Origin of the sequence: Pedobacter sp. KBS0701, assembly GCF_005938645.2 — a bacterium.
Lineage (GTDB): Bacteria > Bacteroidota > Bacteroidia > Sphingobacteriales > Sphingobacteriaceae > Pedobacter.
Genome location: NZ_CP042171.1, coordinates 57,672 through 115,342, shown reverse-complemented (window position 1 = coordinate 115,342; position 57,671 = coordinate 57,672). Strand labels below are relative to the sequence as shown.

General features: G+C 41.8%; 46 protein-coding genes and 1 pseudogene (2 of these 47 cut by a window edge). 13 read left to right on the top strand and 34 right to left on the bottom strand.

The annotated features are described in order from the left end of the window. The 4 genes from FFJ24_RS00480 to FFJ24_RS00465 all read right to left on the bottom strand — a co-directional run. Nucleotides 1-252, bottom strand: the 5' end (the start) of a protein-coding gene (locus FFJ24_RS00480; protein ID WP_138820233.1) for a glycoside hydrolase family 97 protein. 1,689 nt of this gene lie to the left of the window's left edge; the window shows 252 of its 1,941 coding nt (coding positions 1-252); it begins with the start codon at nt 250-252; the stop codon falls past the left edge of the window. 43 nt (nt 253-295) lie between these two features. Beyond that, nucleotides 296-2,347 (bottom strand): glycoside hydrolase 43 family protein, encoded by a 2,052-nt coding sequence (locus FFJ24_RS00475; RefSeq protein ID WP_210419435.1) that lies wholly within the window; start codon nt 2,345-2,347, stop codon nt 296-298. 79 nt (nt 2,348-2,426) lie between these two features. After that, a complete protein-coding gene (locus FFJ24_RS00470) occupies nt 2,427-4,028 on the bottom strand; it encodes a glycoside hydrolase 43 family protein (RefSeq protein ID WP_210419434.1) in 1,602 nt (533 codons plus the stop codon). Between the two features lie 144 nt (nt 4,029-4,172). Beyond that, the gene (locus tag FFJ24_RS00465; protein WP_138820229.1) at nt 4,173-5,810 is read right to left on the bottom strand and encodes an alpha-L-fucosidase; all 1,638 of its coding nucleotides are present in this window, start codon (nt 5,808-5,810) and stop codon (nt 4,173-4,175) included. Nucleotides 5,811-6,240: 430 nt separating this feature from the next. Here FFJ24_RS00465 and FFJ24_RS26610 point away from each other — a divergent pair, with 430 nt between their 5' ends. Next, nucleotides 6,241-6,369, top strand: a complete 129-nt coding sequence (locus FFJ24_RS26610) for a hypothetical protein (protein WP_256377598.1) — start codon at nt 6,241-6,243, stop codon at nt 6,367-6,369. A gap of 142 nt (nt 6,370-6,511) precedes the next feature. Then, nucleotides 6,512-6,789 (top strand): annotated as a pseudogene (locus tag FFJ24_RS26710) (transposase). A gap of 154 nt (nt 6,790-6,943) precedes the next feature. On the opposite strand, the gene FFJ24_RS00445 reads toward FFJ24_RS26710, so the two are convergent. Both FFJ24_RS00445 and FFJ24_RS00440 read right to left on the bottom strand, forming a co-directional pair. After that, nucleotides 6,944-7,756, bottom strand: a complete 813-nt coding sequence (locus tag FFJ24_RS00445; RefSeq protein ID WP_138820221.1) for an AraC family transcriptional regulator — start codon at nt 7,754-7,756, stop codon at nt 6,944-6,946. Then, complete coding sequence (locus FFJ24_RS00440) at nt 7,757-8,728, bottom strand: aldo/keto reductase (protein ID WP_138820219.1); 972 nt, start codon at nt 8,726-8,728, stop codon at nt 7,757-7,759. 242 nt (nt 8,729-8,970) lie between these two features. On the opposite strand from FFJ24_RS00440, the gene FFJ24_RS00435 reads away from it, so the two are divergent. The 3 genes from FFJ24_RS00435 to FFJ24_RS00425 all read left to right on the top strand — a co-directional run bounded on the left by FFJ24_RS00435 (nt 8,971) and on the right by FFJ24_RS00425 (nt 11,247). Beyond that, nucleotides 8,971-9,450: a CPCC family cysteine-rich protein gene (locus tag FFJ24_RS00435; protein WP_138820217.1), complete on the top strand. Its 480-nt coding sequence runs from the start codon at nt 8,971-8,973 to the stop codon at nt 9,448-9,450. A gap of 319 nt (nt 9,451-9,769) precedes the next feature. Next, nucleotides 9,770-10,354 (top strand): hypothetical protein, encoded by a 585-nt coding sequence (locus tag FFJ24_RS00430; protein ID WP_138820215.1) that lies wholly within the window; start codon nt 9,770-9,772, stop codon nt 10,352-10,354. Between the two features lie 308 nt (nt 10,355-10,662). After that, entirely contained in the window at nt 10,663-11,247 is a 585-nt protein-coding gene (locus FFJ24_RS00425) for a hypothetical protein (RefSeq protein WP_138820214.1), read from the top strand. A 483-nt stretch (nt 11,248-11,730) separates the two neighbouring features. On the opposite strand, the gene FFJ24_RS00420 is transcribed toward FFJ24_RS00425, so the two are convergent. Beyond that, nucleotides 11,731-12,972 (bottom strand): xylanase, encoded by a 1,242-nt coding sequence (locus FFJ24_RS00420; protein WP_138820212.1) that lies wholly within the window; start codon nt 12,970-12,972, stop codon nt 11,731-11,733. A gap of 745 nt (nt 12,973-13,717) precedes the next feature. Here FFJ24_RS00420 and FFJ24_RS00415 point away from each other — a divergent pair. From FFJ24_RS00415 to FFJ24_RS00405, 3 genes are all read left to right on the top strand, one after another. Continuing rightward, nucleotides 13,718-14,050: a hypothetical protein gene (locus tag FFJ24_RS00415; RefSeq protein WP_138820210.1), complete on the top strand. Its 333-nt coding sequence runs from the start codon at nt 13,718-13,720 to the stop codon at nt 14,048-14,050. Nucleotides 14,051-14,125: 75 nt separating this feature from the next. Continuing rightward, nucleotides 14,126-15,013 carry a cation diffusion facilitator family transporter gene (locus FFJ24_RS00410; protein WP_138820208.1) on the top strand — a complete coding sequence of 296 codons (888 nt, stop codon included), beginning with the start codon at nt 14,126-14,128 and terminating at the stop codon, nt 15,011-15,013. Nucleotides 15,014-15,019: 6 nt separating this feature from the next. Beyond that, complete coding sequence (locus tag FFJ24_RS00405) at nt 15,020-15,634, top strand: cytochrome b/b6 domain-containing protein (protein WP_138820206.1); 615 nt, start codon at nt 15,020-15,022, stop codon at nt 15,632-15,634. Nucleotides 15,635-15,820: 186 nt separating this feature from the next. Here FFJ24_RS00405 and FFJ24_RS00400 read toward each other — a convergent pair whose 3' ends face one another. The 12 genes from FFJ24_RS00400 to FFJ24_RS00345 form a co-directional block, all read right to left on the bottom strand. Then, nucleotides 15,821-16,633: a sterol desaturase family protein gene (locus FFJ24_RS00400; protein WP_138820204.1), complete on the bottom strand. Its 813-nt coding sequence runs from the start codon at nt 16,631-16,633 to the stop codon at nt 15,821-15,823. A gap of 92 nt (nt 16,634-16,725) precedes the next feature. Beyond that, nucleotides 16,726-17,325: a Crp/Fnr family transcriptional regulator gene (locus tag FFJ24_RS00395; protein WP_138820203.1), complete on the bottom strand. Its 600-nt coding sequence runs from the start codon at nt 17,323-17,325 to the stop codon at nt 16,726-16,728. Nucleotides 17,326-17,430: 105 nt separating this feature from the next. Further along, nucleotides 17,431-19,719: a Gldg family protein gene (locus FFJ24_RS00390; RefSeq protein WP_138820201.1), complete on the bottom strand. Its 2,289-nt coding sequence runs from the start codon at nt 19,717-19,719 to the stop codon at nt 17,431-17,433. A gap of 13 nt (nt 19,720-19,732) precedes the next feature. After that, on the bottom strand, nt 19,733-22,510 hold the full coding sequence (locus tag FFJ24_RS00385; RefSeq protein ID WP_138820199.1) for a pitrilysin family protein: 2,778 nt from the start codon (nt 22,508-22,510) through the stop codon (nt 19,733-19,735). Continuing rightward, nucleotides 22,500-25,151, bottom strand: a complete 2,652-nt coding sequence (locus tag FFJ24_RS26410) for a hypothetical protein (protein ID WP_246862708.1) — start codon at nt 25,149-25,151, stop codon at nt 22,500-22,502. The genes FFJ24_RS00385 and FFJ24_RS26410 overlap by 11 nt, the downstream gene beginning before the upstream one ends. Before the next feature lie 2 nt (nt 25,152-25,153). Beyond that, on the bottom strand, nt 25,154-27,457 hold the full coding sequence (locus FFJ24_RS00375; protein ID WP_138820197.1) for a Gldg family protein: 2,304 nt from the start codon (nt 27,455-27,457) through the stop codon (nt 25,154-25,156). 15 nt (nt 27,458-27,472) lie between these two features. Beyond that, nucleotides 27,473-28,396: an ABC transporter ATP-binding protein gene (locus FFJ24_RS00370; RefSeq protein WP_138820195.1), complete on the bottom strand. Its 924-nt coding sequence runs from the start codon at nt 28,394-28,396 to the stop codon at nt 27,473-27,475. 56 nt (nt 28,397-28,452) lie between these two features. Further along, a complete protein-coding gene (locus tag FFJ24_RS00365; protein WP_138820193.1) occupies nt 28,453-29,211 on the bottom strand; it encodes a DUF4397 domain-containing protein in 759 nt (252 codons plus the stop codon). 27 nt (nt 29,212-29,238) lie between these two features. Further along, nucleotides 29,239-30,696: a RagB/SusD family nutrient uptake outer membrane protein gene (locus FFJ24_RS00360; protein WP_168202346.1), complete on the bottom strand. Its 1,458-nt coding sequence runs from the start codon at nt 30,694-30,696 to the stop codon at nt 29,239-29,241. A 9-nt stretch (nt 30,697-30,705) separates the two neighbouring features. Beyond that, complete coding sequence (locus FFJ24_RS00355; RefSeq protein WP_138820189.1) at nt 30,706-34,077, bottom strand: SusC/RagA family TonB-linked outer membrane protein; 3,372 nt, start codon at nt 34,075-34,077, stop codon at nt 30,706-30,708. 243 nt (nt 34,078-34,320) lie between these two features. Then, complete coding sequence (locus FFJ24_RS00350) at nt 34,321-35,448, bottom strand: FecR family protein (RefSeq protein ID WP_138820187.1); 1,128 nt, start codon at nt 35,446-35,448, stop codon at nt 34,321-34,323. Between the two features lie 78 nt (nt 35,449-35,526). After that, entirely contained in the window at nt 35,527-36,111 is a 585-nt protein-coding gene (locus tag FFJ24_RS00345; protein ID WP_138820185.1) for an RNA polymerase sigma factor, read from the bottom strand. A 423-nt stretch (nt 36,112-36,534) separates the two neighbouring features. On the opposite strand from FFJ24_RS00345, the gene FFJ24_RS00340 reads away from it, so the two are divergent. Further along, on the top strand, nt 36,535-37,437 hold the full coding sequence (locus FFJ24_RS00340) for a hypothetical protein (protein ID WP_138820183.1): 903 nt from the start codon (nt 36,535-36,537) through the stop codon (nt 37,435-37,437). 521 nt (nt 37,438-37,958) lie between these two features. Next, complete coding sequence (locus tag FFJ24_RS00335) at nt 37,959-38,150, top strand: cold-shock protein (RefSeq protein WP_138820181.1); 192 nt, start codon at nt 37,959-37,961, stop codon at nt 38,148-38,150. Nucleotides 38,151-38,900: 750 nt separating this feature from the next. On the opposite strand, the gene FFJ24_RS00330 is transcribed toward FFJ24_RS00335, so the two are convergent. The 8 genes from FFJ24_RS00330 to FFJ24_RS00295 form a co-directional block, all read right to left on the bottom strand. Then, nucleotides 38,901-39,272 carry a response regulator transcription factor gene (locus tag FFJ24_RS00330; protein ID WP_138820179.1) on the bottom strand — a complete coding sequence of 124 codons (372 nt, stop codon included), beginning with the start codon at nt 39,270-39,272 and terminating at the stop codon, nt 38,901-38,903. A 139-nt stretch (nt 39,273-39,411) separates the two neighbouring features. Then, nucleotides 39,412-40,620 carry a sensor histidine kinase gene (locus FFJ24_RS00325; protein ID WP_138820178.1) on the bottom strand — a complete coding sequence of 403 codons (1,209 nt, stop codon included), beginning with the start codon at nt 40,618-40,620 and terminating at the stop codon, nt 39,412-39,414. Between the two features lies 1 nt (nt 40,621). Next, nucleotides 40,622-41,629, bottom strand: coding sequence for a serine/threonine protein kinase (locus FFJ24_RS00320; protein ID WP_138820176.1), 1,008 nt, complete (start codon nt 41,627-41,629; stop codon nt 40,622-40,624). Continuing rightward, a complete protein-coding gene (locus FFJ24_RS00315) occupies nt 41,622-42,041 on the bottom strand; it encodes an anti-sigma regulatory factor (protein ID WP_246862707.1) in 420 nt (139 codons plus the stop codon). Before FFJ24_RS00315 ends, FFJ24_RS00320 begins: the two co-directional genes overlap by 8 nt. After that, nucleotides 42,016-42,423 carry an STAS domain-containing protein gene (locus FFJ24_RS00310; protein WP_138820174.1) on the bottom strand — a complete coding sequence of 136 codons (408 nt, stop codon included), beginning with the start codon at nt 42,421-42,423 and terminating at the stop codon, nt 42,016-42,018. The genes FFJ24_RS00315 and FFJ24_RS00310 overlap by 26 nt, the downstream gene beginning before the upstream one ends. A 1-nt stretch (nt 42,424) precedes the next feature. Then, nucleotides 42,425-43,294, bottom strand: coding sequence for an STAS domain-containing protein (locus FFJ24_RS00305; protein WP_138820171.1), 870 nt, complete (start codon nt 43,292-43,294; stop codon nt 42,425-42,427). Nucleotides 43,295-43,652: 358 nt separating this feature from the next. After that, nucleotides 43,653-44,717 (bottom strand): serine hydrolase, encoded by a 1,065-nt coding sequence (locus FFJ24_RS00300; RefSeq protein WP_138820169.1) that lies wholly within the window; start codon nt 44,715-44,717, stop codon nt 43,653-43,655. Nucleotides 44,718-44,733: 16 nt separating this feature from the next. Further along, nucleotides 44,734-45,852 carry a Gfo/Idh/MocA family protein gene (locus FFJ24_RS00295; RefSeq protein WP_138820167.1) on the bottom strand — a complete coding sequence of 373 codons (1,119 nt, stop codon included), beginning with the start codon at nt 45,850-45,852 and terminating at the stop codon, nt 44,734-44,736. A gap of 381 nt (nt 45,853-46,233) precedes the next feature. Here FFJ24_RS00295 and FFJ24_RS00290 point away from each other — a divergent pair, with 381 nt between their 5' ends. Together FFJ24_RS00290 and FFJ24_RS00285 are read left to right on the top strand one after the other, a co-directional pair. Continuing rightward, nucleotides 46,234-47,037, top strand: coding sequence for a hypothetical protein (locus FFJ24_RS00290; RefSeq protein ID WP_138820165.1), 804 nt, complete (start codon nt 46,234-46,236; stop codon nt 47,035-47,037). 85 nt (nt 47,038-47,122) lie between these two features. Then, entirely contained in the window at nt 47,123-47,965 is an 843-nt protein-coding gene (locus FFJ24_RS00285; protein ID WP_138820164.1) for a VanW family protein, read from the top strand. Nucleotides 47,966-48,077: 112 nt separating this feature from the next. Here FFJ24_RS00285 and FFJ24_RS00280 read toward each other — a convergent pair whose 3' ends face one another. Further along, nucleotides 48,078-49,436: a hypothetical protein gene (locus FFJ24_RS00280; RefSeq protein WP_138820162.1), complete on the bottom strand. Its 1,359-nt coding sequence runs from the start codon at nt 49,434-49,436 to the stop codon at nt 48,078-48,080. Nucleotides 49,437-49,666: 230 nt separating this feature from the next. On the opposite strand from FFJ24_RS00280, the gene FFJ24_RS00275 reads away from it, so the two are divergent. Continuing rightward, nucleotides 49,667-49,966, top strand: coding sequence for a hypothetical protein (locus FFJ24_RS00275; RefSeq protein WP_138820160.1), 300 nt, complete (start codon nt 49,667-49,669; stop codon nt 49,964-49,966). A gap of 141 nt (nt 49,967-50,107) precedes the next feature. On the opposite strand, the gene FFJ24_RS00270 is transcribed toward FFJ24_RS00275, so the two are convergent. The 6 genes in view from FFJ24_RS00270 to FFJ24_RS00245 are tightly spaced (at most 37 nt apart) and all read right to left on the bottom strand, a layout consistent with a single transcriptional unit that may run on beyond the window. After that, the gene (locus tag FFJ24_RS00270) at nt 50,108-51,364 is read right to left on the bottom strand and encodes a serine hydrolase (RefSeq protein WP_138820158.1); all 1,257 of its coding nucleotides are present in this window, start codon (nt 51,362-51,364) and stop codon (nt 50,108-50,110) included. A 37-nt stretch (nt 51,365-51,401) separates the two neighbouring features. Further along, nucleotides 51,402-54,281: a TonB-dependent receptor domain-containing protein gene (locus tag FFJ24_RS00265; protein ID WP_138820156.1), complete on the bottom strand. Its 2,880-nt coding sequence runs from the start codon at nt 54,279-54,281 to the stop codon at nt 51,402-51,404. 15 nt (nt 54,282-54,296) lie between these two features. Further along, on the bottom strand, nt 54,297-54,644 hold the full coding sequence (locus tag FFJ24_RS26605; protein ID WP_138820154.1) for an alpha/beta hydrolase fold domain-containing protein: 348 nt from the start codon (nt 54,642-54,644) through the stop codon (nt 54,297-54,299). 32 nt (nt 54,645-54,676) lie between these two features. After that, on the bottom strand, nt 54,677-55,324 hold the full coding sequence (locus FFJ24_RS26600; RefSeq protein WP_138820152.1) for an alpha/beta hydrolase: 648 nt from the start codon (nt 55,322-55,324) through the stop codon (nt 54,677-54,679). A gap of 3 nt (nt 55,325-55,327) precedes the next feature. Then, nucleotides 55,328-56,176, bottom strand: a complete 849-nt coding sequence (locus FFJ24_RS00250; RefSeq protein WP_138820151.1) for an alpha/beta hydrolase — start codon at nt 56,174-56,176, stop codon at nt 55,328-55,330. A 5-nt stretch (nt 56,177-56,181) separates the two neighbouring features. Further along, nucleotides 56,182-57,671, bottom strand: the 3' portion of a protein-coding gene (locus tag FFJ24_RS00245; RefSeq protein ID WP_138820149.1) for a long-chain fatty acid--CoA ligase. It continues 49 nt past the right edge of the window; only the last 1,490 of its 1,539 coding nucleotides appear in the window; its start codon lies beyond the right edge, outside the window; the stop codon is at nt 56,182-56,184.

Below are 57,671 nucleotides of genomic sequence, written 5' to 3'. Positions count from 1 at the left end.
CTCCTGTTTGGTTGCAATACCGATTTCGGTGTCGGAAAGAATTGGCTCCCATTTTCCATTGGTCTGATAATAGACATCAAACTGCGCGGATGTGGTACTGTCAGCAGTTGCCAGCTGATGATATTCCATTACCAGCTTGATTTTGCCATTGGGCGATATTATAGGGTATGACTGGCCTTTTTGCGCGTAAGTGACGCTGCAGCAAAGCGAAGTTAACAAGGTATAAAAGATAAAAGATTTTCGAAGTGTCATTTGTGATTTGTGTTTTTAATATTTTAATTATTCAGCTTAATGTTTATTCATTCACCACCTGCCAGCTGAAAACGGTTCCGTCTTTCCGGTTAGGTAAAGTGCCTGGCCAATCTGCACCGTATAATTCTCCGGTATGCGGATCTAAGCCGACAAAACGTTTAGTTTTTAAAGATAGCAGCATACACTGCCCCTTCAACATATCCTGCCATACGAACAGGCTGCCCGGTGTTTCCTCCTTGATCAGCCGTACATCTGCAGATAAACCCTGGCTGGTAATAGTTAAAAAGCCAGTTCCGTTAAGTGCCTGCAGGGCTACTTTACCCTGCTCACGGTCTAACACGCGAAACTGATAGGCAGAATCGCTATTCACGGTAAAACTACGTCTCGGGCAAAGCATACCATGAGGATTTGCCCAAAGCTGACGACTGTCGGCCAGATTGGTTAATGTAATTATTTTTCCCAGCGGAAGATTTTTAGTACGGTCGGCTAAGGGTTCATTTAACTGAAAGTGATCAAACTCAGCATAGCCACCCTCCTTTCCTTTGGTATTATAAGCAAATAAGGCATACCGGGTTCCCTGAAAAGTTTTCAACTGATAGGGAAGCCTGATGCTGTCGGCTACGTTCTCAAATGTTTTGCCATCGGTACTGTAACTCAACCGGGCAATATCCTCGTCGAAATTCCCGAAGGCACGTAAATAAATACGTGGCGATTTTAAGGGTTTGTTGATTGTTTTTTGCCGGTACTGGTCAAATATGCGGAAAACAAAATGATTTCCTTCCCGAAGGATGCCCATCCAGGCATAAGGGATATTCATTAAACCCAAACCGGCAATATCGCCGTCTTTCAGTTTTTGAGCGTTTAATTCTACAGTAGCTTCGGATTCAGGGCCAACACCCCGTTGGGTCAGGGTATTTCTTGCCCAAAGGAAATCCTTTGCCGGTAAGGTATGCAGGCGCAGGCTTCCTCCCTTCAATTGCCATTTGCCATCAACAGGATTGTGGTTCCATTGCCATGCAGAGGCCAACTGTGGCGCATTAAAGTTGTCATTGCGTTGGTAAGGTACCTGCGGACGATCGGGTTGGGCCACATTGGGTTTAAACCACGTTCGTGGAGATCTGCCCAGGTTACCTTCAAGGCCAAAGAAAGGCCAGCCTTCTTTCCAGGTAACAGGTGATAGAAAGGTTGTTCTACCCACTGCCCTGAAATCCATCATTGAAAAGCCCCACCATTCCCCATTGGGCAGGTCTACAATACCACCCTGGTGCATGGGAACCGATCCCAACAACTGATCGCTTTGCTTTGTCATCGATAATTTGGCATCCGCAGCAGGTAAGGCAGAATCCTGCCCCATATCTTGGGTAAACCAACCCAGGGTTGTACCCATTGTTTCTTTAGCACTTACTACGGTAGTTTCGTAAGGCCCTTCAATATTAGCGGCCCGGGCACATTGCAGGCGGCCGTTATCGGCATTGGTAATGTAATATTTTCCGTTGATTTTGTAAAGGTGATTACCTTCGCCCATGGCATTTCCCCTGGGGATGATCACGCGGTCGCTACCTTCTATAAAACCGCTGAGGTCAGGTTTTAATTCAATCAGTTTAATTTCTCCGACACCATAAACAACATAGATTTTTCCGTTCTCAAACAATACCGACAAATCATAAATGTGACCTTTCAGTTGGTGCTGTTTCCACGGCCCGGCAGGATTGGAGGCCGTAAAAATCTGCAAACCATATTTGTTTATATTGGAAAAAATATAGAAAACCCCGTTATGGTACCGGATACAGGGTGCCCATATACCTTGTCCATAGGCTTCTTTACCATCTTTAAGATTAAATTCTGCTCCCTGCTGAAAACGGTCCATTGCATAGCCGATCACCTTCCAGTTAACCAGATCCTTAGAATGCAGCACCGGTAATCCGGGTACGCTATGCATGGTGGTACCCGTGAGGTAAAAATCATCACCTACGCGAATAAGATCCGGATCGGAGAATTCATCATAAAATAGCGGATTGGTATAAGTACCATTTCCATTATCTGCCGTCCAGGAGCTTTGGGCATAAAGCTTTGATGCACTTAAAATGAATAGCAAAGCACAGCATGTTAGTTTTAATGACCGTTTAAAATACTGCCGGATAAAAAGTGTAGGGAATTTTATGTGTCTTAATATTTTATTTATCATAATCATAATGAAGGTAATCTACATCAATATAACCGCCTTTGTCAAGAGGATTGTAATTGTAAATGGCAATCCGATCACCCCGGTAAGATCCCCAGCGAAGTTGGTAAGGCTCACCAAATGATTTAAATGTTTGGCCATCTGTACTGTAACTAAAGGTACTCTGACCATCGAGTCCCCAGGCTGAGCGGATCCAAACTTCATTTCCCTGAAATTCAGGACCTGATAAAGCTTTATCTTTCGTAGTAAAGGATAACTTTTTAGTCCCGCCGCTACATTCAAACCCCAGCATAGCATAATCAGGCACACCGAAATGCGATAAACCGGCTTTTTGCCCATTGGCCATTCCGCGGAGATCAAACTTTACGGTAACTGTATTTTTCGATGTGCGGTAAACCCTTTGGGTTAAGGTATTGCCGGCAGAAAAAATATGATCTTTTAAAGGTTTAAAGGCATGCAACCGCAACCAGCCTTTTCTTTCAGATAAAGACCATTTATCTTTTTTCGGCTGGTAGTTCCATTCCCATTGCGGCTGAATGATACGGGCATTAAAGTCGTCACTGCTTTGCGGTTGGGTTTTACGGGTTGATTTTACGGGCATAGGCGCCGACCATACCATCTCGCCGATGCCTTTGTCATTAGGTTTTCCGATTATCGGCCAGCCCTCCAGCCAGGTTACAGGCAGCAGGCTTAAAACCCGTCCGGACCAATCGCCCGAACCATGATGGGTTAAGAAGTACCAACCTCCGGTTTGGGTTTGTACCAATCCGCCCTGATTGGGTTCATTAAACTCAGGTTGACCTTCGCTCAGCTGTCGTGGCCCTTCATAAGGCCCATAAATATTTTTAGACCGCTCCATCATTAAAACGCGAACGTTGTTGCGCACCTCGCTAAAAAGATGATAATAATAGCCTTTGATTTTGTACAGTTTATTGGCTTCGCTCCCATGGGATTGATAAATTACCTGATCTGAATCTTTGATCAGCGACTTGCCATCGTCCGTCATTTTAAAAAGATGAATTTTATAGCCATCTGCAAAGTGGGTTCCGATGAGATAACCCTGCCCATCTTCATCCCAGAAAGGACAGCAATCATCCCAACCCTTTTCAGCCCACACCCGGTGTAAGGGTGACCATGGCCCTTCAGGCCTAGCTGCAGAACTCATAAAATAGCCTTCATCCGGATCTCCGAAATAAATCCAGAAACGATTGTTGTGATAACGGATGGCGCCGGCCCATATTCCCTTTCCGTACAGGTTCATCTGGTTATAGTTCATAGCTGGAGAAATGGTAGTAATATCTTTAACGGCATGGCCCAGTATTTGCCAGTTTACCAGATCTTTAGATTTCAGGATCACAAATCCGGGTGAATATTGAAAAGTAGAGGAGACAGCATAGTAATAATCACCCACGCGGATGCAATCTACATCGCTGTAATCGCCAGGTAAAACGGGATTACGATAAGTACCATCACCCTGATCTCCCCAATGTGTCCAATTGCCCCAGGTGGGTGCAGCAACCGGAGATTGTGCGAAAGTAAAGGTGTATAAACATAGCTTCACGAAAAGCAGCATAAGCAGATGCTTTCGTATCACTTTATTAACAATCATATATCGACTTGAATAAGTCATTCATGCAGCAATATAGCGCCTGAATGATGTGTTTTAACAATTTAATATCTGGTTCCCTTGATTTCAGGATTGAGAGATAACCTACTCATTTCAGCAGCCTGATATTATTTACACAATAGCTCCATGAATTTTAAATACATAGGCAATAGCACCTGGTGCCTGTTCAGGAAGCTTAATTTTTAAACCTTCTCCACTCTGTTCAAACTCAATTAATCCTGGATAACCTAACAAACTTACCTTTTGTATTTTATTTACTTTGTTTGATGATAAGCTTTGTATAAGTGCCGCTCGATCTGATGGCCAGCCCAGCATTGCAGCATACAAATCTTTGCCTTTAGTGGTAAAGCGGAAATCGTTCGGACCAAACGGCACTCCGCTACCTTCATTAAACCCTTGCGCGCTTAGTGGTTTAGCCGATGCCATCGCGGGACCTTCACCAAAGAAATTCCATGGGCGGCTACTATAGATACATTCACTGTTTTGCTGCATCCAGGCGGTTATGCCTTCCACTACTGCCCGCTCCTTTTCATCGATTGTGCCATTGCCCCTCACCGGAACATTCAGCATCAGGTTACCATTCTTACTCACAATATCCAGTAACATATGGATCACCGTTTTAGCATCTTTATAGCCATTATGATCATAAATAGGGCGATCATAATGCCATGCACCGATACAGGTATCGGTTTGAAAAGGTTCATTTTCAATTCCACTGGTTTGTCCTCTTTCGATATCCCATACCATACATTTACGTTGCTGTTCGTTCAATACTTTACCGAACAACACCGCTTCCAGCTTACCATATTTTTTGATGCTCTGGTTGTACATGTGGGCAGCAATCCTTAACCCGGCATCGTTGATCGGATATAATGGCAATATGGTATCATCAAAATAGATCACATCTGGTTCATATTTATCTAAAAGTTCAATGGTACGTTTGTAGAATTTTTCGCAATAAGCTTTTGAAGGTACCGAAACGCCATTGCCCCAGGCCCACTGGCTATGGATCATGCCATTATCTTCACTGTTTTTGCTAAGTGGGTGAGTTTGTGCATAAAGTTCCTGTGGATCTTCACCATTCCACCATTTTCCTGCACCATCAGCTTTGGTTACATTTCCATCATAAGGAATGCCGGCCATTGGCCCATGTTTATCTGCTCGTTGTGCCGTTTCCATCCAGCTCCAGGCATGCGCAGCATGAACACTCACCCCAAAGCGGAGGTCATTATTTTTAGCCGCCTTCGCCCAACCGCCGATGATATCTTTTTTAGGACCTATCCGGGTTGAATTCCATTTCTGATGGGTGCTATCGAACATATCAAAATTGTCATGATGGTTGGCCATAGCCATAAAATACTTTGCACCTGCTTTTTTATATAATCCAACCAATTCTTCAGGATCCCACCTATCCGCTTTCCATTCGTTAATTACGTCTTTAAAACCGAATTTAGAGGGGTGTCCATATTTTTCTAAGTGATATTTATATTTGTGCCCGCCTTCCATGTACATTTCCCGGGCATACCAATCGCCAAATTCTGGCTGGCACTGTGGCCCCCAATGTGCCCACATCCCAAATTTGGCATCACGAAACCATTCGGGCACTTGATAATTAGAGAGCGAATCCCAGGTGGGCTTAAATGGACCTGCCGCATAGGGTACATTAATCAGTTGGCCTGCATAACTTTTGGATAGGTATAGCGATGGTAAACTTAACGCTATGCCTTTAATTAAGGTTCTTCTTTTCATATTGGGTTAGTCTTTAGCAAAGACACAATGATGCATATACTTCATCATGGCTTGGCTCGGTTCATTTGGTGTTCAATTTATTTATAGTATACAAATAACTTGTTCTTTCAAAAATAAGTGACCTTATCCTAAAAAAACTAACCAAATAAGACATTATTTTGTACAAAACCGACTTTTTTTTATTTTGATTTGGCTTTATAAGAAAGATGATTTTAATAAATCGATTTATATAAACATGGAAATAATCACGATATATCATACTGATTTAGCTTCTCCATGTACAGGTTTTACATACCTTGAGCCTGAAAAAAGAAAGAATGACCAGAAGTGAAGAAGTCTTCCTAAGCAGGGTTTTAAGCTGTTGTAGGCGGTTTTAAATGAGAATTTCCTACCAAATGATAATAACAGAGATTATATCAAAGTAAGAAATGTGGATTTTTCAAAAGGGGCAAATGCTTTGGAGGTTTTAGTAGCTGCGCTTTATGGAGGTCAGATCGAAGTACGTAGAGATGCTATAAATGGCCCATTATTAGGCGTAGTGAATATTATAAGAAGGTGAGGGTGACATTTGGAGAAGTATAAAAACACCAGTTAAATCGTTGACGGGTTTGCATGATCTTTATTTCGTGTTTAAAGGAAAACATGATTTATTTTCCTATGGGCTTAAATTGTTCCTGATTATCAATGCCTTTGGAGAGATCATGAATGCTTTTTTTACCCCTGGGAATGTTGCCGACAACAACCTTGATACCATGGTTAAATTCTTTGGAAAACTCAAAGGCTACGCTTTTGCAGACAAAGGGTTTATTAATGCAAAAGCATCAGAAAGTTTGATGAATAAGGGATTATTACTAATAACAAGCTGAAAAAGAACATGAAAAATAAACTCTTGAAAATGGAACATAAAATGCTCCTTAACAAAAGAAGACTCATAGAATCGGTAAATGATATTCTAAAAACGGTATGCGATATTGAATAACAAGACAGTCCAATCAGTACTTTAGTAAATCTTTATGCTGGCCTTTGCGCATATTCCTGGTTGGCCAGAAAGTCTGGTATATTTTAATTATGCCCCATAACTCTCGTTAATTTATCATAAAATAACAGCCGCAGCATGTCTTCATAATTATACCTTACGAATTTAATGCAGTAGGTGCCATGCCGAACTTCTTTTTAAAAGAATGCGAGAAGTGCGACAGACTTTCAAAGCCCAGGTCGAGGTAAATGGCAGAAGGTTTCTGATGTTTGCTTTCGATGAGGTGTTTGGCTTCCCTTAGGCGTTTATCCTGCAGCCATTGGCGGGGTGGCGCACCGAATGTCTTCATAAAATCGCGTTTGAAACCAGCCAGGCTGCGACCGGTAAGCTGAGCGAATTTTTCGATCGGCACATTAAAATGAAAGTTGCTCAGCATAAACTTTTCCAGGTCTATTTTATGCGGTTCTGAAAAGTCGAATAAAAAGTTACGCAGTGCCGGCAGGGCAAGTAATAGCAGTTTAATTCCTTCTTTCACTTTCAAAATACCCATTTCATCGGTCATGGTGGCACCCGAGCTTCGGGCATAAGGGATAATAGACTGAAAATAGCCCTGCAAGAATTCGTTCGACGGAATTAAAATGTTTGGCGGACCAGTATATTTACGGTCTGCTTCGAGTTTTTCCTCTAACACGATCTTTCGTAAAAGGTCTTCCTGCAGGGATATGACGACGGTTTCATAGTTTCCTCCGGGCAGCGGTGTTTTGGTGAGCGTTCCCAGCTGGTTTTTGCCAATCAACATCAGTTCTCCTCCGGTCATCGAAATACTTTGTCCAACGGTTTGTAAGGTGAACTGCCCCGAAACCTGTAATACCAGGGTATGGTGGTTCCAAAAGCACACTTTCTCTTTCCGCTCGGCAGAGAGGTAAGAATAAAAAATTACACCGGGGAGAATTTCTGCTGGACTCGTCATTTAACGTTGTAAATAAGTTCCGCCACGTATGGCACCTACTGCAAATGTAGTATTTAAAGTATTCATTTCCTGCGGTGTAAATACAATATCGAGCGCTTTAATATTTTCGGGCAGGCGCGATCTGCGGCTCATGCTAACTAAAGGCATAATATTGTCGCCCTGCTCCTTTACCCAGGCAATAGCAAGCTGTGTAGGTGTACAGCCTTTGTTGTCGGCCAATTGTTTCAATACTTCTACTTTTTCGAGGTTATAAACCAGGTTTTCACCCTGAAAACGGGAGAAATGATTATGATAATCATTTTCTGCAAGTGGTGCTTTCATTTCACCGGTTAATAAGCCTTCAGCGGTATTGGCAAAGGCCACTACGGCAATGCCCAATTCTTTTGCTGCAGGCAACAAATCATTTTCTATTTGACGGTCGGCCAATGAATAACCGATTTCGAGCGCACTGATGGGATAAACATCGTTTGCCTTGCGAAGCTGCTCAGCCGTAATTTCAGAAACACCAATGTGGCGCACTTTCCCCTCTTTAACCAGGTCGGCAACGGTTCCGATGATGTCTTCTACCGGTACACTCCCATCCATTCGGCTAGGCTGGTACAGGTCGATGGTTTCAATCCCCAAACGGGTGAGCGAATAATTGATAAAATTTTTGATTGCGATGGGCCTTAAATCCAATCCCAGCCACTCACCATTGTGAAAAATGGCTCCGAATTTCACACTGATAAAGGCATCATCACGCCTATCTTTAATGGCTTTTCCAATTAACATTTCGTTATGACCAGCGCCATAGAAATCTCCTGTATTCAAAAAATTAATGCCACGATCTAAGGCTTCATGGATCGTAGCAATGCTTTCTGTTTCATCGGGTGTAGAACCGCCCCAAATTGAAGACATGCGCATACAGCCTAAACCAAGTTTAGACACGAGCGGGCCATTTTGACCCAACTGAATTTTTTCGATGTTGTTCATGAAACAAAGATCAACATTCGAAACGTCCAAAACTTTCTCCTACAGCTCAAATATTTTGTCTGTACGGCTCACCTACCAAGGTAATTCTTTTAGCATCCAAGGCCTGCTGCAACCATCATAATGTACTTTCATTAAAATGAATATCTAATCTCTTTGAAAAAATCTTAATTAATTATTACCTTAAATCCGTCACATCGCCAAACCAAAAAACATTAACAATCAGCTTAAAAGACACCCCACAAATGGAAGAACAGGAAAATTATACCGACAATTTTAAAGAACGGAGAAACTTTTTTCAAAAGAACTTCCCACTGAAAATTGGTAAGCAGAGAGTGGATGTAAATAGTGCAGACATTTTAAAAAACTCCTGCCCTGTTTGTGGTTATTTAACATTGGAAGAAAGAGATTCATTTGATATTTGTGGGATATGTTTTTGGGAAGACGATGGCATTGATGACCTTGAAGAAAATGAAGACAGTGGGCCAAATGATATGACCTTAAAAGAAGGGAGGGTAATTTTCCAGGAAGCTAAACGTAAACTATTGAACACTAATTTTAGTGATAACCATTTAATGGAAACACTGAAAAACAGATTTAGCGTACTTGACCATTTCATTGAGCAAAACAACGCTACAACAGAAATCATTAATATGCAGAATGAAATACTTGACTTATTGACAAAAAACGATGTGTATGGGCTGGAAAAACTATTTCACAAATAAAGCTGAGATCCAGCAATATGAGCAGGCTAAAACCTTAGGAACTTAGACTTTATTATAAAAGCCTTTGGGTAAAAAACAGGAACTGTTCAGGATCTAACTTCGAATGACCCTGAATATGCCTGATTTGATTTATGGCACACACATTTTGACTGGCGTGGTTATTGCGATCATAGTTTTAAAAAACTTGAAGCTCATCCCGACCAACTATTTGGGCAGTTTGACCTACTCGTAGAAAAAGCAAAGTCTGCAAAGGAAATTGTTTTTTGTTTATAATAGTCCTAACCTATTTGATTAGTTTACTTTTACAAAAATTGACCTTATGATTTTAACCAGATTTAGCAAAGGAATTTTAACATTACTGCTAACGATCAGCATGTATGCTTTACAAGCCCAAACAAACGACCATATTTTACAGGTACCCGAAACATTGTCAGAAAAGCAACTTTCATCCTGGAAAAAATCATTACCTAAGGATGGCTGGTTTATTTTGCGTTTTAAAAAAGATGCCGACCGCCTATTCAACTATTCTAATAAAGACTATGAGATGAGCTTGTGGCTTAATTGTACAGAAAAGGGGAAGCCCGGTTTTCTTATCGAATATAGTGATAGCTATGGAGATGGTAATTACGGCGGTATAGATTACATTAGCTCAAACGCTAAAAATGGCAATAGAATTCAATTTCTTCTGGATGGCAAAAATTTTGGTGATCCATTTGCAAAAGGCGATGATAAATTGACAGTATTTAAAGCCGCATTAAAAAAAGCGCATAAACTAACGCTCTCTGTTTATGGTAACGAGTTCAATCCCCGGAGCGGTAAAGATGAAGAAAAACTCAATCGCTCCATTGAATTTAAACTTGCACATGGCGAATTATTGGATAGACCAGTCAATTGCGGAAAATAAAGGTTATATTAAAATAGACCTACTTATTTCCAGAAAACTGACTTTTTGGTAACTCACTTACATATAGGCACCTCGTTGACAATGCTTTTCGAATGCTTTACCTTTGCCCATATCAGTTATTTAGAATATATCCTGATGATAGTATCATAATATTTTGAAATGGAAAATACGTTCTACTTAAAACCTGTGGTAACCATTAGTTTTGCCGGGCTTCAGCCTCAATGATACCTCTTTCAAATTCATGATTTTATTGGCGATATATTTGCAGGATAGCAAGAAGTCCAGCATGCCTTAAATAATTTAATAAAATGAGCTTAACCATAATCAGGGTTTTATTTTTTTGTCTGGTACCCATTGGGGTATTTATCCTTGTTAAAGCGATCCTAATGCTCAAAGGTATTTTTAATGGAGAAATGATCGTTGAGATTCCTTTTACCCAAAAGGAAGTCACTTTTGAGATCAGCAGGCCGGGAATCTATGCGATATGGCAAAAAGGGAAATTATTTAGGCGCACCCCGGTAGATAAGTTTCAATTGAAATTAAGCAAGGTATCCTCAGGTGAAAATATCTCTTTACCAAGATCCATTTTCAGTCCACGTCTCAATGGCTTCGACACCGGGCGAATGGAAATGAACCGTTTCCGAGCGGATATCGGCAGCTATTGTTTAAATATTGTAGGAGGATCAAGTGTTTCTTCCTTTGAAAAAGTAGTTGCGGGGTTATTTCCAGCAGAGCTGTTTAATTACAACGAATACTTTATCCAGGTTAGAGAAAGCAGGCCAATGTACGATATGGTTGCCGCCATTCCAATGTTTATCCTGGCTGGTTTTTGTATATTTGGTGGTATAGTGGCAGGAATTACAGCCCCGGATATCGTTGCAGCTTTAGGATGAGTTACCGTTATATTGCCTGGTCAGTCAATCCTACGCTGTTTTCAATAATGCTTTCATACCTATTGAGCTGCTGTAGCATTTGAGCCGTTATATTACCCCCCGCTGCCTCGCAAAGGCCCAGTATCATTAAGTTAAGGTTTTTAACCACAGATGCGCGCATATAAACACGGATTTTATATCTGTGTGCATCCTTCTTATCTGTGGTTAAATTATTTCCCTTGTGCCAATGGCTTAACCTAATGACATGGAACACACGGGTATCGTTCGTACAAATTTCGCAAAGCTAACCTCACCTAACGCAAGTCTTAGCGTCAAGCCTCAAAAGAGCCGGGATGTGCTTTCGTTAAATTAACAAATTACCTTAAATAGAAAATTTACTATTTAACTATCGTAAATGCACATTCATCCGGCCCGTTGCCTTATGCACCAAAACTTGCGCCAGTGAGGGCTGCAAAATGTAATAGAACCAGTATCGAATTTACATTAATAAGATACCAGGGTGGTTACGCTTGAAGCTGCGAGGTTAATCCCGAAGCTTCCCCCTGCAACAGCCAAGCTGTTGGTGCCCAGATTGGTTGTACTGGTGGTGAAGTAACGGTTAAATCCACTTACGCTGATGCCACTGTAACCAAATGCCTGATAGGTTACGGCGTTATTTTGGTTTACGATTACAATAACCAGTTTAGATCCGCTTTTGTATGCGGTTACGTAAACCCCAGGGGTAGGATTGGAAGTACAGGATATTTTGCTGTACCCAGGGCGTACATAGCGGGCATAATGCGCCATCACATAACCTACTTTCTGGATATTGCCACTTTCACTCATCGGACCGTAGCTTCTTCTGATGTACCACCACACATAAGCACTCCAGCCGGCATTCATACAATCGTGGATTTCTTTGGCAGCATTCATGGCATTTGCCCAGTCATCACCGCTGATGCTGGAATTGGTATAATGTTCTGTCATCCAAACCGGTTTACCCACATTCCCTAAGTTGTAAGGCGTTTTGCCATAGATGTGCCCGCAAACAAAACTGGTTTTAGATTTTGCTGTGGCATTACTGAGGTAGGTATTGATGTAGGTCTGATTCATCTGAAAAGGTTCTGGTGCCATAATGGGGGCACCACAATTGTTACCTTGTGCGGCTACAAAATCAGCCACTTCTGACGCCGTCAGTTCCATTGATTCATAATTTACCTTGTAATCTGGCTCATTGGTAGGACTGATCGCTGCGAGACCTCCAACGGCACTATTAAAAGCACTTAAATGTGCGGCATAAGCACCATAAGAGGCGGTATTAATTTTACCACCTACAATGCTGTTATTTGTTTTCATAGAAGCGGGTGCAGACCATGCCGATGCAATAGCCGATCCGCCGAATGATTTACAGGCATCAATAGTTGCTTTTTCAGCGGCGAATTCTGAACTGGAATTGGGCACCCTTACCCGCACGATACTTAAACCTATACCATTTGTTGGCGAGAAAGCAGTGGTTCTTTGTGCGCTGGTTAAATCTCCCGTCCAGGCAACAATATTTGCCCCGCCAAAGCCTTTAATAGTTTGTTGTACGGTTGATGCATCAATAGATGCGGTGCCTTCTACTGTTGCCTTTTTTGAAGAGTCCGCGTTCAAATTGACATTTTTATCCGACATATCTGTCTCATTTTTTGAGCAACTTGCCATTACAAGCGCCAATGCAAATACACTAAATAGTTTTTTTTTCATGTGATTTTTTGGTTAGATAAACATTTAAGTCATATAAAATTAACCATTGCATTTTTTTGTAAATGGTTAATTTAGCCAATTTTATAGCACATATGTTTACCACTTGAAGGCTTTGCTTAGCATAATTTTGCATAGCTATCGTGCATAACTAATTAAATTTTATTCATCATATTCACTATAAATTTTCATATTGAAAAGGTAAATTAGGAGTACCCTGCAGTGGATATTATATAGTAAACAATAGACATCATGGTAATATAAATCATTAATAAAAACATCTGAAAGTAAGATGGCGTATCAGGGAGAATCTGATAAAAGCGGTGAGTAAGATCTTTGAAAAAGATGAATTTTCAGGCATCAATACGGCCAATGTGAACAGAAAACTGATCTCCACTTATTTTGGAAGCCTGTCCGGATGATCAAATATTAGTTAGTAACGATAGCAACCGTTTTTTAGGTTTAACCTATAAACTTGGCAATTAAAAATTCAGAAATGGGATCCCAAACCGGGTAACGTAGGATTATTTTATCAACGCTTAAACGCTTCTCTTTTTTAACCGACAAGGCATTTACCAGGTAAATTCAGGAGCTCAGGCAAGACCGCTAAATGTTTTTTATTTAAGAGGAATTACCTGATCGAATTTTTGGTAGTTTATCTCCGGATAAAAATGGTTATTTTTGCCAGGTGAGAAATGTTTGGATATACCTGATGGTCTTTCTTTATTCTTTTAGTAATCCGGGAACGATGGAATTACTAAAGGCACCATATATCGCTATCCATTTTCTCGAACACCGTGCCCTGAACAATAAGATTAGCTTTGCAGACTTTATTTCCATGCACTATCTTGGGAAGGATATCAGGGATAATGATGCCGACAGGGATATGAAACTGCCATTCAAAAAGATTTTTCAAGGCCATCATCAAACGCTTTTCCAGCATATTGTTAAAGTAACTCTGCCTTTGGCAGCATCAGGTGTACATCCTGTATTAAGTTTTCTCTATGATGATGCTCTCGCTTTTGCCACATCGATCAAACTGTTCAGGCCACCGAAACCTGGCTACACGCTATTCAGTTAATCGTTTATCAATCTGGTACTAAGCTCAGATATACATTTGCGTGTATTTCTGTTTTGTAATTTATCTTAAATTTCTATGGAGCCTTTAAAAAGAAGCTCATCTGCGGAGGCTATCCGCACCACCCAGTTGGGCATTATCATCAGTATTGTCCTGATTTTTGTCAAAGGTATCTCTGGCCACCTGGGCCAGTCCTATGCACTTATTGCCGATGCCACAGAGTCTGGTGCAGATGTAATCAGTTCAGGGCTGCTCTGGATTGCACTTAAATATGCACAGCGGCCAGCTGATAAGGGCCATCCATACGGACATGGTAAGGCTGAACCGGTGGCAGCCATCCTTATCGGATTTTTTCTGCTTGCAGCTGCAGGCTGGATCGGCTACCATTCGGTCGAATTCATTCGCACGCCGCATGATATTCCCAGGAAATATACCCTTATTGTACTTGCAATTGTTGTTTTGACAAAAGAGATCCTCTTTCGCTACGTATATTCTATTGGCAAAAGATTAGGCAGCCAGGCGGTGATTGCAGATGCCTATCACCATAGGAGTGATGCGATCACTTCAATTGCTGCATTCATAGGAATTTCTTTAGCCATTTTCCTGGGAAAGGGTTATGAAGGTCTTGATGACTGGGCAGCACTGATCGCCTGCCTTTTTATCATCTATAATGCTTTTAAGATCATCCGCCCGGCCTTTGAAGAGATCATGGATAAGGCGCCTTCTGATGAACTCGTTTCAGCAATCAGTCATATTGCTTCTCTGCATGTGGAAGTAAAAAGAGTGGAGAAGTGTTTTGTAAGAAAAATGGGCCTTGATTATTACGTAGATATGCATATCGAGGTGGATGGCAATATTAATGTGTTCCACGCCCATTCGGTCGCCCATCAGGTCAAAGATGAGCTTCTGGCATCAGAACTGCATATCAAAGACGCACTCATTCACGTTGAACCTTATGATTTATAACCTGTTATGATAGAAAAAAGATTTAATCTGGCCAGCCGTGTAATACACTGGGCCATTGCCTTTGCCATAATTTTCCTACTTTTAACTGTTTTTTTAAGGCTTGGGTGGATGAACAAGGATGCTATGGGAGAGATATTGAAGGAGACGCTCCAGAAAAAAGGAATTCAGCTTTCAAAAGCTGATGCCGCTGCGATCGGGAAAGAAATCCGCGGGCCGATGTGGAGCTATCATATCCTTGCAGGATATGTTCTTATAGGCTTATATTTGATTCGGATGGGCATTACTTTTATTCAGGGAATTGCTTTCAAAAATCCTTTTTTAAAACAGACATCGCCCAAAGATAAGTTCAAGTCCTGGCTTTACATCATTTTTTATGCTCTTTTTGCTACTTCACTCTTTACCGGTTTTATGGTGGTAAATGGTCCGAAGGAAGCAAAGGAAATCATGGAGGCCATCCATGTAAAATCTCTTTATTATATGCTTTCCTTCATCGTTCTGCATATCGGTGGTGTTCTTCTTGCTGATATCGGCGGTGAGCCGGGCATAGTGTCAAAAATGATAAGAGGGGATTTTAATATTAATCATCAGGACATCGCTCAGGGACCTGATCCTAATGATTGAGTAACCACAGTCCAGGCAATTTCTGTTGCCTGGATCTTTTGCATTGCAACCTTTTGTTAAGTATGAAGGATATCCCATTAGAAAAAACATAACTATAGCCGTTTTGAAGCCAGCGCAGGGTATACAACACATTAAGAAATAAAAATCTAAAACATATAAAATTAACCCGAAGATGATCAAAAATTTTTATTTGGTAAAAATCTGCTGAGCCTTACTTTGTTCTGCTGCGGAATGAATTCCAAAACGCTGATGCTGTATACGATCATAATCACCTACATAATCAGGATGTTCCGTGCCCATTATTCTGTCCCAGATTCTAAAATACAAACCATAATTCCCTTTAAACTTGCTATGGTGTAAGTTATGATGTACGGAAGTGTTGAAGACCTGAAACAGTACAGTGCCGCGAAACCATCTTGGAGCCAACTCATATCCAAGATGGCCGTACACATTGATCGTGAAACCAGTAACAACGAAAAGAAAGATGCTGATCTGATGCATAGGAATTAAAAAAACAATCAGCAATAGCACCAGGCCTTCAGGAATAGCTTCCAAAAGGTGAAAACTGTACGAAGCCCAAGGAGATGGATTTGTACTCTTGTGATGAACAAGATGTACCGTTTTAAACAGTATTTTATGATGCAGTAAACGGTGCATCCAGTAAAAATAGGTGTCGTGGATGACCAAACTGATTACCAGGCTTACCGGGATGTACCAAAGGGGATAATCGCTAAGGTTATCATATAGAAGCGTGTATTTACGCAAAGGGGTTAAAAGAATTACGACAACAATAACCGTAAAAACAAGCGTGCTTTGCATGGAGTGCCAAATTTCACGGACAAAATCTTTCTTTGAGGCCAGGCGTGCCTGAATTTTAGATTGGGATAGCCTCGGAGCCAGCAACCGGTAAAAGAGGAAAAAGGGAATCCCTGCAATTAGAAAATATCGAACGGCTGACAGACTGAATATTCTGAAAAAAGTTACTATAATCGTTTCCATAAATTTTAAATTATAGAACAAAGCTAACTAAGCCGGATGGTTCAGGAAGTTAACAAAAGATAATTTCGAATCTTAACAAAAGATAATTTCCATCAGCTTCTACCCTTTTGATGCATGCGTTTACGGATGCGGCTTAGCGATACGGGTGTGATGCCAAGCATGGAAGCGATGTATTTATCTGCTACCCGGTTTACCAGCTGAGCACGCTCCGTAACCAGCTCCCGGTAACGTTCCTCCGGAGATTGCAAAACAAAAGACTCCATGACCTGCAAGGTTTCGGACAACATGCGCATCAGGAAAAAATTTCTAAGTGGCTCCAGATCGGGATATAATTTGAGCATACCTTCTAATTGATCATAATCAATTTCCATTAATATCGATGGCTCAAGTGCCCGATAGATAAAGCGTGAAGGCCTGTGATGAAGGATGGTATCATGTGAGGCAATAAACTGTCCTTCCCATCTAAGAAACAAAGTCACCTCATCTGCATTTTCCTTGTGGGTATAGGCACGCATCACTCCTTTTTCAATAAAAGCCAGCCGCTTCCCCAAATCTCCTTTGGATATATATATTTCATTTGCCTCTAGGGTGATCAGCCTTGATATAGCATACAAAGGTTTTATATCGTAAAGCAGCTTCCCATCAGAATCTGTTAATAATTCAGCCAGCGAATTGATAAAGTCATCTTTCATATTATGGTTAACGGCAAATTTTGTAAAAGCGGTTAAATTTAAAAAAACTCTTTTACTTGCCAGCCTGCCCTGATTTTTATGTGAAGGCAGGCAGTAAGAAAGAGATTATTTGCGCTTTCTACGGATTAATAATATGGCCCCCGTAAGAAACATGAGTCCCGGTATCAGACCGTAATATACAACCTGTATAACTTTAACACGTGTTTTACTGAGTTTGATGGTGTTGTCTTTAGGTTCCGGGCGTGTTACATCTATGGGAAATTCTCCGTAGGCAAACCAGCTAAAAATATTTACTGCAAGGCTTGAATTGGCGGTACGCATATTTGCTCTGGCCAATTCCATATTACTGAAAAAGTCAGCATCGCCAGATACCAGAATCCGTTGATCTTTATTGTTCTGTTTCCGGGTTAACATCAATGCCGTTGGAAACGCCCCTTGTTGATCCCCGTTCCGCGGCTCTACAGTCAACGCTACAGAATCTAACGTAAACTTACCTTTTTTTAACCAGCTTGTTTTGGGATCTGTCATTAAGATGGGATGAACATCGAAAGTACCTTTGGGATCGTAATCCAAAGCTGCTGCATCAGGCATGGAAACAACGGATTGGTAAGCATAAAAAGGTTGTAAAAAAGGTGACATTGCAACCGCCCCGGCGGATACTAATGGAGTAACCAGGCCATAAGAATAATCCCGGCTACGCTGAAGTAAGGTCCCGTTAAGCATTTTTACGCCTAATACTTCCAGCAAAGGATTAACCACATTTTGCTTACCCGGTTCTCCGGCAACCATCAGGTTACCGCCTTCAGCAATATACTTACGAAGTTTGCTTAGTGCATTTGCGCTGAAAGCAACCTTTGGATCGGCAATTACCAGGGCTGATATGTTTTTGGGGATTTCTCCCTTTTCTATAGAAACGCTGTCCAGATCAAAACCATGATTGATCAGTGAACCCCTGGTCGTTTTCTCGTTGAGCAGCTTTTTATAATCACGGTCCCCAAGTTTGTCCATGCTCCGCTGATAACCGTCCGTAGCAAAAATGATTTTTGGAGGTGTCATCATCAATCGTTTTAAAGCCGCTCCGGTCTCCGCTTCTTTAGGCCACATATTTTGTTCAAAAGGAAAGGTACGTAAAAAGGTTGCCTTGCCTTTATATTTCAACTGCATCACCGTGCGTGAACCTTCGTCATACAGGTTGATTTGCTTGTGAATTTCCTTAGGACTCAGAAAATTACTAAGGTCCAATTGGTTAACCCCCGACATGAACACCACATACTTATTAAAGGTGCTTTTATATTCAATTAAGTTTTTAGTTAGGCCAGGAACACTGTCGTAATAATAAACCCATTTCAGATTGATATTGGGTTTAAACCTTAAATATGGTTCCCAGCGGGCGATGTCTGCAATACGCTCGCTGGGTGTTGCCCTGTTGTAAGAATCTTCTATTCCATTAACATATTCGGTCATTTCAATGGGTTCATCGCCCATTCGTTTCAGGAGTTCCTGACTGGTTTTAGTCAGCGTATTCACTTTAGTAGCGGTTGCATCATAGTAACCAATCATTGGTTGCCGGGATGTGATATAAGTTACACTTAAACAAATCACCACAATCAGCGCATAACGTGCTATCTGCTGTAAAGTGGATTTTAAAACCCTTTCCATTTCCAATTTGGTGATGGTAAAAGCCAGAAACATCGCAGTAATGGCCAGATAATAAATAACATCGCGGGTATTTAACAGGCCAGACATAATCCGTTCTGCACGGCTCGGCATAGACAAACTAAAAGTCAGGTCGCGTATAAAATCCATATCCTGACCAACTGTACCGATATAGTTCATAAACGCGAGCACTACGAAAGTACTGATGGCGGCCACCGCCTGGTAGGAGGTTAAAGCGGACACAAAAATCCCAATCGCCGCATAGGCATTAATCAGCAGATAGGTCGCCAATAATGCCACCAGAATATGGGGATAATCAAAGTGTGGAATCATGAAAGCTACACCAAGAACAAAGAGGGATAAAACACCGATGATGATCAGATTGTAGATTAACATGGCGGCAAATTTACCATAGACTACATAACTGAGTTTGACCGGAGAAGAATAGAGCAACTTGATGCTTCCGCTGCTGATTTCCCTACTGATAATTCCCATGGTAATCAATGGGATATACAAATATAAGCTATCGAGAATACGGGCAATGACACCAATTTTTTGATCATCAGTAAACAATATGCTTGTTAAAAAAGGTATACTTTTAGCGCGTTCCAAATTGGGCATAGCACCTGTAAAACTCAAACTGACCTGTACAAACAGGATGATTAGTAGCAGCCAGGCAATTGGTGAATAAAATAGCAGGCTAAGCTCCAGCCTGGCTATTTGTATAATTTTCTTCATATCTATTAAAAAGTTATTTTTTTTCCGGCATCAGCACAAGTCTCACATAGTTCTTTTCCCGAATATATTTTACTGCCGCCTGCTGAACCGTTTTTATGGTAACCTCATTTAGGGCAGCATTGTAATTATAGAGCTGATCTAAAGGCTCTTTATTCATGACCTGTGAGGCCAGGTAATCCAGCCAGAAATCATTATTAGTTGAGCCAGTCTGCAAACCAACCCTTCGGGCAGCCTTAAACTTTTGCAGGTTTTCTGCTGAAGGCCCTGAAGTCCTCATCGCTTTCACCTCTTCTCTTGCGGAGGAAATTAGTTTTTCTACATTTTCCGGGGCACAGTCAAAACTAATAATCAGGCTGAACCTGCTTTTTAGATATTTAGACATATTGATCTGCACATTTGGCGTATAAGTTCCGCCCTGCTGATCCCTCAGCCGCTGTGTCAGGCTGATATTTAAGGCATCAGCCACCGCATTCATGTTAATGGTATTCTGAAAATTATAATCAAAATCACCTGAATAGGTCAAAAACACAGTTGATTTTTGTTCATTGCCTAAGTACACTGTTTTAGAAATCTGACCTGCCGGAATATGAATACCAACATCACGTGCAGTTTCATGCAGGTTTTTAGCTGGTAAAGCGCCCAGGTATTTTTCAAGCAATGGCCTGATAGTCAACTCATCAAGATTACCGACAAAAAGGAAAGTGAAACCGGAGGCATCAGCAAAACGCTCCTGATAGATTTCAAAGGTCCGGTCTGGTTTAATCTGGCTCAGCTGATCAGCATGCTGTGGCCTTTTACGGATATGGGAGTTTCCTAAAACCAGGTTTACCGTATCCATAAACACTTTAGTGCGATTATTTCCGGTGGTAGCCATCTCCTCCCTGGTCCTTTCTATCAATGTGGTAAAAGCTTCTACATCTTTTCGGGGTTCGGTAAAATAAGCATGAAGAAGTTCTAAACTGGTTTGCAGATCCTGCGGGGTCGTACTACCGTTAAACCCCTGATATTCATCAACAATAAAAGGGCTGACTTGCACTTTTTTGCCCGCAAGGAACTTGTTAAGTTGTTGCGCATCATAATTCCCTGCCCCTGCAGCTGCCGTTAGCTTCGCCGCATTGATGGCGCTCAGGTAATCTGCATCAGCATATAAACTGGCCCCACCAGCAGAAATACCTTTAAACAGAATCTGATCATTTTGAAATCCCGTCTTTTTCAATAGAATAGTCATTCCGTTGCTCAGGGTTAGCCTTTGAATACCCACAGCCTTAATTTCTTCACTAGATGTGATCTTTCCCGGAGAAGGCTCAACCTTCAATAAAGGCAAATCTTGTACATCTTCTTCAGCATCAGGCAAACTTTGCGTATAAACGCTTTCTATCCAGCGATTCACAGTAGCAGCATCGGGTAAAAATCCTTTATTGTGTTCTGACCCCTTCACTATAATATCACGGTCTTTAGACTTAAGGTAGGTATCCGGCAAACCATTGATCTCTTCCAGGGTAATGTCAGGAAGCAATTCTGTCGTTAACCGGTATTCTTCTTTGATCCCCTGTGGGATATTACCCGTCAGAAAATGCTGCAGGTAAGATTTAATAAGCACCTCTGATGCTGTTTTATCTTTCTCCCGCAGCGCATCTGTCATCTTTTGGAGATAGCTCTTTTTCACCCTGTCCAGTTCTTTAATCGTAAAGCCCTGTTCCTGCATTTTCCGTAGTTCCAGCCAAACGCTTTTTAATGCTTGTTCAGTTTCGGCTGGCTTAGTGGTTACAGCCACTGAAAAAGAACTCAATCCACCTGATAGTGGTGAAAAACCTGCAAGTGGCAGTCCTCTAAACCGGTTGTTTACGAGCTGACCAAATAGACTTTTTAAAAGAACGGTCCGGAAGTCGGTAGTTGTAGTAAGCTTATCAGGATACTCTTTCATCATAATCTCCACAGCTATACCCGCCATTTCCGGGTCAAGAAATTGCATATATTGGCCTTTGCCTGTCAGTTTAGACTGGTAAACCGTCCTTACTTTCTCATTTGCAGGTTTTTTCAAATCAGAAAACTTTGCTTTAATATTTTTTTCCATCTGATCAGGGTCGATGTCTCCGACCACCAGAATAGCCTGCAAATCAGGACGGTACCAATCTTTATAAAAACTACGGATCTCTTCAGGAGAGACTTTTAGTAATACCTCTTCGGTACCGATTGGCAAACGGTTACCATAACGGGATCCGTTGGTATAAAAAGGGATAGCCTTTTGCTGGTAGCGCTGTGCAAGTCCATCGCGATAGCGTTTCTCTTCGAGAATTACATGACGTTCACGTTCTACATCTGCAGCACCAATATTGGCTTCCTGTGCCCAGTCGCGCATAATCTGTAAACCATTGGCTAGCAATTCAGGGTTGTCGGAAGGTAAGGGAAGCTGATAAACCGTTTCATCAAAGCCTGTATTGGCGTTAATGTCTGCACCAAAACGTACACCGGATTTCTCCAGGTAATTGGTCAATTCCTTTTTAGGAAAGTGTTTGGTTCCGTTAAAGCTCATGTGCTCTACAAAATGTGCCACTCCCCTCTGCTGATCAGTCTCCAGGATGGATCCTGCCTTTACAGCGAGGTACATGGTTACCCGGTTTTCAGGCGTTTTATTTTTACGGATATAATATGTAAATCCATTGGCCAGTTTACCTGTTCTAACTTGCGGATCGACCAGCAAAGGCTGCGTAACCATTTGGGTTTTGCACGCCAAAGGAATGCAAAGCGCAGCTATAAACAGAAACCTGAAAAAATTATTTTTAACTAACATGTTGCTGATTTTTAATGATCTCTATAATCTTTTCATTTTCAATAATGATCATTCCCTGGCGATCGGTGGTAATTCCCGTAGTCAGTGTATACGGATATGTTGGTACACCATCTCTCATCACAGTAGGAAGGTAAGAGAACTGCAGGTTGTTGCAGGCTTTTCTTAAAGCTTCACCCACTTCAATAATATGTGTAGAAACCACAAAGAAACTATTCCTGTTTTCTGCAAAGGCCTGCGTTACTGCAAGGGTAGCATCATAGGCATCTTTTACATTTGTTCCTTTAAACAATTCATCAAACAGAACATACAGGTCCAGAGATTCGCTAACCGCTTTGGCTACTGTTTTAGTGCGGAGTACCTCTGCATAAAAATGACTGTAGCCCATATCCAGATTATCTGAAACATTGATAGAGGAGAATAAACCATCCTTAACCGAAAACTCCATCCGTTTCGCCGCCACCGGAAAGCCCATGTGTGCCAGGTAAACCGCAATCCCCATTGATTTCATAAAAGTCGATTTTCCGGCCATATTAGCGCCGGTTAAAAACAGTACGTTACGCTCACTGGTAAGGTGCAGGTTATTGCTTATCCCTTTTCTTAATCCAGGGTGGCGAAAACCTTCCATATCCAGGAGCATCTGTTCAGCGGGCAATGCCCTGGCATACACAAAGGCTTCTTCGCGGGCTATCGCTGCCACGCCCATATATACATCCAACTCATAAATGAGCTTCAACAGCATTTCCATCTCCCGCATCATCGCATGCCGGATAGTGTAATCATTATGAATCAACTGGCTCAGCGAAGGCTGCCCTTCAGGCATATCCAGAACACTTTGAAGCCTGGAGTCCTGCAATATTCCCCATGCAACATCAAGATCTTTTTGATAAATGCCTACATCAGGTTTATCCTTTAATGCTGAAAAGAAGTCGCGAAAAGCCTGCAACACTTCAATGGTTACCGATTGTCCTGCCTGTAACTGGAGCAGTTCGGCATTGTGAAAAAGCACCTGCCTGAATTTTTTGGTAAAGATGCCCCAGGCCACCCTCGGTAAGGCTGCACCGGCACCACCAGCCAGGTAATCTTCCATCGATTCTACCTGTGAGCGGATTACGGGAAAAATCAGGCTATTTTGCTGAAAAAAAGCAAATAAAGCACTCCTGTTGTTTATTTGATTAGCGTCATTTAATGGTTCGCGAAACATGCCATCCAATACTTTCTCTCCGCCGCGGGTTTGCAAATGGTTAAACAGGCTGTAAATGGATTGTTGCTTAAACTTGCCTTGCAGGTTCAGGTCTTCTATAGTTTGCTTATCGGCCTTAAAATGCTGATATTGAGGCTTTACCCCAGTTTTATCGTTAATTAGTTCCAGTACCCCTTCATTATTCACAATGATCATCCCATGGCGGTCATCGGTAATCCCTTCGCTCAATGTATAGGTGTATACAGGTTTGCCCTGCTCCATACGTGTTGGGAGATACCGAAAACTCATATTCGGGCACCGTTCCTTTAAAACCTTTCCAGCTTCCATGATATGCGTAGAAACCACAAATAAGGAGTGTGGTTTAGCCGAAAAAGCTTCCATAATGGCAATCGTACCTTCGTAAGCATCCTTGACATTGGTACCACGGAATAATTCATCGAAGATGACAAACAAGTTTTTTCCTGCACCAAGTTCTATGGCAACTTTTTTTACCCGCAATACTTCGGCATAAAAGTGACTGGCACCCATGGCCAGGTTATCTGGAAGGTTAATTGTAGTGTACATGCCATCGCATACCGAGAATTCCATTTCTTCAGCGGCGATAGGAAAACCAAGATGGGCGAGGTAAACCGAGATTCCGAGCGACTTCATAAAGGTAGATTTACCCGCCATATTTGCTCCCGTGAGGAATACAATATTTCCGTCAGGATTCATCTCTAAAGTATTAGGAATTGCATGGCTAAGGAGCGGGTGATAAACGCCCTTCAATCGAAGACGATTCTCATCACGCGGTAGCGCTTTGGCGAAAATAAATCCGCGTTCAGTGGACACGCGGGCAATAGAAATACATACATCCAGAAAATAAATCTGCTGCAAAATCTTCTCGAGTAAGCCACGCTGCTGGAAACGCAGGATATTATCATACTCCACAATCCTGCCGGATGAAATTTTTCCTTTGCCATGATCCTTAAAAATCAGCTCCAGTTCTTTGGCATTTAACAGGCCTAAAACAGCAGAAACCTGTGTGCCATAAGGATTATCCTTCACTTTAGACCCGATTTCCAGCATAAACTTTTTCAATCCCTGAAGGATTTCCATCAGCGCCGTTACACTTTGTCCGGCTGCATTAAAATCAGCCATACTAAAACCCTGGTTAGAAAGGCGGCTTCTCGGGTCGGTATTTGAAAGATATCTTTCAGCTTCTTCAAAACGGTTACCCTGTAAGGGGAAGGCCGTTTGACTTTCCTGAAAATACCGCAATATCGCAACACGCTCATTAATGACCTGATGATCAGAAATTGGGTTGCGGAACATTTCCTCCAGCAGGGCCGCACCACCCTGCGTGAAGGTCTTGTTGAAAATATGGTAGATTGAATCACTCCCCGATTTGGAGAAAACGTTCAGATCATCGATTGTTTGTTTATCGGTTATAAAGCTCATAATTATTTTCGTTTTCTGCGGATCAAAAGCACCATGCCAAGCAAAATGATTGCACCGGGGATGACCGCATAATACATGACTTTTAAAGTTTTCACCCCCGCTTTGTTCAGTTTCAGATGTGTATCCTTAGGAGCGGGGCGGCTCATATCTATCGGAAATTCTGCATTGGAAAACCAGCTGAATATGCTGATCGCAACGGAGGAATTTGCCGTTTCCAGATTTCCCCTGGTTAGTTCCCTATTACTAAAAAAATCGGCATCGCCTGAAACCATGATCCGCTGTTCTTTGTGATTAATTTTGCGGCTTAGCAGCAGTGCAGTTGCAAAAGCACCCTGCTCATCGCCCGTCTTTTTATCAAAGACCAGTGCAGCAGAATCCAGTACAAATGATCCTCTTTTGATCCAGCTTGTGTTGGCATCGGTCATTAAAATTGGCTCAACCTTAAAAACACCCTCATGTTTATCCTTTAAAGCTGCAGCACCGGACATAGAAACCGCTGCTTTTTCTTCAAAAGGTTTTTTAAGGGCTGGCGACATTAGAACTGCTGCGGAGGTTAGCCGTGGGGTAACCAGGCCATAAGAATAATCCCTGCTACGCTGTACCAGGGTTCCACTGAGCATTTCAACGCCCAGCGAATCCAACAACGGGGCTACAACGGCCTGTTTGCCGGGTTCACCGGCAATGAATACATTACCACCCATTTGAATATAACTACGCAGATTGGTGAGCGCTGCCGGACTTAATGCAGCCCGTGGATCACCAATTACCAATACAGCGATATCTTTCGGGATTATGCCATGCTCCAAAGAAACACTGTCAATATCGAAACCCATATTAATGAGTGAGGTTTTGGCGAGCTTATTATTAAAAAGCAATTGATAATCGCGGTCGCCAATTTTATCCACCCTACGCTGGTAGACATCCGTTGCAAAAACAACCTTAGGTGGTGTTACCACCAGGCGTTTCAAAGCAGCTGCAATTCCTGCCTCCTCTGGCCAGCCGTCACCATCATCAAAAGTTCGTAAAAAGGTTGATTTACCTTTGTATTTCAATTGCATCACCATCCGGTCGCCTTCCCCGCGAAGGTCAACCTGCTTACGGATTTGCGCGGGGCTTAAAAAGCGGCTGGTATCCATATCTCCTGATTTCGCTACTTCTTTAAAGAGGGCTTTTATACTTTTTCCGGGATTAGCAGCGTAAAACTGTGGGTCGAGAACATCATAATAGTAGACCCAGTGCAGATTGATATTTCCTTTAAAACGCAGATAAGGCTCCCATTTGGCAATGCCATAAAGCCGTTGAACCGGAGCACCGATATGATAACTTTGGTGCAGTCCGTTAATATAGGCTGTCACTTCTACCGGCTCATCTCCCATTTTCTTTAAAACATCCTGCACGGGCTTTACAATGGTATTAACCTTAGTTTCAGTGGCATCATAATACACGATTACCGCCTGGCGTGAACTTAAATAAGCAACCGCAAGCCCTATTACAATAATCGCAAAGTATCTGCTGGTCTGGTAAAAAACAGACCTTGAAGCGCGCAGTAGTTCTAATCTTGCAATGGTAAATGATAAAAAAATTCCGGAGATCACGACATAATAAATTACATCTCTGCTGTTCAGCAATCCCGATACCATACGCTCGGCCCGGCTGGGCATGGAAAGGCTATTGGTCAAATCGCGGACAAAGTCTATGCCTTGCCCGAAACCTCCGATGTAGCTCATAAAGGCCAGTACACCAAAAGTGCCCAGAGCTGCAACGATCTGATAACTGGTGAGACTGGACATAAAAATCCCAACCGCTGTGTAGGCACTTAAAAGCAAAAAGCAGGATAACATGGCTACCAATACATGCGGATAGTCGAAATGATCGACCACCGTGGCCCCCACGATGAAGAAAAGCCCTGATACCAACAGTATGATCACCAGATTGTAGATAAGCATGGCCAAAAACTTTCCATAAATGATCTCCCGGATTTTTACCGGAGAAGAATATAAAAGTTTAATGCTCCCACTACTGATCTCCCTGCTGATGAGTCCCATGGTGATTAATGGCGTATATAAATATAAACTGCCAAGGATGGTGTAAAGGATGCCCAGGGTTGTTCCTGTAGCAGTGGTAAACAGCCGGCTCGTTAAAAAGCCATTATCTCCAATAAGTTGCTGCAGATACTGCATTGATGCTATTCCAGGTATAAATGCATGTGTCATTTGAATAAAGAATACAATGATCAGCAGCCAGGCAATAGGCGAATAAAATAGCAGGCTAAGTTCCAGCCTTGCTATTTGTATGATTTTTTTCATTCTATAAAGTGATGCTTAGTTAGAGATCCTGGATAACTGGGCGAAGGTTTCATCTAATGAATTCTTTTCCATATTCAATTCACGTAATCGCCAGTTTCGTCTTGCACTTTCCAATACGAGGGTTTCAGCAATTCCTTTGTCTCCGTTGAAATAGATTCTCAGCTGTTTTTCAGTCAGGTATTCCACTCTGGTAATGCCCTCAATGGCCTGAAAGGCTTCTGCCGGGGGCGCATTCTCCATTACAACCAACATGCTGTGCGGCGCAATATAATTGTCAAAGGCTTCCATGGTATCTGCAAAAACGATCCTTCCGCTTTCAATCATCACAATGTCCCGGCACAAGTACTGCACTTCGGTTAAGATATGGGTAGAAAGTATCACGGCCCGGTCGGTAGCAATATCTTTGATTAATGCACGTACTTCCAGGATCTGGTTAGGATCCAAACCATTAGTCGGTTCATCAAAAACGACCAGTTTGGGTTTATGGATAATGGCCTGGGCAATTCCCACACGCTGCTTATAGCCTCCTGATAAATTTTTGATCAGGCGTTTATTAATATGGCTCAATCCGCAACGCTCTTTAACCTCTTCCAAAGCCGGTTTTAGCTTCGAGTGTTCTACCGAACGCAGGATGGCGCAATGCATCAAATATTCATCCACCGTAAGATCCATATATAAGGGCGGAGTTTGCGGTAAAAAGCCGATCTCCTGTTTGGCACGTTCAGGCTCCTTTCTCAGGTCGATCCCATTAATGGTTACCTCCCCCATTGTTGGGCTCAATACCCCGCACAGAATGTTCATCGTTGTAGATTTGCCGGCGCCGTTAGAGCCCAGCAAACCCAGTATCCCGATCCTGGGGATTTCAATATTAATGTCGCGGATAGCCCAGCTGGTACTATAGCGATGCGATAGTCCGGTAATACGAACAATTGGTTCCATATTTTAAATGTGTGTTAGGTATTTATTCGAGAAACAGCTGTAACAGCTTTTAAGAATTAAAAATCATAGACCATAAATGGGTCATCGGCGAGGTTTCCCTGAGCATCGTTGGGCAACCACACCATTGTATAGTTTCGGTATCGCCATTTATTTACCTCTGCATTTGTACTACCAACATCTTTTAAAGTATATCTGGTTAACAGGGAGCCTGATGCCTGATCATAAAATTCGATTAACACATCAGTAGTTGCCGAGGTTGCATTTACACTCAGGTAATCGGTAACTTGCTTGTAGCCCAGGTTATTTATGGTTTTATCTGTTCCGTTACCTGAGATTTTTACGCTCACGGGCCTTTTATCCGGAGAAAGATTAATCAGGCGCAAACCCATAACACTATCCGTTAGCGCATGGAAAGGGGGCTTTTTATTCACTAAAAGCATTTCAGGCTGCGAAAGTGTTCCAAATAAAAACAAGGTGGAGGCCTCATTGGGGCTGAGGTTAAGCGACATTTTATAAATGGGCTTATCATTTGCGTTAGTGTCTGGAATCTTATAAATCAGAACAGGCTGCTCTTTAGAAGGAAGCGATAGATGGTTATTAGGTGAGTAAATACGGTATTTAATCCACATTGGAACTCCCAATCCGGCGGCCGGGCGTTGTTCATTAAAGTTAGCAGCCAGAAAATCACCACCCTGCAGGGCATTGATAATTGTAAGGGCTGTTAACGTTTGTGGCTGAACATCCTTTTTACAGGAAATAATTGCGGAGAAAAAAAGCCCGGCAAAAATATACAGGAAAATCAGGTTCTTCATCATGTTCAATATTTAATAGTAGGTCTGGATCTAATAATTAGGGTTTTGAGTCAGAAAATGATCTCTTTGCAGCTCCGTTTTCGGAATTGGATATAACAACTGGTAATTGCCACGCCAGGGTTGCTTAGCTGAAATGGCCGAAAGTACCTGCTCTGCTTTTCCAGTTCGCTTTAAGTCAAACCATCGGTGGCCCCATTCTCCAAAAAGCTCTGTTTGCCTTTCCTTTGCAATAGCTGCAAGGGTTTGATCTCTGGTTAAGCTTTTTGACAAGGGTAGTATTCCGGCCCGCAGGCGTAAAATATTGAGATCATTAATACCGGCAGAGAGTTGTCCGCTTAGCGCAAAGGCTTCTCCGCGGATAAGGTACATCTCTGCAAGCCTTAAAACCATGTAATATTCGGCCGCAGCACTACCTATTGCCAGGTTATGAAATCCTGTTTTATATTTATATACAAATCGCGAATGATAGGTCTGTCCGCCTTGAGCGAAATCCGTGCTGTCTACCCAGGCCGCTTTACGGCGATCTCCTGGCTCAAATGCCTTAAGCAAACTGGAAGAAAGATCTCCGGCTGGCCCGGTATGTAACGGAGAAGGAAGTAAGGAAATGGCTTCCGGCACCGCATTGCCCGTAAAATCTTTGTTTACATTTTGCTGAAGCTGCCAGATGGTTTCCGGGCTGTTTTTAAGGAAAACATTGTTCAGATCAGCCGTTTCCAATTGGTAAAGACCAGTTTGTCCGATTACATCCGTAGCCTGCTGAATGGCATTCGCATGGTCTCCCGTGTACAGGTAAACCCTGGCCAATAATGCTTTAGCCGCCCATTTATTTGCCCGGATGCGTTCTCCCCCACCCGTAGCATAATCTGCCGGCAATCCATTTATTGCCTCGAGAAGGTCTTTAACCATCTGCTGGTAAACGATGTTGACTGCTGTTCTGGGTTTGTTGGAGTTTTCAGCAAGGTTGGTCGTCAACACTAATGGTACATCTCCAAAACAATTTACCAGGTAGAAATAGCTAAAAGCACGAATAAATTTAGCCTCAGCAGTAAGCTGGGTTCTGGTTTGTGCATGAAGTAAAACAGATTTTGACGCCTCAATTCCTTCAATTACCCCATTGGCACCATAAATGGCCTGATATGCTGATGACCAGATATTATTAGTAGAGGTGCTCTCTGCAGTCAGTGCATTCCTGGCTACTTCACCCCTGGAGTTATTAACTGCAAAAACGGAGCCCACGATACTCAGTTCATCTGCAGAAGCCATTGCAATTTGATTTACCAGCCCATTGGCAAAAGAGGAACTGGCACCAGCATTGATCATTTGAGTTAATATACCTGCCATGGCACCTATTGCCTGTGTATCGTTATTAAAAACCTTATCTGTAGTAAGACTGTTTTTAGGATCTGGAATCTCCACCAGTTTATTACAAGAAAACAATAGGAATGCTGATAACAGCAGTAGAATTTTGTTTGAATGATGGTTAAGCATAGTCATGGTTTATAAGGTAAGAGAAAGGTTTGCAACAATGGTTTTAGCCTGTGGCAGTGATCCAAAATTTTGCGTATCCGGGTCTATTCCTTTGTATTTAGTCAATACCCATAAGTTTTGGGCATCTATGGAAAAGCTGAGACGCTTCCCTTTAAGCAATTTTTGTGGCAGCATATAACCTAAACTCACCGTCTGCAACCTCAAAAAAGAAGCATCTGTATAGGCCAGGTCAGAAGTTAGTATATATCCATTTGACGGCGAACCTGTAGTGGATGTAAGAATGGCATAATTACTCCCTTGTCCGGGCTGTTGCCAACGATTGTTAAAAACCTCGGTTGGTATATTTGCCATATTACCTGCAGGCACACCTGAGTAGAACGCGCTAAGCCCCATTTGATTTTTATAATATACATTGACCATCAAAGACAGATTTTTATACTGCAATCTGTTGTTCATACCCACGGTGAACTTCGGATCTCTGTTCCTGACGATATAACGGTCATCGTATCCCATGCCAGGACGGCCTGAAGGATTCGTAGAAACAGACCCATCGCGGTTATGATCCTCATAAACGTATTGACCGGTCATCGGATCAAGACCAATATAGTGCAGCAGGTAAACATCATTTACAGATTTGCCAACCACATACTGCGTTGCGTAACTGGAGAGCTCAAGGTCCGGGTAACTCAACAAAATGTTCTTGTTAAACGAGGTGTTTAAATTTAAATTCCAGCTAAAATTCTTATTCTTGAATGGCATTGCGCTGAGCGTAAATTCCCAACCGCTGTTTTGAACCACTGCCGGCCAATTAGCCGTTACCGCGCCAAAACCTGTAAATAGTGGCGTTGGATAGTTGGTTAGCTGATTACCACACCTGTTTCGGTAATAATCTACATTGAAATTAAGATCCTGTAAGAGATTTATTTCAAAGGATAAATCCAGTTTTTTATTCACCTGCCACTGAAAATTCGGATTCACGGCATGTAAACTAATTAATGGGGTAATCCCGCCATAGGTATAAACCGGAACGCCATTATTCACATTAGACCATTGACTGATGTATTGGTAATCGCCCACACCATCACTTCCCGTAAGACCATAACTTCCTTTAAATTTCACAAAATCAATAAAGGATGGGAGGTTTCTTTTAATCCAGGATTCTTCGGAGGCAATCCACGCAAAGCCTAAAGATCCAAAATTCCCATACCGTTTTCCAGGTCCAAAACGTGAAGATCCATCCCTTCTCCCGCTTAGATTAATGATGTATTTCCTGTCCCAGTTATAGTTAATCCGGCCAAATAATGCTGCGTATTTAAGCTGTCCGTAGGTATCACCCATAATCATAATGGTTGGTGCAAGTTGCAGGGAACCTAAAAGATTATCGTCCGTGTAGCCCAATCCATAAGTATTCTGTCCCGAAGTGACCGTCTTGCTAAGGGCAGTACCCAGAAAGGCTGAAAAATCGCCCTTACTTATGGTGGTATTATAACTTACTTGTGGTTCAATACTCCAGGTCTGATTATTATTTGTCCCGACATTTAAAGCTCCGGTTGGATTATTAACCGGATTTTGGGCTGAAATGGGCGATCTGCCTTCGCTCTTCTGGTTGGTGGTATTAAAACCAAAAAGGCTGGAAATTTGGAATCCGTTAAACACTTCGTAAGCAAGATTTAACTTGCCCATTACTATAGTTGCGGTTGAAGTTGATAAAGCTTTAAGCGTTCCAAACGGATAACTGTTCTGAAGCCCCACCTCATTCCACTCTTTATAATTCAATTCTCCATTACTATCATAAATCGGAGGCGCATTTGGAGGAAGCGTGGCAACTGAGGATGTAGAATTGATGTTACTGTTAGAATAGGTGTAATTAACTGCCAGCGCTGTTTTTAGCCGCTTGTTAAAGGCCGAATTATTGACACTGATTGCTGTTCCGGCAACCTGATCTGATCCGCTTACTGTTAAAATAGATGTTGAACGTGTATAACTTGGGCTGATGCTAAATTGTGTATTTTCATCTCCGCCGGAAATGGACAGGTAGGTTCTTGTCATCTGACCAGTATTTCCCCATAATTCCTTTTGCCAATTGGTATATCTTGTGGTATCCCATCCTACAATATCAGGGGCATTTTGAAGTGTCAATGGAAGTCCGTCATTTTTAAATGCCTCTTTTCTCATTTTCACATAATCCTGAGTGTTCAACATATCCCAGTAACGGGTAACCTGAGAAATCCCATGAGCAATACCCGCACTAATCTGCGTTGGTCCAGCTTTTCCTTTTTTAGTTGTAATCAGGATTACACCATTGGCACCCTTCGATCCATAAATGGCAGTAGCATCGGCATCTTTTAGCACATCAATGCTCTCAATGTCTAGCGGATTGAGGTTAAATAACGGACTTTGGCCTTGTCCTGCAGTATAACTTCCATTCTGTATAATCCCCGGAGATCCACTTTCATAACTGGCATTGCCCCCAACATTGAGATAGATTAAGGGTACACCATCAATGATGTACAAGGGTTCAGAAGGATAATCGGGGCTGATGGTACTGCGTCCACGGATTTCAACTTTTACAGTTCCATTTGCATAGCCTGTAGCCGGAGTTACATTCATTCCCGGCACTTTTCCAACCAAGGCCAGAAGAGGATTCATAACCGGCTGTTTTTCAATTTCTTCTGCGGTTACCGAGGCAATATTACCCGTTGAAAAACGGCGACTGGTTTTACCATAAGCCATCACCTGTACTTCATCTAATTTAGAATTACTCAGTTGTAATCTGATTTCAAGCAAGCGATTACCAACTCCGACTTCCTTAGTGGTATACCCCATAAAAGATACCTGCAAAATGGCATCATCGGGAACATCTTTTAAACTAAACTCACCCCTGGCATTTGTTATGGTACGGCCTTTTCCGTTTTTCACTGAAACAGTTGCCCCGGCCAGCTGCAGTCCATCTGCACCAAGTACATATCCGCGAACACCGGTATCCTTAAAAACATTCGCTATTTTTTCTAAAATGGAGGTTTCTTTTTGCCGGACAACGATAGATTTTTTGGTGATGGAATAAGTTAGGGACAGGCCTTTAAAGATTTCATTTAAGGCAGTTTCCAGAGAAGCGTTCTGAAGTTTTACATTAATCTTTATCAAACTCAGATCGGCATCTTTCCAAAAGAAATTATATCCGGTTTGCTTTTCTATGGTTGAAAAAACAGTGGTAAGTGGTGCATTATTTTGCTGGATATTAACGGTTTGGGAATATCCAACAGCCGCCACTTGCACACAGGTGACGGTGATGATGAAAAAAATCAGTTTCATAACCAAAATGGTTTTACGCATCAGCCGCCCCGACGGCCAGGCGGTTTCTGCATATGAGGATAAATTCATACGTTTGTATTGTTTGGGTTTGGATTAATTGTCAAGAATTATTTCACTATTCCGATTGATCGGATCAGGTTGACCCAAACGCAAAGTCCGGGGAAAAGTGTCGAAGCCTTCTCCGGGCTTTTGTTTCGCCTGGTTAACCTGTAATTAAGCCTAGCCGCTTTGTTGTATAGATCTTTTCATGTTGGTTGTTTGGTTTAGGTGGTTTATTATTTAGTTGATTTTATTTATCAGAGCGCCACTGGTTTACTGTAGCACAATAATTTTTCTACCCTCTACCCTAAAGTGCAGGTTGCCAAGTTCCAGTACTTTGAGCACTTCAGAGAGGGTATAGCTTCTTTCAATTTTACCGTAAAACTGTCCGCCTTTAACAGTACCTTCATAAACTACCTCTACATCGTACCAGCGGGCAATCTGCCTCATCAGGGTATGAATATCGGTATGGTCAAATTTAAAAAGTCCGTTCTTCCAGGCCACCACTTCTTCAGGTTCTACTTCCCTAACCAGAATGCTGCGATTGTTGAAAATGGCTTGCTGCTTAGGCTTAATGGTGGTACCATTTACATTCACGCTTCCCTCTAACAAGGTGGTTTTGATGTTGGGTTCGTCTAAATAAGAATTGATATTGAAATGGGTTCCCAATACCTCCACCGTCTGGCCTCTGCTGATCACTTTAAATGGTTTTGATTGATCATGAGCCACCTCAAAATAGCCTTCACCACTTAGCTCCACCACCCTGTCTTTCCCCTTAAACTGAGCAGGATATTTTAGGGAAGAAGCCGCATTGAGGATTACTTTTGTTCCTTCGGATAAGATTAAGGTATACTGCCCTCCAACCGGGGTACTAATGGTATTGTAAATTAGTTGTTGTTGTTGTGTTTCATCAGCTTCCATATAGACCAACTGGCCATCGGCAGTTTTTTTAATAACTGTATTTGCTTCATTTGCCAGTTTTCCATTTTTGGCATCTGTTAAACTAATCTGTTGACCGTTTGCAAGGGTTAATACGGCTTTATTAGAACCCGGAGCAATATCATGAGCTTTTAATTCAGCCAGGCTATCGTTGCCGCGTGTGGATTGGTTAGCACAATAAAAGATGCCCCCCCCGATTACCAAAATTATTGCTGCAGCCGCAGCAATACGCTGCCAAAGTTTAAATCGTTTTGCCGGAACTTTGACGGAGAGGATGCCAGCATACTGAAAAGTGCGCAGGCTAAGTTCCTCCGCTATGCTATCGAAATCTATTTCATCATCTTTAAGGTAAAGACTATCGGATTTTTGCATATACCAGTTTTCCAGCTTCGCCTTTTCTTCAGCCGATACCAGTCCCTGATTATATCTTTGAACCAATTCTTTTGCCTGCTGCTTATCCATATCTTTTTGAGGGTTAAGTTACAGGTAAACGGGTGAACGCAAAGTTGGGGGTAGAAGAATTTTGAAATAATTTAAAAATTAGCGTAAAAGCAGTAAAATCCCTATTCCAATTCCTATATCATTGAGTTTTGGCTTGATAGCTTTTAAGGCATTTTGAACCTGTTTTTTAACAGTTTGTTCTGAAATATTCAATTTCGAAGCAATTTCTTTATGTGAAAGATTCTCTTTTCTACTCAGCTCGAAGATTTCACGCATTTTTGGAGGCAGTTTCTGAATTTCCCTTTCCAGTATTTCCAATATCCGCTTTTCATCAATCGCATCAACCTGATGGTTTACAGGATCCGACATAAAGCTTGCAATCTCTCCAATATAATCACTTCTCACTTTATTTTTTTCGATCAGATCAAATACCCGGTTCCTGGCCGAAGTATATAGCAGGCCAGATATATTGGTATTGTGTTTAATAGATTCTGCCTTAATCCACAAATTCCCAAAAACCTCCTGCACAACATCTTTGGAGTCTTCTTCATCCCTAAGCATTTTATACACATGTGCATAGATTAGCTTCCAGTAGCGATGGTAAATTTCAGCAAAAGCCTGCTTATCTCCCTCCTTTAAAAGGGAAGCCAGTTTTTCATCCGGAAATTTAGAATAGGGAATCATGACATGAATTTATTTTCTAAGGTATAAAATTTCATGTAATGTCAACAATATACACAGGGAGCAACTAAGATATTGAGATTATTTTCTAAAAGAAAGCCCAAAGAAGGCAATGTAAAGCGAAATACTTAATCGCATTAATAGGAAAGCTTTTTTTAAATACCTGCGTTCAACTAATTTCAGACTTTTTAAGAACAAAAATCTAAAAAAATGCTTAAGTTAATGAATGGCAAGAAAACATGGTACCCTTCAGGAGGTAATAAAAGATCTTTTTTGATTACTTCCCTCAAATTTTAAAGAATTGATTCTTTTAATTTACTTTTATAAAGGAGTCAATGGTTATCCAATATTAAATTCAATAACCTATTTTACCACTTAGTTCTGTATTTTAGCTAAACTTACGTTATAAATTTGAAGATCGTTCCCATGAAACCTGCATTTTATTGTTGTCTGTTCATTGCCCTCATCACGGTCTCCTGCCGGGATAATACCCGGACAGCAGGTAATACTAAATTGAAAACAGGCAGTAAAAAAATTGCTCCTGAAAATCCCGATACCAGCGAATTAGATGGTCCTGTAACGACCACTTCATTAAATCATAAGATGAACACGGAACAGCTGCTGTCATTGGTTGGCAGCGATCGGAAAAAAGTTAAAGAAAAGCTTTTAGTCGCCTCAAAAACCGAAGCTAATGAAATTTATGACGCTTATTTAAGCGCAAATGAGATGCTGGTTGGAAAAATTATGGGATCTGAAAGCCAGTTACTCGAAAAATTTTATGAGGAGGATGCCCAAACCCAAAGCAGGGTAAAAAAATTAGGAGTGCTTTTGAAAAAATATGATCTGGATTACGATGAAATTGGAGAAGGCATAGTTGAAATAAAAACTAAAAATGATTTTTACCATAACATTTTCGAAAACTATGTTTCGGATGATTATAAAGAATATATAGCCATCAAATGTGAGGAAGATAAAGTTTCTTATAGTGCAGACGCATCCTTACTTCTATCTTTTGAAAAAATTGGGGAAAGGGTAATTGTTTGGGAAAAACTATTGGCAAAATATCCGGCATCTAAACTCAGGAATAAAATAAGGGAGCAATATCAATCTTATCAATGCGATTATCTGTTCGGTTTGGATAATACGTCAACAATAGAATATCAAAGTTCTGAAAAAGCGTTCATAAACGCCGCGAATATAGAAGAATTCAACAGATTTATGCACAAATACCCGTCGAGTCCAACCAATAGACTGATTAAAATATTATTAAAGAACTTTAAAGACGAGAAGATACGCAGTTTAATCGATGCGGAACAACAGCAATTGTGATCAGCAGATTACTTATGAATAGCATCGGTAAATTGACTCATCCCAGGCTTTTTTACCCTAAAAATTATTTTAGATACCAATATTATCAGCAATAGATTTTAAGTTTATTACCTACATCAGGTATGATCCTGAAGTATTCTTATTCTTGCGGGCGAGTATCGTGAAAATTTAAGTTAATATGAAGGAGGTTCATTTTATGGTACTGCAAACTATTTAAACCCCTTTGTTATTTAAGGTGTTAACAGAGACACCTGCAATTTGCTTTAAAGGATGGATAACGTTATCGTAACCGCAAAAGTGTCAAGGCAGCTACCCAACAAATTTTATTGGTCGCATGCAGTATATCCTAGCTTACCAGGTGAATATCACTTGACGGAAAATGGTGGATAAAGATATCCATCCCTATCATAGATAATATAGATTGGAGGGGTTGGCCAATACCCAATACCCGAGCCTTAAAACATAACGTTTTGATTTTCAATAAATTTATTTATATTTGAAAATAATTAAAATAAAATATAATGCAACAAGGAACAGTAAAATTTTTCAATGAGACAAAAGGTTTTGGATTTATCGTGCCAGCTAATGGCGATGCAGAGCTTTTTGTACATGTATCAGGCTTAATAGATAACATTCGCGAGAATGATACAGTAAGCTATGATGTAGAAGAGGGCAGAAAAGGCCTGAACGCAATCAACGTTAAGATAGGATAAGATAATAACCTTCATACATTGTTAAGAACATCCGTCCAAAAGACGGATGTTTTTTTGTTTTAAAACACTGCATTTAATTTTACATTTAGCGGCACTAATACGAATGCTAAATGTCATCCAATATACCAGACTAAAATGTAACTGGTGCTGCGCCCACCACCATCTTCTTTCATCATTAATCCCCGCTCAATAAGATTTTGTATATCCCGTATTGCGGTGTCCTGAGAGCATTTGCAATCTTCGCCCATTTAGAAGAGGTCAGCTTGCCATCGAATAGAAGCTGAGGATTTTCCCCAAACTTCGCTTCACTCAAAACTTTTCCCGGCGTCCGGGCGGTATTGGATAATGCGTGTTCATAACATCTGAGGAACCAATTCAGCCATTCGGTTATATCCAACATTCCTTGTTGGATTTGGGCTAATATGTCGTAATAGCGGCTGCGTACTAACGGTATTTGCGCAGACATACTGTAGATTGTGCGGTCTGGTCTGCCCGGGTTAATTGCATATCTGCAATGGCGCGTGCAATACCACGGTTCCATCATCGAACGGATGAAGGTTAACGAACCATAAATGTGCGATAGGTATACATAGCTATATTTTCAGCATTGCCAAAGCTATTCGCTGCAAAAGTTGCGGATATAAAGAACATTAATCTCCGCATTCGACTTTAAGACTATTTAACAGATTAAAATTAGGTCGCTGATTTATGAGAACGATTAGCCCAAATTGTCATCTACAAAATTGTGTTCTACAGTTCGTCCAGCCCTAGCTGAATTGCGACCCTCCGTGTAAAATCAGTAATATCGAAGGGCTTGCTTATAAAATCATCTGCCGAACATAGTGCTGACATTTGCGAAGCATTGTAATTTGCGGACATCATTACAATAGGAATATCTCCTGTAGATTTATCTGCCTTTAGTTTGCAACATACGTCGATACCATTACCATCGGGTAGCATTACATCTAATAAAAAGGCGTCTGGAACATGTTGTTCCAGGGCTTTATTTAAAGAAGCGATATCTGCGAAAGAGGAAACTTTCAAAACTTTTCCTTCTAATAACAGTTCAACGATTTCTCTAATGTCATCATTGTCTTCCAGTAAATAAATATGTTTGGGCATTGGTTATGTTTATGGTTATTTAGATAACCTTAAATTTGCGATTAAGTTTTTGATTCCTCAAATAGCTAGTTATTTTGCATGACAAGAGTTAATTGAATCTTAACCTTACATTGAACCGGTTCCGTTTTTATGATCAAGGTTATTGTTTGAATGGAACTGCGAGAGGTAGTGTGAAGTAAAATATTGACCCGTTTCCTATTTCGCTTTGCACCCAGATTTTGCCGCCGTGATCTGCTACTATTTTAGAGGAAATATACAAACCCATCCCCAATCCCGGATGTGAGGAAACGATGTCTTCAACCCGGTAGAATTTTTCAAATATCCTTGCTATACTGTCTTTCGACATCCCCATCCCATGATCTGAGATCTGGATCGTGATGCTACCACCTTCTTCTGATAAGAACGTGGCAACACCGATAGCTGAATTCTTATCTGAATATTTTGCGGCATTGCCTATTAAATTGCTTAATACCTGCTCGAGCCGCAATGGATCTGCCATGACAGAACACCCATCGCCAAGCTGAAGATTGATCTTGTTATTAGCGTGAACATTGGTCAGCATGGTTACGGTCTCTTCAAGAAATGAGTTAAGCTCTATCTTTATCAGGTCGTATTGAAGACTGCCGTTTTCAATCTTAGAAACATCCATTAACTGGTAGGTCAACCGGACCAGCTTGCCGGTTTGAATTTCCAGTTTCTCAACCACCTCACCTACTTTGTCTGAATATTGCCCCTTTAAAAGCCTCAACATCTGGGTATAGGCTTTAATTACCGTTATTGGTGTTTTAAGTTCATGACTTGCAACGGAAATGAATTCGTTTTTTTTCTCATCAAGTTCACGCCCCAATTTGATCTCCTGTTCCTGCGCCTGGGTTAATTGACTAAGCTTGCTATTCTTGTTTTTGATTTCCTCGTATGCATTTAGCGGAACAGCATTGATAAAATAATCCCGGAGGATTGATATTTTAGCTTCGTCGACCTTTGCGGAGCGCGGCAGGCTGAGTGCCATGGTTATCGAGTATTCCTGCCCGGTTACCTCAAAGTTGAAATCAGGCATCAGCTTTTTGGCATAAAAAAAGCCTTCATCCGTTTCTTTAAAAACATGGTCAGAGTCAAATGTAATGCCTGCATTTATTGAAAAACGGGGGAACTTTCCAGATATACATAAACTTAATCTGCCCTCGTTTGTAAAATCGATAACTGTTCTTGCCACCTCAGAGACCGCTGTGGCAAGTGTTGTTCTCGTGGCAACGGTCAGTCCGAGCTGCTCACCAATCTGCATGGACCGCTTATGTGCCAAAATCAGATCCATCTCATTTTCAAGCGTGATACCGATAATTTCTCTCATCTTAAACGATTTTGATGACAACTACGGACATATCATCCGTTTGTCTTGCATGATCTTTATATAATGCCGATGCCAGGATGGAAGGGTCGTGCTTGAGGATGCCGGGGTACTTCCCTGTCTCCCATCTGGTCTTGATACCATCAGAACACAAAACGAGCTGATTAAAATCGGAAAAATTGAAAACCTGGTCATTCATAGTTGTGGGAATATTGTGTCCGACTATTCCATTATAAGACATGTGGTTTTTTGAATTAACCGGTCCGATCCATTTAGCAGCAATATTACCAATTCCAGCTGATGACCATTCTCCCCTCTCACTATTAAAGGTAGTTACATTAGCTACAAGGCCGCGTGTTTTTCTTATTGATGTGTGCATAAACCGGAGTGTTTCAACAGGGCTGGCATCTGGAAAAACCTTGAACGCCTTAGCTGCTTCATTCACGGCAAAGTTTGCATCCGGACCATGACCCAAACCGTCTCCTAAAAATAGCTTGAAGGTTTTTCCTGATATGCGGTATGAAAAACCGTCCCCGCTTACCAGTTCTCCTGGTTTACTCAGAACCAGAGGTCTGATTATCATTCCTTTTTTAGCCACAGGCTTTTTCCCCACATAGATTCTACTTAGAAGGATGGTGCCCCATTCCGGGATGGAATATATATCGAAGGTATCAGATAAACGCTTAATACTGCCCAAACCTGCGCCAAGAGTATTGCTGGTGGACATTCCATCCTGAATCATCCTGGCAGGGTTTTTCATTCCAGGTCCCTTATCTATACAGATGAGCTCTACATAAGGCGTTCCATTTTCGTTGAAAACTCCGAACAGAATTTCTCCGCCGTCAGCATACTTAAAAAGATTGCTGGTCATTTCTGCGGCAACAATATCAACCTCTGCAATCCTTACATTATCCATACCAACTTTAACCAGTCGTTGGTGAATTTCTTTTTTTATAAGTGAAAAGTAACTTCTATCGCCCGCCTGAAGGCTTATGTGTGTTGCATCAACCATTTGCCCATTTAATAATCATCACTACTGTGCCTTCTCCGGGCTTGCTTTTTAAATCAAATTCGTTGCTGAGCCTTTTTGCACCCGGCAATCCAAGTCCAAGGCTTTTTCCTGTTGAAAAACCATCCCTCATGGCCGCGCTAATGTCGGGTATGCCAGGCCCCCTATCTGAAAAGGTCAGTCTTACCCCTGTGTCCCGGCCACGCGTCACAATTTCGACAAGACATTCGCCTCCACCACCGTATCGCAACATGTTGCGCAGAAGTTCACTTGCAGCAGTAATAAGCTTAGTCTGATTCACTAAACCCATTTTAATTTTAACTGCGACCTCGCGGATGCGGTTTCTTAATAAAACCACATCCTGTTCCTTTTGAACCTGAATATTATCTTTACTGAGCGAAGTTATCATCATCATCGGTTTCTTCTTCGTCTCCGACATCGGAACCAATCATAGACTTTAATAAATTCATACCTTTCTCGACATCGAGTGCAGTATGTACGCCCTTAAGCGGTAGCCCAAGCTCTATGAGGGTTATGGCTACTGCCGGCTGCATGCCTACCACAACAGTTTCTGCATCCAATATTTTAGACATACTGGCAATATTACCAATAATGCGTCCCATAAATGAATCGACAATGGATACTGCCGATATATCAATCAGTACTCCTCTCGAACTGGTCTTGTTAACCATCTGAACCAAATCTGCTTCAAGATCCAGCGCCAGACGGTCATACAAATCTACCTGAATGGTTACGAGAAGAAAACTTCCCATCCGGAGAATAGGAATTTTATCCATTCTATATATTATTAATTTTATTAACTGGATTTGCTTTGCGCACTTCTAATCGCAAAACCTTGAACGCATAAGCCAATGCACTGGCCAAGCTCGCCTTTGTGATAATATTGGAAAGGTCTATTCCCAGGTGTACAACTGTTTGAGCAATTTCGGGGCGTATACCACTGATTATGCATTCTGCTCCCATAAGACGGGTGGCGCTAACGGTTTTGATTAGGTGCTGGGCGACCAAAGAATCTACCGCCGGCACACCTGAAATATCCAAAATAGCAATGCTTGAACCAGTTTCTACGATTTCCTGTAATAAATTTTCCATTACTATTTGGGTCCGCGAACTATCGAGCGTGCCTATAATTGGTAAAGCCAGGATACCGTCCCAAACCCTGATTACCGGAGTTGAAATCTCAGCAATCTCATCTGTCTGTCTCAGAATAACCTCTTCACGGCCTTTGATGAAGGTTTCGAAAGTCACGATGCTCAAATTGTCCATTACCCTGATGATCTTCATGCTTTCGTCAAAAAGCTGCTTTGGATCCTTGATCTGGGTTTGTAAAACCTCAAGAACAGCTTCTTTTAAACTATGAACAAAACGACCGGTCTCACGCGGAGAGAAGCCCTGACGGGCCCTGGTTATGGCAATGCCACCCAGAATCTCTATCACAGAATTCCAGCTGTCACCATCAAGGTCTTCCAGATCGTTTCCAGATAAATTATTAACTAAAGCAGCAACCAATTCTTCTGATTGTTCCCTGAGATCTTCGTTACTGATCAGGTCTTCACGAAGACCATCGTCAGATAATTGATTTTTCATCCAGATCTCAAGGATGTTTTTTTTTTGTTTTTGTAGCAATTTTAGTGTATTAGATGACATTTTTTTTTTGAAGAATAGTTAAGGTTTTAAACTTTACACCCAACAGGATTATTGTGGAAAGATACTAATTGTTCGGCAATTTTCAATGACGCCTTGATTCGTGACATCATTAAATATTAAGTAAAAACCAAAGATAAAACAATATGAAATATTGATATAAAGACTAATGGTCTTGTTTTTATGTTGACCGCTTGAAAGTTCCCTGACAGCAAAAATTTTGATACATAAACTTATTATGGCAATTATCAAACGAATGACCTGAAAATTGCCCCAATGACGGGAACTCGCATTACACGCCATTTTTTTATATTTGGTAACAGTACTTTACCTGAATTTTCAAACTGAGTTTTCAAGGCAACTATTTTTGGTCAAAAAAAGGCAAAATGTATTTAATCATGATATCAAAAGGCAACTTTGACTTTGAAGAGTTATAGCTGTTTCCATTAAAGGATACCACCAGGTTTAATTCTCTTACCACCATGATATACTGTCCTCCATTTCCTGAAGCAAAAACAATATTGTACATAAAATTTTCAGTTTTTACTTCTTCATTATACCATGTATAAGCATAGTAAGTTGGCTGAGGAATAGCTGCACTGTTTTTGGAAATTTTCACATTGGAAAAGTCCTCAATTTTATGACGTTTTTTCGTCATAACTTTTATCCATTTTTTAGATACTAGTCTTTTACCATTGAAAATGCCATCGTTTAAGACTAATTGACCTATTTTATTCAGGTCTCCGGAAGAAATATAGAAGGAACCTGCTGTTGTTTCATGGCCCATGGAATCTTTAGTCCATTTATATTTCGTGATACCCAATGGTTTGAAAAGGTACCTATCTGCAAAATCCGAAACAGTCATCTGGGAGGCATGAGCAATTATACCACCTAAAAGCATTGCATTTATTGAGGTGTAATCCCATTGGGTTCCTGGCTTGTTTTTTAATGGCAGGTCAAGACAAAATTTTATCCAGTCCTGCCTAGTCTGCATATCATCTTCACAATCCTTGCTCCCATTCCATTCTTCGCAATCAAAGCCAGATTTCATCTCAAGCAAATTTTCAATAGTCATACTGTCTTTCAGCGTATCCCAGTTTCCATAAGGCCTATATTCAGGAAAAAAAGAATATACTTTTTCGTCGACATTTTTAATAAATCCTCTGTCAATAGCAATACCAACTAATATTCCTGCTACTGACTTAAAAGCAGAACGGGTATCGTGCAGACTATCTTTACTAAATCCGTGAAAATAATTTTCATATATCCGCTTGCCGTCTTTGGTTATCATCAGCCCATCAAGGTTAGGATAAGCACCGTTTTTTACTGCAATTGACAGATCTTCTAATTTATTTGTAGCTGTCTTTTGCCCATAAGCTGTAGAAAAAAACAGCATCAGTAAAATCAGTATAGTGAATTGGTTCATTAATCTAAAGTTTGTTTTAAACAGTTATTTTAATCTTTTTTCCTGTTTTTACAGCCTGGTAGACGGCATCAATAATTTTAAGATCTTTCAAACCTTCCTCACCGTTTACAGGAACTACCGGCTTCTTATCTTCAAAAATAATAGTTGCCATTTCATCCATCTGTACAGTTTGATGGGTAGTGATGGGTTGCGTGAGTTCACCCTTATGTGTTCTACCCTTAATCGGACCATAACCAGTAGAAGGTTGCATTTCTGCAAATCCTTTGTCGCCACTCATAAAAAATCTATCGAGGTAATTGATGTTATAACTCGACAAGCAGGAGGCTACCGCGCCACCCGGAAAACCTAATTGAAATTGTATGGTTTCATCTACACCTTCTTTAAACTTTACCGGGTCGGTCTTGGTTTCCTGGGCAGTCACCCAAACCGGCTCTTCGCCCACCATATACCTGGCTCCGTTAATGGCATAGATTCCAATATCCATCATTGATCCCCCGCCAGCAAGCGCTTTGTTTAATCGCCATTGCATAGGATCGCCAGCTTTAAAACCACATTGTCCCTGAAAAAACATGATCTTGCCAAAGTCGCCTGCATTTCTCATTCGGATCACCTCCAGCGTACGGGGTTCAAAATGCAACCTATAGCCAACCAGTAACTTTACATTTGCTTTTTTACAAGCATCAACCATCTCTTGTCCTTCTTTGGCATTCAACGCCATCGGTTTCTCGCATATAGCATGTTTTCCTGCTTTTGCTACCCGGATAACCTGACTATGATGCAGTGCATTTGGCGTAATCACATAAATTGCATCGATATCCGGATTATCTTTTACCTGATCGAAATTGTCATAGTTATAGCAATTCTTTTCAGGGATATTGTACTTAGTTTGCCATTCTTTAATTTTTGAAGGCGTACCGCTAATTACACCTACCAGCTTCGCCCTGGTACAAGCCTTCATAGCCTCCGCCACCCGGGTGCCATATCCACCTAAACCCATAATGGCTACCCGGAGTACTTTACCGTCGTAGGGCTGTTCGATCAGATCAGGGGCGTTCGCAAATACCGATATTGAACTCAATTGCAGCATCAATGCGGATGCACCCATTTTTTGTAGAAAATCTCTTCTGGTATTCATATTTATCGTTTGGCTATTTACCTATGCAGCAAAAACATTATGCAATATATGCAATCATTTATTTTTTTTCCGCTTAATTAACTGATTTACTTCATGATATCTAACACCGACCTGTTACATTTAGTTTTCATAATATGATTCGCTGCCTGGCCTGACTTACAAAATAATTGCATGATCATCTAAAAAACCTCCCGATTCCTTTTGTAACGATGCTTTTAGGGTAGCATCCGGTAAGCGGAAAAAGCCTGTAGCAGTTTATCTTAAAGGAGGATTGGAAGACCTTTCACATTTTTCCTTTATTTTAGAAAAATTAATGGCACAATAAATGCAAAAGAGCAATATAAAAACTAAAAAACGATGCTTAAGAAATTGCTCTCCCTAATGGTGCCGGTATTATTATTTTACCAGGCAGCGGCCCAACCATTTTCACTTCAGTCAACAAACGGGCCCAAGCCTTTCCGTCTTGACATTTACTTTGGCACTGAAGGCAAGGGAGCATTTGTCCAGTACCGGGGCCAGCAGGGCATCATCTCACTCCGATTAGAGACCCGCAGCAGCCATGGAAGTTTAGCGGCACCAAAAGTGACTTACGTATGGGATGAAGTGATCGAAGGAAAGGTAACCGGCAGTTACGGACTTACACAGGAAGCTGGAAAATTATCAGGAATATGGTACAAACGAAGTAAAGATGGCAAGCAGTTTCAGTTGGAGCAGATCATAGCGCCGGGAGATGAGGCAAGAATTGATAAGTATCTTCTTCATGATATACTGATCTCTTTCCGGCATACTTCAGACAACCTGCTCATCTTCAGCTATGGCGATGGCAGCACTAAAACCAGCCAGCTTCCAGGGTTTGACCATCCCGATCCCCGGCGGCTTGGTACGATTGCAGATTACAATTTCGATGGTTTTGATGATGTCGCATTTTCCATACCGGACGAGGGCATGGGCGTTTACCGGAATTTCACTATCTATCTGTTCAATCCTAAATCGAAGCGTTTTCACCTCCTGACAGAACCCAATGCAACGCAGGGAAAATGCTCGGGCCTTTGTGATGTGACATTGGATAAAAAGAACAAGCTTCTAATGTCCTCATGCCGGGGTGGCGCAACCTGGTGGACGGATGTTTACCGCTATTCCAATAGCAGCAAGCTTATTTGGGTAAGTTCAGGTAAACAGCAATAAAATAATTTATAGAAAAACACAAGACTTATTGGAGACGCAAAACCTGGAATTACATTGAGTTATCGTTTGTAATCAGATAGATTCAATGAGTAAACATAATGAAGCATTGAAAAAGAGAAAATTACTAAGTCAACGACACCCGATTTTATACTTTTTAGCCGTTTGGGCAAGACGATTCAGCCGTTATGTCGACTGGTATTTCGGCAATAAAAAATATGCGTACCAGCTAACAACCAGCAAACTCGCTTTTAGAATAAAAAAACACCAATCTGTACTGCTTAAAAAACTAGGTGAAAGCGATATGCAATTGCAGGTTAACAAAGTAACCAACTTAAATATTGCAGCGAAGAGAATTAGCGGTATACTCGTTCGACCAGGTGAGACATTTTCTTTTTGTAAATTAGTTGGTTTACCGACAAAGCGAAAGGGGTATTTAGCGGGAATGGAACTGACATTTGGCGAGGCAAGAGCAGGAATTGGTGGCGGCATTTGCCAAATCTCCAATTTAATCCATTGGTTGGTCATTCACAGTCCGCTGACGGTTACGGAACGCCATCATCATTCGTTTGATCCGTTTCCAGACGATGGACGGGTTTTGCCATTCGGAAGTGGGGCGACGGTTTTTTACAATTACCTTGACTACCAGTTTACAAATCATACAGAACACACTTTTCAAATCAACCTGTGGTTTACAGACAAATGTTTAGAAGGAGAACTCCGCATTAACAATGAACTGGATTATGCTTATCACATCATTGAAAAAGACCATCAATTTTTAAAGATAGATGGCGCGTTTTATAGAAAAAATGAAATCTGGCGAGACAAAATTCTAAAGTTTAAAAGCGGAGCAGTTGTAGAAACAGCACTCATAACCAAAAACTTTGCAAGAGTTACCTACACACCTGAAGATTTTATTGATCAGCAATAAACTATCCTCTAAGAAAGAATAGTTGCTTTCCATCGTGAAATTCCTGTAAGGCATCTGATAAATAAGTGGGAGTCTGCATTTCTGACTGAATAAATTGCAAGGCAAAATTAAGCTAAATCGTAAGTTCAATAAGAATCCCGCATATAGTCCAGATACTGCATGCAACCCCAAGCAATAAGCAGTACAATACAATATCGATTTCCTTTCTCAGCCTGATCCCAAAAACGGCAACAAACATCAGCGGGCAAGTTGCCATAAAGATGAAAATAATGGCGGCAAGGGTTTCAAAGATATCAGGGCTGTAATTTATGAGCAATGTGCTCAAACCAAGGTAGAATAGCCAGACAAAAATTGGCGAGACCAGGCATAACAGCCATTTCCAATATTGTTTGAGCACAAGTTGCTCGGGAAAAGTCTTTCTGTAGTTCTGGCGTAACACGAGGATAATACCAAGCATGCACAGTATCAGCATTCCGATTTTGATGTAGATATTCCTAATACTGTCTGCCCGGGTGTTGATACCGGTTGAGGAAACCAGCTTACCATCCCGGAACTGCTCAAGCCTGGTTCGCTCCCCATTCACAATGGTCTGCTTAATCACCGCATTGCTGGTGCTATCCTTAAAGGTCCAAATGGAGTCTTCAATGCCCATCTTGTAGAAGCCTTCAATAATCATTCTACCATTTTTTGTCCTGCTGAACCTGCCATCCAGCCGCCCGCCCTTAAACCTTAAAGCATCTTTACCCTGTGGGGTCTCAACGGTCAAAGCAGTGATTTCTCCCGGAGGCATCAGGCTCGTGCTATCTCCTATCCGCGCTAGGGCGCTAACATCCAGGTCTTTGAGGGAACGGTTCTTATTGTAATCATCGTCCATAACAGGCCGGCTAATGTACTGGTGGTTGACCTTAACAACGAGTAACGAATCTTTCCTGTAAAATTCAAATTCATCATAAAGCTTCACATCCGGAGTTACAGCCGATCGTAAAAGCACATACTGGGGATGGTCAAAAGATTGGATATACGGCCTTTGGCTGGTGGCGCAGAAAGAGAAAATGGTAACGAGGGCGATAAACGCAATGCCCAGGCGAGGCAATAGAGCGTTGCTCAACGCGAGCTGAGGCCTGCCTTTGAGATGCAGCCAGGCCAGCAACAACACCGGTAAGGCCAGCAGATCGGTAGGATCAACAGTCCGCTCAATGGGAAAGAAAGTACTCACCAATTCAATCAGTCCGGAAGAATATTCGCTTTTCCAGACAACGAACAGTATGCCGCTAAGGATAAAAATCCAGGATTTAAATTTGGGAAAGAGTGCCGACCAAAAAACCGGGAAAATAAACAGTCCACAGAAATCGGACAGCTTGCCAGTAAGCACATTATGAAAAGTAGCCTTTAGCAGGAAGTCGTTAAGGATCAAGAGCACGAGGCAAAAAATAAAAGGCAGCGACAAGAGATTTTTTAAACGGTCATACATGCTTCCTGAGGTTGTTTTTTTATTAATACGAAATTAATCGTTTAGTAACCTTTGAACGGTGCTAATCTGTAAAAATAAATAAGGTCTGGCCTGGTACATCTTCCTAAATTGCAAGAAGGATGAAGATCAAATATGCAGGGCAGACCGGATAGGCATGGCGAAAGCGCCACAGTTGAAAAAAATTATTACCTTGTTGAACAAGCAACATTTAAATCAATCACTGCATAGCAATGACCAGCACCAACAAATTCATTTTAAAGTTATCTTTTCTTGTTGTTCCCTTCATCATCTTCAGCCTTGTCTTATATGATGGTGCTTCAGGCGGTAGCATTGGTGGCGGAGGCTACGATTTATCCGGACTGGTTTATGGTTCAATGCTTTTTGCCGTAATTGTTGTATGGCTGATATGGATGTTGATCAGTTATTCCCTCAGCAAAACAGCAATAGACAAAAAGCTACACCTCAGACTACTCATAATAGGTTTAACTGCTCTTATTGCAGCCTGGTTTGTTACGCCAAAAATGTTCTAAAGGCTTTATCATTAAAGCTGGCAATGGCATTTCGCTAACGATTCGCTCCTTTAAAGATTGTTTTTTTTCTAATATTCAGCATAGTCATGGCTAACAGTTTTGTTGGTTATTGAACGGGAAACAGTTTTATTGGGCAGATTATTAATTCAGTGCCTGATAGACCAGCACTTTATATTTGTCGCTGAGCTCATTGTGTTTAAAGGGCCACTGCTGAAGAAATAAAAGTCCTGAAAGTTTTTCTTTCGGATCGGCCCAGTATGAGGTGGCGAAAAACCCTCCCCAGGAGATACTTCCTTCAGATAAGCCTAATTTGCCACTTCCCTTAACTGTTGTAAGCTGAAAACCAATTCCGAACTTATCATCACCCAATGAAATATCTCCGATCTGGTTCCTGGTCATTACATCAACAGTGTGCCTGGCCAGCAATTGCTTACCTTGATAATTCCCTTTATTGATAAACAGCTGAAGGAAAGCAGCATAGTCAGTTATGGTGGACACCAATCCGGCTCCACCTGCGAAATAACCATTATTATTCAACGGGTAATTTATCGAACTACCCGGAAATGTACCATCAACCCATTTAATTGGCTTACGGGTCTTTGCATCTTCGGTATATGCGTTTACCAATCTACTCTTTTTGGTTTCAGGCAGATGAAAATAGGTATCGTTCATGCCCAGGGGTGCAAATATTCTTTCGGCAAAGAACCTGTCTAAAGTCATACCGGATACGACCTCCACCAGCCTTCCCAGAACATCAATACTTAAACTATAATTAAAACGTTCGCCAGGGTTATATTCCAGGGGCAAAGCACCTAGTTTATTAACAGCATCAGCCAAAAGCTGCTTATGGTCTGAAAATCCGGCCTGTATACCAGCTTTGGCATAGATAGCCTGCATTTTGGCCGAACCGATCTGTGCATAACCTAATCCGGAAGTGTGCGTAAGCAGATCCCTGATGGTAATTTCGCGTTTAGCAGGCAGGGTAGTATAACTACTGTCCTTTTCGTTAAACTTATCAAGCACTTTGGGCCTGGCAAATGAGGGAATATATTTAGAGACCGGATCATCAAGCAGAAACTTTCCCTCTTCCCATAACATCATCACCGCTGTGCTGGTAATGGCTTTGGTTTGGGATGCAATACGGAAAATGGCATCTTTATGCATTGGCCTTCCTTTTTCTTTATCGTCCATACCAAATGCTTTAAAATAGGCAGGCTTCCCATCCTTCATGACCAGGCATACTGCCCCGACAATCCAGTTGCTATCGATGTAACTTTGAACCGCCCGGTCTATCCGGGCTAAACGTTCAGGATGAAAGGCACCGGAATGGACCGCCTGCTGTGCGTATATTGACAAACACGTGGTGGTAATGAAGAGGAACAGGAATATACGTTTCATAAGACCGATATTGTTAATATCAAATATAGGGAACTAATTAAAATTTATAGGAAGCAGTTAAGTAATAGGCCCTTGGTGGGTTGGAAATGGTAAAATAAGGTGTATTATTGGCTATCGCAGCATCAAACTGTGCTTTGTTAAAACTTCCCGCTCCACTTAATTGCGTTAACAGGTTGCCGGGCCTGGCCCAGCTCATTACCTGATAATTATTGAACAGGTTATTGATGTTTGCGCTCAAACTTATTTTACGCGTAAAGTTGTACCCTGCGCCGATATCAAAATTAGAGAAGGAAGGCAGGTAAAACACGTTGGGAGCGTTGGCCTGTCTTTTACCAAGATAAGACCAGGTGAGAAAAAGATAGAGTTTGTCATTGTGATAGGTGGGCGTAATCCGTGATATGATCCTCGCATTGTTATCTGTTTCGTTTCCTGAATAAGATATTTTATTGTCGTCTGCCATTCCGGGACCATTGGCTACCCAATATTCTGCCTCCACAATTTTGGAACGCTGAAAGGTTGCAACAGCCCTCAGGCTTAAGGTTTTGGTTAAGTTATAATCGCCTTCTATCTCTATCCCAAACGTGCGGTACTTGCTATACAGGGAGGGCGTGGTATACAGTGTTGCATCTGCGTTGGTAAAAATCGAGCCGTTTGGCACTCCGCTTAACATGCTGTAAAAAGGCGTAATAAATAAATCCAGATTTTTCCTGCGGGCTTTCAGGCCAAGCTCTACCTGTTCGGTGGTGCGTACTTCAGGATTTAGTAAGGCTACTGTTTCGGGCCTGTTGGCTGCAAAATACACATCCATATCCGGCGATTTTTTACCTCTTGAGTAACGGGTGTACACGGCTGTATTGTCATCGAACTTATAATTGAGTGCGCCTGAAAAAGAAAAAGTATTTAATCTTTTTTCAAATTCTACTGAGCTGACATGATCAAGGGTATTGTTATTGTAAAATGTTTTCGGATCATTATCTGTTCCTCCCTGTAAACCCGTCTTAAAGTACGTGCGCTGGTTATGTGCCTCCACTTTGGCGGTTTCATACCTTCCTCCCCAATCAAAGGTCAGTTTATCGTTAAGGCTCCAGGTTTGGCTGAAGAAAAAGGCATATTGTGCCTGCGTTACATTAAAATCGAGAAAGCCACCCGTGTCGCCGTTAGCCTGTGCAATTCCATCAGCATTGGTCACCTGATGCACCCCTGTTGTACCGCCCAGGGTGCTGCCAGTAAAGGTAAGGTTCACTAGTTTTGGCCGGTTTTCGATGGTCCCCAGCGCAACTCCGTTGATTCCGGAGAAACGGTGGGCTTTCGATCTTCCAAAATACATCCCTGCGTTAAAACTCATATTTTTAAGCTTTTTGTTAACTGCGAACTGGTTGATAACCTCATTCACCTGGTTCTCATAACTGCCCAACACAGAAAAATACAGGGAATGCGGACTTACGCTTTGTCCTGGCAATACATCTTTAACGATCGTGTATGCCGGCAAACCGCCTGGTCCGGGTGCTGCATTGATGCTCATGAGCTCAGCTCCGGTTTTAGCATCCTTGAACGAATAGTTCCCAAATCCAAGCCCGGTCATTCCTGATAGCAGGTAATAACTGCTAAAATCGGTACCACTCATAATTGAGCCGTTTGTGGTACTGTAATTAATATCATTCCGGGAGTAGCGGAAAGCGTTGCTGAGCGACCAGCCTTTGCCAAGTTGCTGTTCCCATAAGGCTCCAATCGATTTATATTTGCTTTCCACCACATTAGCTGGATTTAAAGAGATATCACCCGCTCCGATATACCGTGGGGAGGTGAAATCAAATTTAGGCATCAGGATCGTTGAAAATATATCGAATCCTTCACTTGGCCTTGGGTCTGAGAAACTGTTGGTAGGCAGTAACTGGGCATATCCGTTTTTATCATGAAGGTATTTACCGATTATTTTTAGGGAACCGGTTTTATATTTCTTTAAAAGGTTTGCCTTGATCTGTCCACCCTTATTAATCGGATAGCCCGGGTAGCGGCCGGTTTGATCATACCGGTAAAAACCACCGATATTGTAAAACCAGTTATCTTTGATCGGCCCGCCCAGATCCAGATCAACACGTGCGAGTGGATTACCGCCATCACTTCCCTGAAAGCCATATTTGGTTCTGAGCTCGCCCTCAAAGGTTTTCCCTCCGGTTTTAGAAACATAATTAAAGATTCCCCCAGGCGCATTGGCCGCCGTAACAGAGGCAGTTCCGCCCCGTACGGCTTCCAAACGGGCCAGGGTTGCATCTGGCCTGAGGAAGAAATCGGGCCCGTAACTGAAATAGGTAATATTGGTTACCGGGATTCCATCTTCCTGCATCGAAACGTATTCATACCCGAAACTGCCGTCCTGCGAACCTGCAGTGATCCCTCGTGAAGCAACACTGTTCCTGATCTCTCCATTTGATGAATTGACAAATACACCTGGTGCATTTTTTAAAAGATCGGCAGCACTTGCCGGTACAGTGCGTTCAATCTGTGCACTGTTTAAGGTGGTAATGGCGACCGAGGCATCAATACGTTTTCGCTTATCGAACATCCCGGTAACCACCACTTCATCCATCGTATTCACTGCTGTTTTCATCCTGATCTCCGCTTTAAGATTGGCGAACAAAGCTATTTCCCGGGTGATAAAACCTAAAAAAGAAACAGTTGCCATTTCCTTCGGGGCACTGAGATTGGTAAAAACAAATTCACCGTTCTGGTCGGTAGTCGTACTTCGTCCGGTTATTTTCAGTTTAATACTTGCACCGGGAACAGCATTTCCCTGTTCGTCGGTAACTTTACCTGAAAAAGTGCTGTTTTGAGCGTTGCATATACCAGCAAACAGCAACATGGCCAAAAGCATAAAAAGCTTACCGTAATTTAGATTGTTGTGTAATTTTCTTTTCATAACCGATAGCTTATATTATTGGTTCAGTAGTTTTTTTGCCATGTAGTAGAGTTCTGTATTTGCCCGTTCAGGAACAAAGCCATGGGGATACCCGGCGTAATTATGCAGTTCTGTAAATATTCCCGCATCGATAAGTCTTTGCGCATATAGGAGTGCCCCATCCCTCAAAGGATCGACGCCACAGGTTAAAATATAGGTTGGCGGCAGGCCCTTTAAGTTTTTGGTCAGCCCAGGCAGAGCATGTTCAGGAACATTTTTATACTGCTTTTCGCCAAGATAATATTTTAGGTAGCGGGTCATGTCGGCTCCCTTAACACCGGGAATATTCCATAACTCCACTACCGATACATGGGTTGTATCCATATCTGCGGGAGGAAAAACCAGCAGTTGGGCTTTTATTTAGGGCCTTTTTCTGCCCTGGCCTTAAGTACGATGCTCCCTGCAATTGCTGCTCCGGCACTTCCGCCGCCCACACCAACTTTAGCGGTGTCTATCCCATAAGTTTTTGCATTGGAAATACCCCAGAGCAGGGTGGAATAACCATCGTTCACCCCGGCCGGAAAGACATGTTCCGGGGCAAGCCTGTAATCGACCGATATGACCACTACCTGGGAGCGGATACTCATTGTAGCGCAGGCCTGGTGATCACTGGTAAGATTTCCCGCTATAAAACCGCCGCCATGAAACCAAACCAGTAGTGGAACATTCCCATTGGCGTACTTTGGCCGGTAAACCCGTATGGGTACCAGCGGATCGCCTTTTTCCAGCCCTGGTATATTCAGGTCGGAAATTTCTACACTATCTGCGTTTTTCAGCTTAGGTGTTGGACGTGCCTTATCCGCTTTTCTTGCATTGGTAATAAAGTTACTATCAAGTTTTGAGACCGGCCCGAAGGCAAGTAATTTGATTTCCGGCGATAAGCGGGTACTTACTTCTGCTGCAGTAAGTGGATTAACTGTGTTTTTCTGCTTTTTTGCCTGCTGCGCGAAAACAGCCGTACACGCCATAAGCATGACCAGGGACATTGTGCTTAGTCTGTTCATATTTTATCTTTTTTGTCCGTATTTTTTGAGCCATGCAGCTGCTGCATGGTATAGTTTTAGCTTTTCCTGAGGTTTTTTGTCCAGATCATGCGCCAGGCCTTCCACTTCAATAAATTTTACAGGAATATGCATCCGCTGAAGTTTTTGGGCCAGTTGCCGTGACTGGATAACCTGTACTACCGGATCGATGGTTCCATGTGCAATAAAGGTTGGGATGTTTTTAACATGGGTATATGGACTTGCCAGCGAAAAACTTACTGGTACATGGCTTACACCTGTAAAGCGGACGCCAGTAATTTTTTCTACCAATCCTATCAGCCCCGTCTTTACACAATAATTCAGCGTAGCGGTATCGGTAAAGTTATTGGGGCCACTGAAATCTACTATAGCATTTATTTTTCCTTGTGCGGTATACCCATACAAAAGTGCCAGATGTGCCCCCGAGCTAAAACCTGCTGTACTAAAACCATCTGCACGGGTATTCCATTGACCGGCATGATCTGCGCAATACTTTACCGCGCTGTCTACATCCTCCATTATCTGTTTATAATGAACAGTGGAATCATTAGCATACCTATGGTTTATATTAACTGAAGCAATACCCTGGCTAAGCAGATACTGCTGAAAATCCCTCACATATTCCTTGCCGGCCTGCACCCATGCACCGCCATGGATCAGGATCACAAAAGGAGTTTGGGGTGCGCGGCCTGGCGGAAGGTAAACATCCATGAGGTTACGTTCAAAACCTCCATATTTTACATCATTGAGCTTTACGGTATCTTGCTGTGCCATGGCATCTATTGATCCGAGCATAAAAAAAACAAGCACTTTTATCAGGGTGGTCTTTGTCATTATGATCAACTATTTTTAAGTTCTTTTTTAAACAGTTTTCCGGTAGCGGTTAAGGGCAACACATTTCTGAATTCCACATAGCGTGGACATTTATAAGAGGCCAGCATCGTCCTGCACCAATCAATGATCTCGCTTTCAGAGATCTGCTGGTTTTCTTTTAATACAATGAATGCTTTTACTTCTTCACCAAGTTTATCGTCCGGTACACCCACAACAGCGGCAAGCGATACTGCAGGATGCTTCATCATCACCTCTTCTACTTCTCTGGGATAAATATTCATCCCACCCCTGATCATCATATCCTTTAGTCTGTCAACGATGAAATAAAAGCCATCGTCATCTTTTATGGCAATATCACCAGAATGCAGCCAGCCGTTGCGCAGTACCTCACGTGTTTCAAATGGCCTTCGGAAATAGCCTTTCATCACATTATGCCCTTTGTAGATCAGTTCTCCTTTTTCACCGTTTGCAACCTCACGACCTTCCGGATCTATTATTTTCACACAGACACCCCAAACCGGGGTACCAATGGATCCAGGTTTGCGCCCGATCTTTGGATCGTTGAAGGTGACTACCGGGGAGCCTTCGCTCATCCCATATCCTTCCTGTACCTGAACGCCGAACCTTTGTTCAAAACCCTCAAGTACAGCCAGTGGCAGAGAAGCTCCGCCAGAAATGCAGATCCGTAAAGTATTGCTCACCTGCTGGTCAGTAATTTCGGGATGGATATAGCTGGCCATTACCCAGTACATTGTGGGTACGCCTGCAAAGATGCTTACCTGATGTTTATTGATATTTTCGATAACATCTTTCGCATCAAACCGTGGCAAAAGGATACCACGAGCTGCCCTGTAAAGGCCCGCATTCATCAATACAGTCATTCCGAATATATGGAATAACGGAAGAACAATCAATTGAACATCTATCCGGGAAAGCGCAAACAATTCAGCCGAGAGAACGGCATTGCAATAAAGATTGATATGGGTAAGTTCTGCGCCTTTTGGCCTTCCTGTAGTTCCCGATGTGTAAATAATCACAGCGGTATCTTCTGCATGGGTAAGACAGCTATCAAAGTCTTCATCTTCCCCCGCCATCAGCTCGGCCAAGGTATAACTTCCTTCCCAAGCAGGCTTTTCAGTACTAATCAAAATAAAATCCCTGCAGCCAGTTACCTGATCAAATGCATTCCTGCCTAATTTCCCAACTGGCATTTCAGGAGTTCCTTCAAAACAAAAATAAAATGCTGCCTGGGAGTCTTGAAGGTGGTATTTTATTTCATCAGACTTAAGTAAGATATTCAATGGAACCACCACAGCCCCTGTTTTTAGCACTGCATAATAAATAACAGGAAACCAGATGCAGTTTGGGCAAGTCATGGCCACCTTTTCACCTTCCCGTATACCTAGTTTTTTAAGTACGTTGGCCAGCTGGTTGGCCATAACATTTACCTGGTGAAAAGTAAAATCAGTATTGCCGGAGCTGAAAGCCGGACGGG

Coding starts and splice junctions, on each gene's coding strand:
- FFJ24_RS00270 (WP_138820158.1), bottom strand. CDS start 51,364: ATGAAACGTATATTCCTGTTCCTCTTCATTACCACCACGTGTTTGTCA.
- FFJ24_RS00275 (WP_138820160.1), top strand. CDS start 49,667: ATGACCAGCACCAACAAATTCATTTTAAAGTTATCTTTTCTTGTTGTT.
- FFJ24_RS00300 (WP_138820169.1), bottom strand. CDS start 44,717: ATGAACCAATTCACTATACTGATTTTACTGATGCTGTTTTTTTCTACA.
- FFJ24_RS00435 (WP_138820217.1), top strand. CDS start 8,971: ATGGAAGAACAGGAAAATTATACCGACAATTTTAAAGAACGGAGAAAC.
- FFJ24_RS00440 (WP_138820219.1), bottom strand. CDS start 8,728: ATGAACAACATCGAAAAAATTCAGTTGGGTCAAAATGGCCCGCTCGTG.
- FFJ24_RS00430 (WP_138820215.1), top strand. CDS start 9,770: ATGATTTTAACCAGATTTAGCAAAGGAATTTTAACATTACTGCTAACG.
- FFJ24_RS26605 (WP_138820154.1), bottom strand. CDS start 54,644: ATGGATACAACCCATGTATCGGTAGTGGAGTTATGGAATATTCCCGGT.
- FFJ24_RS00315 (WP_246862707.1), bottom strand. CDS start 42,041: ATGATGATGATAACTTCGCTCAGTAAAGATAATATTCAGGTTCAAAAG.
- FFJ24_RS26410 (WP_246862708.1), bottom strand. CDS start 25,151: ATGAGCTTTATAACCGATAAACAAACAATCGATGATCTGAACGTTTTC.
- FFJ24_RS00280 (WP_138820162.1), bottom strand. CDS start 49,436: ATGTATGACCGTTTAAAAAATCTCTTGTCGCTGCCTTTTATTTTTTGC.
- FFJ24_RS00330 (WP_138820179.1), bottom strand. CDS start 39,272: ATGCCCAAACATATTTATTTACTGGAAGACAATGATGACATTAGAGAA.
- FFJ24_RS00410 (WP_138820208.1), top strand. CDS start 14,126: ATGGAGCCTTTAAAAAGAAGCTCATCTGCGGAGGCTATCCGCACCACC.
- FFJ24_RS00405 (WP_138820206.1), top strand. CDS start 15,020: ATGATAGAAAAAAGATTTAATCTGGCCAGCCGTGTAATACACTGGGCC.
- FFJ24_RS00415 (WP_138820210.1), top strand. CDS start 13,718: ATGGAATTACTAAAGGCACCATATATCGCTATCCATTTTCTCGAACAC.
- FFJ24_RS00465 (WP_138820229.1), bottom strand. CDS start 5,810: ATGAAAAGAAGAACCTTAATTAAAGGCATAGCGTTAAGTTTACCATCG.
- FFJ24_RS00320 (WP_138820176.1), bottom strand. CDS start 41,629: ATGGTTGATGCAACACACATAAGCCTTCAGGCGGGCGATAGAAGTTAC.
- FFJ24_RS00445 (WP_138820221.1), bottom strand. CDS start 7,756: ATGACGAGTCCAGCAGAAATTCTCCCCGGTGTAATTTTTTATTCTTAC.
- FFJ24_RS00290 (WP_138820165.1), top strand. CDS start 46,234: ATGGTGCCGGTATTATTATTTTACCAGGCAGCGGCCCAACCATTTTCA.
- FFJ24_RS00425 (WP_138820214.1), top strand. CDS start 10,663: ATGAGCTTAACCATAATCAGGGTTTTATTTTTTTGTCTGGTACCCATT.
- FFJ24_RS00305 (WP_138820171.1), bottom strand. CDS start 43,294: ATGTCATCTAATACACTAAAATTGCTACAAAAACAAAAAAAAAACATC.
- FFJ24_RS00285 (WP_138820164.1), top strand. CDS start 47,123: ATGAGTAAACATAATGAAGCATTGAAAAAGAGAAAATTACTAAGTCAA.
- FFJ24_RS00325 (WP_138820178.1), bottom strand. CDS start 40,620: ATGAGAGAAATTATCGGTATCACGCTTGAAAATGAGATGGATCTGATT.
- FFJ24_RS00340 (WP_138820183.1), top strand. CDS start 36,535: ATGAAACCTGCATTTTATTGTTGTCTGTTCATTGCCCTCATCACGGTC.
- FFJ24_RS00345 (WP_138820185.1), bottom strand. CDS start 36,111: ATGATTCCCTATTCTAAATTTCCGGATGAAAAACTGGCTTCCCTTTTA.
- FFJ24_RS00365 (WP_138820193.1), bottom strand. CDS start 29,211: ATGATGAAGAACCTGATTTTCCTGTATATTTTTGCCGGGCTTTTTTTC.
- FFJ24_RS00250 (WP_138820151.1), bottom strand. CDS start 56,176: ATGACAAAGACCACCCTGATAAAAGTGCTTGTTTTTTTTATGCTCGGA.
- FFJ24_RS00375 (WP_138820197.1), bottom strand. CDS start 27,457: ATGAAAAAAATCATACAAATAGCAAGGCTGGAACTTAGCCTGCTATTT.
- FFJ24_RS00335 (WP_138820181.1), top strand. CDS start 37,959: ATGCAACAAGGAACAGTAAAATTTTTCAATGAGACAAAAGGTTTTGGA.
- FFJ24_RS00400 (WP_138820204.1), bottom strand. CDS start 16,633: ATGGAAACGATTATAGTAACTTTTTTCAGAATATTCAGTCTGTCAGCC.
- FFJ24_RS00420 (WP_138820212.1), bottom strand. CDS start 12,972: ATGAAAAAAAAACTATTTAGTGTATTTGCATTGGCGCTTGTAATGGCA.
- FFJ24_RS00390 (WP_138820201.1), bottom strand. CDS start 19,719: ATGAAGAAAATTATACAAATAGCCAGGCTGGAGCTTAGCCTGCTATTT.
- FFJ24_RS00350 (WP_138820187.1), bottom strand. CDS start 35,448: ATGGATAAGCAGCAGGCAAAAGAATTGGTTCAAAGATATAATCAGGGA.
- FFJ24_RS00370 (WP_138820195.1), bottom strand. CDS start 28,396: ATGGAACCAATTGTTCGTATTACCGGACTATCGCATCGCTATAGTACC.
- FFJ24_RS00360 (WP_168202346.1), bottom strand. CDS start 30,696: ATGCTTAACCATCATTCAAACAAAATTCTACTGCTGTTATCAGCATTC.
- FFJ24_RS00385 (WP_138820199.1), bottom strand. CDS start 22,510: ATGTTAGTTAAAAATAATTTTTTCAGGTTTCTGTTTATAGCTGCGCTT.
- FFJ24_RS26600 (WP_138820152.1), bottom strand. CDS start 55,324: ATGAACAGACTAAGCACAATGTCCCTGGTCATGCTTATGGCGTGTACG.
- FFJ24_RS00265 (WP_138820156.1), bottom strand. CDS start 54,281: ATGAAAAGAAAATTACACAACAATCTAAATTACGGTAAGCTTTTTATG.
- FFJ24_RS00355 (WP_138820189.1), bottom strand. CDS start 34,077: ATGAATTTATCCTCATATGCAGAAACCGCCTGGCCGTCGGGGCGGCTG.
- FFJ24_RS00295 (WP_138820167.1), bottom strand. CDS start 45,852: ATGAATACCAGAAGAGATTTTCTACAAAAAATGGGTGCATCCGCATTG.
- FFJ24_RS00395 (WP_138820203.1), bottom strand. CDS start 17,325: ATGAAAGATGACTTTATCAATTCGCTGGCTGAATTATTAACAGATTCT.
- FFJ24_RS00310 (WP_138820174.1), bottom strand. CDS start 42,423: ATGGATAAAATTCCTATTCTCCGGATGGGAAGTTTTCTTCTCGTAACC.